The sequence below is a fragment of the Pseudovibrio axinellae genome (assembly GCF_900110875.1).
Lineage (GTDB): Bacteria > Pseudomonadota > Alphaproteobacteria > Rhizobiales > Stappiaceae > Pseudovibrio > Pseudovibrio axinellae.
This window is the reverse complement of record NZ_FOFM01000013.1, coordinates 1-57,671: the sequence shown is the minus strand read 5'-3', so window position 1 is coordinate 57,671 and position 57,671 is coordinate 1. Positions and strand designations below refer to the sequence as shown.

Annotated in this window: 46 protein-coding genes and 1 pseudogene (1 of these 47 running past the window's edge); 17 read left to right on the top strand and 30 right to left on the bottom strand. The window is 51.6% G+C overall.

All coding sequences use genetic code 11. The features are described from left to right. Both BMZ51_RS19945 and BMZ51_RS19940 read right to left on the bottom strand, forming a co-directional pair. Nucleotides 1-9,101: the 5' portion of a DUF6603 domain-containing protein gene (locus tag BMZ51_RS19945; RefSeq protein ID WP_068005318.1), read on the bottom strand. It extends 88 nt beyond the left edge of the window; only the first 9,101 of its 9,189 coding nucleotides appear in the window; its start codon is at nt 9,099-9,101; its stop codon lies beyond the left edge, outside the window. A gap of 162 nt (nt 9,102-9,263) precedes the next feature. Further along, entirely contained in the window at nt 9,264-9,596 is a 333-nt protein-coding gene (locus tag BMZ51_RS19940) for an Mpo1-like protein (protein WP_068005316.1), read from the bottom strand. Nucleotides 9,597-9,858: 262 nt separating this feature from the next. On the opposite strand from BMZ51_RS19940, the gene BMZ51_RS19935 reads away from it, so the two are divergent. Then, nucleotides 9,859-10,242: a hypothetical protein gene (locus tag BMZ51_RS19935; RefSeq protein WP_139201432.1), complete on the top strand. Its 384-nt coding sequence runs from the start codon at nt 9,859-9,861 to the stop codon at nt 10,240-10,242. Nucleotides 10,243-10,272: 30 nt separating this feature from the next. Here BMZ51_RS19935 and BMZ51_RS19930 read toward each other — a convergent pair whose 3' ends face one another. Then, nucleotides 10,273-10,974: a GntR family transcriptional regulator gene (locus tag BMZ51_RS19930; RefSeq protein WP_244271372.1), complete on the bottom strand. Its 702-nt coding sequence runs from the start codon at nt 10,972-10,974 to the stop codon at nt 10,273-10,275. A gap of 53 nt (nt 10,975-11,027) precedes the next feature. Here BMZ51_RS19930 and BMZ51_RS19925 point away from each other — a divergent pair, with 53 nt between their 5' ends. Further along, complete coding sequence (locus tag BMZ51_RS19925; protein WP_068005310.1) at nt 11,028-12,191, top strand: pyridoxal phosphate-dependent aminotransferase; 1,164 nt, start codon at nt 11,028-11,030, stop codon at nt 12,189-12,191. A 33-nt stretch (nt 12,192-12,224) separates the two neighbouring features. On the opposite strand, the gene BMZ51_RS19920 is transcribed toward BMZ51_RS19925, so the two are convergent. The 3 genes from BMZ51_RS19920 to BMZ51_RS19910 are packed head-to-tail and all read right to left on the bottom strand — an operon-like array spanning nt 12,225 to nt 15,233. After that, on the bottom strand, nt 12,225-13,301 hold the full coding sequence (locus BMZ51_RS19920; RefSeq protein WP_068005308.1) for a sugar phosphate isomerase/epimerase family protein: 1,077 nt from the start codon (nt 13,299-13,301) through the stop codon (nt 12,225-12,227). A gap of 19 nt (nt 13,302-13,320) precedes the next feature. Next, nucleotides 13,321-14,478: a Gfo/Idh/MocA family protein gene (locus tag BMZ51_RS19915; RefSeq protein ID WP_068005307.1), complete on the bottom strand. Its 1,158-nt coding sequence runs from the start codon at nt 14,476-14,478 to the stop codon at nt 13,321-13,323. Continuing rightward, complete coding sequence (locus BMZ51_RS19910) at nt 14,475-15,233, bottom strand: sugar phosphate isomerase/epimerase family protein (protein WP_068005305.1); 759 nt, start codon at nt 15,231-15,233, stop codon at nt 14,475-14,477. Before BMZ51_RS19910 ends, BMZ51_RS19915 begins: the two co-directional genes overlap by 4 nt. A gap of 237 nt (nt 15,234-15,470) precedes the next feature. On the opposite strand from BMZ51_RS19910, the gene BMZ51_RS19905 reads away from it, so the two are divergent. From BMZ51_RS19905 to BMZ51_RS19895, 3 genes are all read left to right on the top strand, one after another. Further along, nucleotides 15,471-16,493 carry a LacI family DNA-binding transcriptional regulator gene (locus tag BMZ51_RS19905; protein ID WP_074882262.1) on the top strand — a complete coding sequence of 341 codons (1,023 nt, stop codon included), beginning with the start codon at nt 15,471-15,473 and terminating at the stop codon, nt 16,491-16,493. A 431-nt stretch (nt 16,494-16,924) separates the two neighbouring features. Further along, nucleotides 16,925-17,878 carry a glycosylasparaginase gene (locus BMZ51_RS19900; RefSeq protein WP_068006908.1) on the top strand — a complete coding sequence of 318 codons (954 nt, stop codon included), beginning with the start codon at nt 16,925-16,927 and terminating at the stop codon, nt 17,876-17,878. Continuing rightward, nucleotides 17,875-18,600 (top strand): copper homeostasis protein CutC, encoded by a 726-nt coding sequence (locus BMZ51_RS19895; protein WP_068006910.1) that lies wholly within the window; start codon nt 17,875-17,877, stop codon nt 18,598-18,600. The genes BMZ51_RS19900 and BMZ51_RS19895 overlap by 4 nt, the downstream gene beginning before the upstream one ends. A gap of 147 nt (nt 18,601-18,747) precedes the next feature. On the opposite strand, the gene BMZ51_RS19890 is transcribed toward BMZ51_RS19895, so the two are convergent. From BMZ51_RS19890 to BMZ51_RS19870, 5 genes are all read right to left on the bottom strand, one after another. Then, nucleotides 18,748-19,875 (bottom strand): polysaccharide biosynthesis/export family protein, encoded by a 1,128-nt coding sequence (locus BMZ51_RS19890; RefSeq protein ID WP_208979592.1) that lies wholly within the window; start codon nt 19,873-19,875, stop codon nt 18,748-18,750. 225 nt (nt 19,876-20,100) lie between these two features. Then, nucleotides 20,101-20,481, bottom strand: coding sequence for a RidA family protein (locus BMZ51_RS19885; protein WP_068006911.1), 381 nt, complete (start codon nt 20,479-20,481; stop codon nt 20,101-20,103). Between the two features lie 13 nt (nt 20,482-20,494). Continuing rightward, nucleotides 20,495-21,349, bottom strand: coding sequence for a pyridoxal kinase PdxY (gene pdxY / locus BMZ51_RS19880; RefSeq protein ID WP_068006913.1), 855 nt, complete (start codon nt 21,347-21,349; stop codon nt 20,495-20,497). A 71-nt stretch (nt 21,350-21,420) separates the two neighbouring features. After that, nucleotides 21,421-22,698: a tryptophan permease gene (gene mtr, locus BMZ51_RS19875; RefSeq protein ID WP_068006917.1), complete on the bottom strand. Its 1,278-nt coding sequence runs from the start codon at nt 22,696-22,698 to the stop codon at nt 21,421-21,423. 79 nt (nt 22,699-22,777) lie between these two features. Further along, nucleotides 22,778-24,178 carry a tryptophanase gene (locus BMZ51_RS19870; protein ID WP_068006919.1) on the bottom strand — a complete coding sequence of 467 codons (1,401 nt, stop codon included), beginning with the start codon at nt 24,176-24,178 and terminating at the stop codon, nt 22,778-22,780. 1,570 nt (nt 24,179-25,748) lie between these two features. On the opposite strand from BMZ51_RS19870, the pseudogene BMZ51_RS24790 reads away from it, so the two are divergent. Both BMZ51_RS24790 and BMZ51_RS19865 read left to right on the top strand, forming a co-directional pair. Then, a pseudogene (locus BMZ51_RS24790) lies at nt 25,749-26,024 on the top strand (hypothetical protein); the annotation flags it as partial. Next, nucleotides 26,006-26,335, top strand: a complete 330-nt coding sequence (locus BMZ51_RS19865; RefSeq protein ID WP_068006923.1) for a hypothetical protein — start codon at nt 26,006-26,008, stop codon at nt 26,333-26,335. The pseudogene BMZ51_RS24790 and the gene BMZ51_RS19865, both read left to right, overlap by 19 nt. A gap of 294 nt (nt 26,336-26,629) precedes the next feature. Here BMZ51_RS19865 and BMZ51_RS19860 read toward each other — a convergent pair whose 3' ends face one another. Then, nucleotides 26,630-27,295 carry a class I SAM-dependent methyltransferase gene (locus BMZ51_RS19860; protein WP_068007010.1) on the bottom strand — a complete coding sequence of 222 codons (666 nt, stop codon included), beginning with the start codon at nt 27,293-27,295 and terminating at the stop codon, nt 26,630-26,632. A 275-nt stretch (nt 27,296-27,570) separates the two neighbouring features. On the opposite strand from BMZ51_RS19860, the gene BMZ51_RS19855 reads away from it, so the two are divergent. Beyond that, nucleotides 27,571-28,476, top strand: coding sequence for a LysR family transcriptional regulator (locus BMZ51_RS19855; RefSeq protein WP_068006925.1), 906 nt, complete (start codon nt 27,571-27,573; stop codon nt 28,474-28,476). A gap of 68 nt (nt 28,477-28,544) precedes the next feature. On the opposite strand, the gene BMZ51_RS19850 is transcribed toward BMZ51_RS19855, so the two are convergent. The 7 genes from BMZ51_RS19850 to BMZ51_RS19820 all read right to left on the bottom strand — a co-directional run bounded on the left by BMZ51_RS19850 (nt 28,545) and on the right by BMZ51_RS19820 (nt 34,694). Further along, nucleotides 28,545-29,936 carry an ISNCY family transposase gene (locus BMZ51_RS19850; RefSeq protein ID WP_068006928.1) on the bottom strand — a complete coding sequence of 464 codons (1,392 nt, stop codon included), beginning with the start codon at nt 29,934-29,936 and terminating at the stop codon, nt 28,545-28,547. A 107-nt stretch (nt 29,937-30,043) separates the two neighbouring features. Beyond that, a complete protein-coding gene (locus BMZ51_RS19845) occupies nt 30,044-30,370 on the bottom strand; it encodes an MFS transporter (RefSeq protein ID WP_068006932.1) in 327 nt (108 codons plus the stop codon). Next, nucleotides 30,371-30,715 (bottom strand): hypothetical protein, encoded by a 345-nt coding sequence (locus BMZ51_RS19840; protein ID WP_139201431.1) that lies wholly within the window; start codon nt 30,713-30,715, stop codon nt 30,371-30,373. It lies immediately after the preceding gene. Beyond that, nucleotides 30,712-31,491, bottom strand: coding sequence for an alpha/beta fold hydrolase (locus BMZ51_RS19835; protein WP_068006938.1), 780 nt, complete (start codon nt 31,489-31,491; stop codon nt 30,712-30,714). The genes BMZ51_RS19840 and BMZ51_RS19835 overlap by 4 nt, the downstream gene beginning before the upstream one ends. Before the next feature lie 148 nt (nt 31,492-31,639). Then, nucleotides 31,640-32,677, bottom strand: a complete 1,038-nt coding sequence (locus BMZ51_RS19830) for an ABC transporter substrate-binding protein (RefSeq protein ID WP_068006940.1) — start codon at nt 32,675-32,677, stop codon at nt 31,640-31,642. After that, the gene (locus tag BMZ51_RS19825; RefSeq protein WP_068006942.1) at nt 32,647-34,032 is read right to left on the bottom strand and encodes a sensor histidine kinase; all 1,386 of its coding nucleotides are present in this window, start codon (nt 34,030-34,032) and stop codon (nt 32,647-32,649) included. The genes BMZ51_RS19830 and BMZ51_RS19825 overlap by 31 nt, the downstream gene beginning before the upstream one ends. Then, nucleotides 34,029-34,694, bottom strand: a complete 666-nt coding sequence (locus BMZ51_RS19820) for a response regulator transcription factor (RefSeq protein ID WP_068006947.1) — start codon at nt 34,692-34,694, stop codon at nt 34,029-34,031. The genes BMZ51_RS19825 and BMZ51_RS19820 overlap by 4 nt, the downstream gene beginning before the upstream one ends. Nucleotides 34,695-34,815: 121 nt before the next feature. Here BMZ51_RS19820 and BMZ51_RS19815 point away from each other — a divergent pair, with 121 nt between their 5' ends. The 8 genes from BMZ51_RS19815 to BMZ51_RS19785 all read left to right on the top strand — a co-directional run bounded on the left by BMZ51_RS19815 (nt 34,816) and on the right by BMZ51_RS19785 (nt 43,432). Continuing rightward, a complete protein-coding gene (locus BMZ51_RS19815) occupies nt 34,816-35,799 on the top strand; it encodes a tripartite tricarboxylate transporter substrate binding protein (protein WP_068006950.1) in 984 nt (327 codons plus the stop codon). A 64-nt stretch (nt 35,800-35,863) separates the two neighbouring features. Further along, a complete protein-coding gene (locus tag BMZ51_RS19810; RefSeq protein WP_068006953.1) occupies nt 35,864-36,349 on the top strand; it encodes a tripartite tricarboxylate transporter TctB family protein in 486 nt (161 codons plus the stop codon). Nucleotides 36,350-36,358: 9 nt separating this feature from the next. Continuing rightward, the gene (locus tag BMZ51_RS19805) at nt 36,359-37,876 is read left to right on the top strand and encodes a tripartite tricarboxylate transporter permease (protein WP_068006956.1); all 1,518 of its coding nucleotides are present in this window, start codon (nt 36,359-36,361) and stop codon (nt 37,874-37,876) included. Nucleotides 37,877-37,902: 26 nt separating this feature from the next. After that, nucleotides 37,903-38,406 (top strand): AbrB family transcriptional regulator, encoded by a 504-nt coding sequence (locus BMZ51_RS24645; protein WP_208979591.1) that lies wholly within the window; start codon nt 37,903-37,905, stop codon nt 38,404-38,406. Further along, entirely contained in the window at nt 38,373-38,957 is a 585-nt protein-coding gene (locus BMZ51_RS24640) for an AbrB family transcriptional regulator (protein ID WP_208979590.1), read from the top strand. Before BMZ51_RS24645 ends, BMZ51_RS24640 begins: the two co-directional genes overlap by 34 nt. Before the next feature lie 198 nt (nt 38,958-39,155). Next, entirely contained in the window at nt 39,156-41,558 is a 2,403-nt protein-coding gene (locus BMZ51_RS19795) for a transketolase (RefSeq protein WP_068006958.1), read from the top strand. A 92-nt stretch (nt 41,559-41,650) separates the two neighbouring features. After that, nucleotides 41,651-42,802 carry a DSD1 family PLP-dependent enzyme gene (locus BMZ51_RS19790; RefSeq protein ID WP_068006961.1) on the top strand — a complete coding sequence of 384 codons (1,152 nt, stop codon included), beginning with the start codon at nt 41,651-41,653 and terminating at the stop codon, nt 42,800-42,802. 192 nt (nt 42,803-42,994) lie between these two features. Further along, on the top strand, nt 42,995-43,432 hold the full coding sequence (locus tag BMZ51_RS19785) for a glyoxalase superfamily protein (protein WP_068006964.1): 438 nt from the start codon (nt 42,995-42,997) through the stop codon (nt 43,430-43,432). A 280-nt stretch (nt 43,433-43,712) separates the two neighbouring features. Here BMZ51_RS19785 and BMZ51_RS19780 read toward each other — a convergent pair whose 3' ends face one another. After that, nucleotides 43,713-44,420 carry a TetR/AcrR family transcriptional regulator gene (locus tag BMZ51_RS19780; protein WP_068006965.1) on the bottom strand — a complete coding sequence of 236 codons (708 nt, stop codon included), beginning with the start codon at nt 44,418-44,420 and terminating at the stop codon, nt 43,713-43,715. Nucleotides 44,421-44,594: 174 nt separating this feature from the next. Here BMZ51_RS19780 and BMZ51_RS19775 point away from each other — a divergent pair, with 174 nt between their 5' ends. Continuing rightward, the gene (locus BMZ51_RS19775; protein ID WP_068006975.1) at nt 44,595-45,152 is read left to right on the top strand and encodes a pyridoxamine 5'-phosphate oxidase family protein; all 558 of its coding nucleotides are present in this window, start codon (nt 44,595-44,597) and stop codon (nt 45,150-45,152) included. 162 nt (nt 45,153-45,314) lie between these two features. On the opposite strand, the gene BMZ51_RS19770 is transcribed toward BMZ51_RS19775, so the two are convergent. The 10 genes from BMZ51_RS19770 to BMZ51_RS19725 all read right to left on the bottom strand — a co-directional run bounded on the left by BMZ51_RS19770 (nt 45,315) and on the right by BMZ51_RS19725 (nt 57,507). After that, the gene (locus BMZ51_RS19770; RefSeq protein WP_068006976.1) at nt 45,315-46,400 is read right to left on the bottom strand and encodes an ABC transporter ATP-binding protein; all 1,086 of its coding nucleotides are present in this window, start codon (nt 46,398-46,400) and stop codon (nt 45,315-45,317) included. A gap of 4 nt (nt 46,401-46,404) precedes the next feature. Further along, nucleotides 46,405-47,346, bottom strand: coding sequence for a carbohydrate ABC transporter permease (locus BMZ51_RS19765; RefSeq protein ID WP_082825652.1), 942 nt, complete (start codon nt 47,344-47,346; stop codon nt 46,405-46,407). 3 nt (nt 47,347-47,349) lie between these two features. Then, a complete protein-coding gene (locus BMZ51_RS19760; protein WP_068006979.1) occupies nt 47,350-48,243 on the bottom strand; it encodes a carbohydrate ABC transporter permease in 894 nt (297 codons plus the stop codon). Nucleotides 48,244-48,324: 81 nt separating this feature from the next. After that, on the bottom strand, nt 48,325-49,566 hold the full coding sequence (locus BMZ51_RS19755) for an ABC transporter substrate-binding protein (protein WP_068006982.1): 1,242 nt from the start codon (nt 49,564-49,566) through the stop codon (nt 48,325-48,327). Nucleotides 49,567-49,915: 349 nt separating this feature from the next. Next, nucleotides 49,916-50,440 carry a GNAT family N-acetyltransferase gene (locus tag BMZ51_RS19750; protein WP_068006984.1) on the bottom strand — a complete coding sequence of 175 codons (525 nt, stop codon included), beginning with the start codon at nt 50,438-50,440 and terminating at the stop codon, nt 49,916-49,918. Nucleotides 50,441-50,514: 74 nt separating this feature from the next. Then, complete coding sequence (locus BMZ51_RS19745; RefSeq protein WP_068006986.1) at nt 50,515-51,681, bottom strand: acetate/propionate family kinase; 1,167 nt, start codon at nt 51,679-51,681, stop codon at nt 50,515-50,517. Then, nucleotides 51,678-53,060 carry a bifunctional enoyl-CoA hydratase/phosphate acetyltransferase gene (locus BMZ51_RS19740; RefSeq protein WP_068006989.1) on the bottom strand — a complete coding sequence of 461 codons (1,383 nt, stop codon included), beginning with the start codon at nt 53,058-53,060 and terminating at the stop codon, nt 51,678-51,680. The genes BMZ51_RS19745 and BMZ51_RS19740 overlap by 4 nt, the downstream gene beginning before the upstream one ends. A 9-nt stretch (nt 53,061-53,069) precedes the next feature. Then, the gene (locus tag BMZ51_RS19735; protein ID WP_068006991.1) at nt 53,070-55,349 is read right to left on the bottom strand and encodes a DUF3141 domain-containing protein; all 2,280 of its coding nucleotides are present in this window, start codon (nt 55,347-55,349) and stop codon (nt 53,070-53,072) included. A 19-nt stretch (nt 55,350-55,368) separates the two neighbouring features. Next, nucleotides 55,369-56,133, bottom strand: coding sequence for an enoyl-ACP reductase FabI (fabI, locus tag BMZ51_RS19730; RefSeq protein WP_068006995.1), 765 nt, complete (start codon nt 56,131-56,133; stop codon nt 55,369-55,371). A 231-nt stretch (nt 56,134-56,364) separates the two neighbouring features. Further along, nucleotides 56,365-57,507, bottom strand: a complete 1,143-nt coding sequence (locus BMZ51_RS19725) for a cytochrome-c peroxidase (RefSeq protein WP_068006997.1) — start codon at nt 57,505-57,507, stop codon at nt 56,365-56,367. Between the last annotated feature and the right edge of the window lie 164 nt (nt 57,508-57,671).

Sequence of the window (57,671 nt, the reverse complement as noted above, 5' to 3'; positions counted from 1 at the left end):
CTCTTCCATGTGGCTTTGAGCTGTGAAGGGGGCAGAGCGCTTGCAAACACGCCTTGCACCTCATGTGAGGCTGACGTAAGCACGTGCACAGGTTGGCCTCTTGCTCCCTCAAAAAACAGGACTTCAGAGCCTCCGAGCTTGAGGGATTGCACAGGCTCAGCTGCATGCCACCCGCCTGCACGTTCTCCCCGTTTCAGCAGGATATCGGTGGGAGCGTCGTCAGAGTGGGTCACCACCACGGCAATCGTCCGAGCTTCGCTCTTGAAGAGCGTTTCAACCGTGCCGTTGACCCGTGTGCCATTCACATGCTCCAGCACATCTGCCGCAACTATATTTTCCATGCAGTTAGGGCCGGGCTTAAAGCGGCTCATCTGCTCAAGAGCACCGCGTGTGAAGACCGTGCAGCCTTCACCAACAAGACGGCCATCACCAACTAGCATCAGTTTTTGGTCGCTCAGCCATCCTTTGAGTTGGAAGGAACGTGTGCTGCTGACCGGCTCGCAGAAAACTGCAATGCGATGCGTGCGTGCTGGAAGGACCAGTCGTTCTTCTTGCGTCACTGTATGGCTGAGGATGCGCCCTGCGCGGTCCAGAGCAATAACGCGAAGGTCAAGGCTGCGCACATTGCTGATATCAAGGAGCAATGGCACAGAACTCCGGGCTGCCTCAAAGAGGAAGGCACGTCCTGGCTCTGCGATCACGTTTGGCTCGCCAAAGTGGTATGAAGACAAGTTATGCCAGAACCACCGTGTGCGCTGGCGGGAGGGAAGGCCATTGCGAGCCTCGGTAAACCCTCTCATTGCGCGAAGTCGTCCGTACCCGATCAGAGAGACCCTGCCGGGTTTCCTGACCGAAAAACGCTCTGCTGCAGCTGCATCCTTGTCAGTCGGCTGGCTGATTGCAGGGGGACTGCTGGACGCGGCAGGTGGTGTGTTTACATAAGTCCCGACTTGCGCAAGCTGAGGTGGGGCGATCAGGATTTGATCGGCATACTCTTTCATCACGCTCATATCAGGCGTGTCGATGGCGCTCAACATTACATCGTTAAGGGCCTCGCCCATTGCTTTGCGAATTTGCTCAACACCTTCTGAGGCAATGGTTGTCTGGATCACAGAAAACGCGTTTTCCTGCGGTTCTGGAGCATCAGCGGGAATTTGCGCGATCGTTGCAAACGGTAAGGTGGCGTGGGTGCTTTGAGCACATGTTGGGGTGTAGACCGTGCTCATAGTAATGGGACCAATCTCACCGCTAGGGCTGGTTGGAGCCGTTGAGATTTTCAGACCAACAATCGCGTCTTTGACGACAGCCGCTTCCTCAGAGGAACCAGCAACCGAACTTCCCTGCGACCACAAGGCTGCTGGCACGCCGTTATTGATGGGCTCCACAACAAAGCCTGAAATGTCGTTGGCCTCGTCAGCTGCGGTGATTGAGACTGTAAGTTCTGTGTCTAAATTGTCCTTCCATCCAACTGGCTTTACTCCGATAGCGCCGCCGCTTTCAAAATGTTCTGTCGTATTGGTAAAGGTGGCCTGTGTAGCTGGGATTGAGGAGGTAACCTTAAACTCCACCGTCTTTGCCTGAACGGTATTGGCCGCAGCACCTGTTACCTGGCCAGATTGAACAGCGGCTATAAGCGGAACAATCTCGTCATTCCTTTGTTTGTTCTTTGGCAAGAACTTCTGGGCAAATGCTGGCCAGGTCAGCCCTGAGGTACGGTTTGATCCGCCATCGCCGAATGGAATTGAGAACGAGATGATGTACCAGTCCACATAGACTGAACCACCTGTCTGAGGGCCAAACAAATGCAACCCGGCACCAAGCGAGGCTGAGAAAGTAGAGGAGCCTATCCAGTAGTCAATGGTGTAGGAAACGCCCACATCAACATGCACATCAATGTCATAGTAGAAGGGTGCCCAGCTGATCAGGAAGTCAGCGCCAGCATCAAACCAGGCGTGAAGTTTACCGGAGCGGAACTGTGCGCTCAGGTCTGCGCCTGCCATGATTGCGCTGGGTGTCAGGGCGAAGTAGGTGCCGCCGCTGATAGATGTATCGCTGTTGATACGCCAGTCAAAACCGACACGCGGGACAGCAGGGTAATAATCTGGCGCCTTGAAGGCAGGAGAGTACCCCCCAAGCGTTATCACAAAATCGCCAGCGTTCTCGTTATCGCCAAACCACGCTCTGACCGCAAAGCCACCGGTCAAATGACAATTGTGAGACAGAATGAACGAGCTTGGCGAGAGTTGTCCAGTGAGTGCAAACTCGCCTTCACTCGGCTCAAAACTCATTGTTACGCCAAGTTCGATATAAGCGAGAGCCTTATCAAGTGAAACGTCAGGCGGCATTGTGGCCTTTGCCAGACCAATTGCATCAAAGGAGAAACTTGCTCCAAAGTTGGCGATCAGCATTGCAAATGTGTTTACCAGCTCGAAGCTGGAAACATTGAGGCCGGCAGCACCCCAATAATTGCCGATTTGCGGGGGAATAACCTTATCAAACTTTGCCAGCACCTGAGAGGGAGAGCTGCCTTCAGCAATAAAGGTTGGGTCTGATACCGCCTGAATGAGCGGGAAGCTGTCCACCTGGCTCACGTCAGGCAGCGTCAGGCCGCGATTGATCGAAAACCCACCAGCAAAGCCTTGAATTGAGAATGCAGGCGGACCACCCAGCGCTCCCCCGAGACGTACATCACCAAAGATAAACATGGAGGTCGTCTGCGTTTCCCCTTCGCCTGGGTTGGCAGGCATCAAGGCATATGAGCCAACAGCTGTTAGCCCCAAAAGGCTGGTAGAGGCGTTAATCTCGCCATCATAACTGATTGCTGTGTCGCTCGTTTGCTTAAGCAGGTCACCAGACAAGGAGACAGTGCCGCCCTTAAAAGCCAGTGCCAGACCAGAAAGGTCCAGCCCGTAGCCGTCAAAGTCGGTGGGGTCGGTAATTGGCACACTTACATCAAGGCCGATGACCTCTAATGTCACTGCGGTGGTCTGGATACCTCCGTCAAACAACATCCCCAGCTGCTTCTTTGATGAATGCCAGTCTGCTCCGATGCCATTAACTTGCAGCGGGCCGAAGCTGCGCTGCACTGGCAGGTAAATTTCTGAGACCGGCTTGCCGTCTTGCTCCAATGCCGCTCCAAATGTACCGTCAGAAATCCAGCCAAGGGTCGCATCAAACGCCGGGTTCACAGCAGGTTTGGTTCCCTTCGCGTCGGAGGAAGAAGATCCCAACAGGTTTTGGGCAACCGGGTTTGCGCCAGTTCCGGTCACTGAACCGGGGCTGAGGGCAAAGGCGATGTTTGACAGATCACCACCAGCGCCGTAGCTCTTAACCGGGTCGCCATCACCAAATTCCAAGGACAACAGACCTTGAGCGGTCACACCCTCCAGCGAGAAGCGGGATAAGTCGATCAGTGGCTTGCCGTTCTTTCCTTCCAGCGAAACGCCAATATAGGCCGCCGAAAACCGGAGGTGTTCAAAGTCCGGTCCACTTTCAGGCACGCTTATGGAAACCGATAGACCCGGTACATAGTCACCTGTTCCCGATTTTCCGGCCTGCTTGATCCAGTCGCCTGACTGCGCATTTCCCAGCTGAAGCGCAAAGCCGCTATTTTTGATGGCGATACTTGGCACCACCAATGACAGCGTATAGTCCGGCGTGCTCTCAAAAGCCTTTGATGCCTCGTTCGTGCTTGAGCTGATCTGGAGTTTGCCATTGTCGGGCAACGAGACGAGCGTCAGTGGGCTGTCCGCCGTCAAATCACTCAGGATAGCGTTGATTAGAGCTGCCAAAACGTTACTGACTGTCTTTCCCGCGAGGGCTTGCGGTGAAGCAGGCATAAAGACACCGTCTTGCTCTGTAATCAGGCCAATGGACGTTAAGATGGTACCAGGTGCCGGAATTTTCCCACTCAAGAGTTTCTGGTCAAGCCACGCCTTGCTGACACTGGCATTTAAGAGTCCGAGTGCGGCATACCGGGGAAGTACATGCAAAGCCAGATCTTCTAACCATGCCTCAAGGCCCCCTCCAGCTGTTCCATCAGTTCCGGGAAACGGCACGGGCAGGAGTTGTGCATCGTATATTGCATAGGCGCCGCCTGTTCCGAGAGGATTGAAGAGCAGAGAGAAACCAGCGCTGTTAGACCAGTCCGCACTGATACGCGGTCCTGTTTCACCAAACAGGTCTGCTTCAACACTCAGACCAAGGTCAAACTGAATATTACCGCCGCTTGCAATTGGATAACCGATGCCTGTTTTTGTCAGGTCAAACCGGATCCCCGAACCTGCGTCGAACTGCATACGGGCCCACAACCCTGCGATGCTGTCTTCAATGCCAAACGAGATAACCAAAGGAATACTTGAAACGGGTTGATAGGAGACAAGCCCATCCTTTGAGGTGATGCCATCAACCTCGTCCGCGAGCAAGGCAACGACGGCCTGCGCGGTATTGGTGGCATTAGCGCTTGTGAGGCGCTGCTTGACCCAGTCAATCGCAATGTCTTCCAGTGACTGTCCGCCATCAACTTCAAGCGCAGCATTTGTAAGTTCTTCAACAAGCTCAGGAACGTCCAGATCCTGCGCTGCCGTTTGCAATTTGCCAACAAACTCGGCGGCGCCCTCCGTTTTCAGGTTATCCAGCAGTTGCGTTGCGGCCTCTGAAATCAGTTTTTGAGCAGCCTGTGCTGCCACGTCCTTTGCAAATTCCAACCAGCCGGTGAACGGAATCAGATCTAAGGTTGGGCCATCGACCTGCCCTACTGACAAGCTGAAAGTATTGTCGTAGGCAGCGCTTAGCTCAAATTTTGGCGTGTTGTCAGAAATGGAACCGCTGAACGCAATCTGAGCCGTGGGTACAGGTATAAGGTCTGGCGTTAGCGCCAGTCCGAAGTTGAGTGCTGAAATGGACAGGTTGGATGAAAGCTGAAGTGTTTCGTTCAGGCGAGGGGAGATCGTAAAGCGGTTCGCATCAACATCTGCTGTAAACACCAGCTCAAGGTTGTAAGGCAACCCGGCCACGGTGATACTGTTGTCTTGCGAGAGTAGATAGACACCGGAGCCCGCAGTGCCCTCAGACGGCAGCTGTGAGAACAGCTGGCTCAGGCCCTCAATGCTCAACGCACCATCAACACCCATTAGCGTTTTTTCAAGCAACCAGTCAGCTGGGTGGTCAATGAATTGCAGCGGCAGGTGCAAATTGGTTTGTCCATCCGAACCGGTGCTGGTAAGCCCTAATGCTGTCGCCACACCAATTGCAACGGGGTGGTCCGCAAGCGTTGCGCCCAGTGCATCGGCAACAATGCGACCCAGCAACATCGCCGGGACTGTTTGTTCCAGGTCTTGCAGGAAGTCCTGTGCGCTGAAGGGGTAAAGGCGAACCTGAGCTGGCTGAAAAGTGCCCTCAGCGGAGCCAAGGCGGATGGCCGCTGAAAATTCAGGGGTGTTAAAGTCTGCGCTGGCAAGCGATAGGCCAATTCCACTTTCGATCTGGTCTGCGTCCAGATTGAGGGATGCCGCCAATGTCTTATCAGTCAGGTTAAAGCTCAGGGCCCCGCCCAACTTCAGCGAAGACCCGAACATGATCGGGTTTGCAAGCTCAATCATAAAGTCATTGGCGTTGAGAACGCTTAGGCTCACCGGCCCGAAGCTGGCCGTTGCCTTCGACTGACCAAAAGCTGAAGCAAGCGCGGCTCGTTTTGTTTCGCTGGACATGAGAGCGGCGAGTTGGGTGGGCAAAAACTTGGCAGGGTTTGAAACCAAAGCCAGGATTGCATTGGGAACTGGCAAGTAGCCGGAGCTTTGCGAGGTCGTTAAGCCCAAAGCAGCCAGAACAGCAAGAAGTTCTTCCGGTACATCTGGCAGCTTCAAACCGGAGGCGGAAGTCAGGAGGTCGACCAGGTCTTCACGCTGCTCGCTCTGCTCAAGCAAATAAGTGCCAGCTGCGCTGAAAAACTCGGTTGGCGCTGCCGTCAGTTGCAGCCATGCCTGTGCATTAAGGGCAAACGTGCCATCGACCTGAACTGCAAGGCCAGCTGTCTCCAGCAGACCCGCAAGCTTTATCAGCATTGGGTTGTCGCCATAAGCGTCAACCAGTGCACGTACACCGGCATTGAGCAGTGTAAGAAGCGTCTCACTATTTGCAGCAGTGAGCGCTGTTGCAGGATTCTCCAGATCTATTTTGATTTGCGTGCTGCTGTTGGTGGGGGTCACCGAAAGGATCGGAGCCATAGCCGGACCATCGGATGTCAGCAGGAGTGTGAGCCCGACTTCAGCAGAACGCAAAGTGTCCTTCACCAGCTCGCCACTTTTGCCGGTCAGATCAGTCACAATCGTGACAGAGGGCGTGTGTTCTTCACTGGATGTGGCGCTGGAAAACAGTTCAGCAGAGACATTTACCGAGATGTCTACGTCGCCAGCCAAGTCAGGCGAAAACGCGCGGTTGAGCCCGATTACAACACCATCACCAGCCTGCTCCTTATCCCAGATGGCCAGCTCTATTCCAGTTGAGGTTGGCAGAGGAACAAGGTAGGGGCCTCCATTGCTAGGAGCTGAAATGACTGGTGCAATGCTGTCGCTTCCTAGTGCCCAACCAAGTAATGAAAGCGCTGCCTGCGCCTGCAAGCTGTGGGAAAAGAGACTGTTGAACTGGGTGTTGATTGCCTCCAAAGGAGTAGTCAAAACATCAGACCCAAGGCGGGGCATATCATCTGGCCATGAAATTCCCTGAGGTAAATTTTTAGAGATATCGCCGCCCAGTAAACCAAACCAGCCATCCAGCAACACGCCAGCCCTCGTGCCTGATCGCAAGAGCGCAAGACCTGTAATGCCCAGCAGCAATGGGGCAAAGGTATCGGTACCCGCACCGGAAAGCTTGTCGGCCCACGATTCGCCTTTGGCAAAGATCAGGTCGCTGCCTGTTGCAACAACCGTGTTACCGTCCTTCAGCTCCGATTTAGCAACGCTGATTTGCCATGAAAAACTGTCCTGCGATGACCAGCCGACTTGCGCAGCTGCGCTGTCAATGCTCAATGAGGTGCCCGTAGAAGTGCCGGTACTGACCCCATCAGGGAGGGCAATTTTAAGATCAAGCGCGCTGAACGTACGTGCGCCGGTAAGTTGTGCTGAGGTGCTGGATGTTTCAAGTGTGAGCAGGTCTGCACCCAGTGAGAGATCAAGTGCCGTATCCTTGGTCAACTGAAAGTCTACACCGACCTGCAACCCAAGTATCAGGTCTTCATTTTGTCTGTAGGCTTTCAGGTAAACTTTTGCCTGCGACCCCAAAAGCGGAAATAACCACGGATCGTCTGGTGTTCCAGCTGCCGAAGATGATGCAACGGTTGACGAACCGCTGACCATAAGCGTTGCAACCATTTGTGCAATCCATTGGGCGGGCAAAGCACCTGCAACAGGCTCGTCAGCGCTCAGCACAGCGTAATACCAGCTTTGCAGCGCTCCCAGAGGGTCCGTAATGTTGCTTGCAAACGCACTCGGGCTCAAAGGCGGTGTCAGAGCCTGCGTAAAGCCGCTGGTTGTCGGTGCAGCAAGGCCAAGTAAGACGGACAGCGCAAAACCAGGTGACCCAGTTTGCGTTCCAAGCAGACTTTGAAGTTTTTGACTAATAACGGAGGCCAGATCGCCCGCGACCACACTTGCAACTTTCTCTGGCTGCAACAAGTTGAGCGATGCATGAGAAGAGCCTGCGATTTCAACTGCAACAAACTCAAACTTCGGCAGTAAATTCACCGTGTCACCAGAGGGCGTGAGCTCCAGGCCAAGGTCAAGCGACCCAATCGAGAACACCTTTTCCTCGTACATGGCGCTGACAAGCGGTGAGCCTTGCACCTTATTTTCAAGTGTGAGCTGCGCAATCAGTGGCGCGGGAGCTATGGCTAAAGCGCCGTCGCTGAAACCCAGATCAACAAACGTCAATGAGGCTGAAGGGACCAACTGAGCGGAGGAGGACCCCAGTACAACTGCATCGGCTTGAAAAGAGAGGCCAGGCAGTAGATGTGTTGTCCCATCGCTGTCTGTGGCAGTTTCAAGGGTTAGATACAAAGTGCCAGCGGTGCCGATGGTTTTAAGCAGGAATTGGTACGGCGCTACTTCGGTTCCTTCGCCTTGTACGTTTGGAATCGCACCAGTGGCCAAACCAGAAAGCGCTGCGCCCCACGCTTTTAGCACAGAAGTGTCACTTGCGATTATCTGCAACCAGTCGATAAATGGCTTTGCCAGATCATCGCTATTTTCCAACAAGGATAGCCAGTCAATCGCCGGAACATCACCATTTCCTGCAACGCTGCCGCCAAAGCCAATGGCCGGAAAAAGAAGCGAAATCTCTGGAGAATCTGCGGGCACAATTTGGGCAAGGGCTGCCACAAGCAATCCTCTGACGGCCCCCATAACCTCTTCATTGGAAGCAGCTTGCAGGTCGGACAAATTGACATCACTGGCTTGCTCCTCGCCCGGCGTTTTAAGTTTTACAATTTCGAGGCTAACGTCGACGGGAGACCCGGTTGTTTGTGCGGGGGCCATTGCAACACTCATACGAACGCCATCTAGGGAAAAACCGGCGATGTTGACGAGAGGGCCTGTTGCGCTGACAAGTTCCACCCCAAGCAGCAGGCTTTCGTTCGGGTCACTCAGCGCAACTTGAGGTGTACCGTCGACCAGAAGAATCGGTAGAATTCCCCATAGGCGTGCCTGAAGGTCCTCGCTGATGTTTTGAACAATCTGGAATCCAAGGCCATAGGTTTGGCCGCCCCCCTGAGAGGCTCGTGAAATAAGATAGGGACCGGAACCTGCGGACAAAGCCTCTGCGTCATCCTCCTCCAACAAGGGGTACCATGTTCCAAGACTACCAGCTGAAGAGGAGGGGATATTGAGCGTTGAACCACTGCGCGAGCCAATAAGCTCTTTTATCAAGGCAGGAAGGTTAGTTCCTGAGCTTTTTAACCCTTGTGCCAGATGGGAAACAGGATCAGAAAACCAGTCTTCAGTGAGCGTATAGTCCTCTGAATTTGCGTTCTTTGGTATAAGTAAACCGGCCAGGACGGCCAGCTCCAGGGTGGCAGCGTCCAGATCTTGTCGATTTATTATTATGCTCACGGTCCCTGTCCTCACATCTTGAGTTTGTTTCAAGTCTGTGAGGGAAGACGGGTTGTTACAGTCTGCGTGAATTTCGCGAAAATACGTGGTTAATGAGAGCTTTACCGATGCGGTATCACGCTCTGGTAGCGCTTGAACCCATCAAAGGTGAAAGGGCTCAAGCTATTTCAGGATGGAAAGGCGGCCGCGGAGGATGTCGAAGAACATCATGAAGTCGCCGAGAAGGCTGTAGAGTGGGAATTTGAAGCTAGCGGGCTTGTTCTTTTCAAAAAAGAAATGCCCGATCCAGGCAAAACCGTAGCCAAGCACTGGCACCGCGAGTAAAGCCAGCCACGCTGCTGAAATTGCAATGTAGATGATGAGGGCAAGAACGAGTCCCGTCCCTATGAAATGCAGCCGTCGGCTGATGACGTTTTGATGTTCCGCCAGATAAAATGGATAGAACTCCCCGAAGCTGCCAAATTGTAGGTTACTGGTGTTTCTTTTATCACTCATTGCATTATCCCCCCGTCCATATGCCTAATCCTGCCCTATTTCTAACAGCAAGGATAGACTCAGGTGTATGTGACGAGGCATTTCAAAACAGCGGGCGGCGTTACAAACAAAGGTGCTGCACGCTCACACAGCACCTCAAGCCCCGCATCTTGGGGACTTCTTGTTCCGCTGGAGAGGGCATGTTAACTTCAAAAACTCAGTGTTGCGAACGCCCTAACTGCGAGTTTTGAGTAGCCATTTCCAGGTCACTAAAGGAAAGATGATGCTTTTTAAGATTGCACTTATTTCCGGAATATATCTGTCGGTTACGGGCCTTGGTTTCTTTCTGGACCCGAAATTTTACACGCGGATGATGGGGTCTCAAAAAGGCAGCGACCCGGTACTGGTCAACCTGTCTGGCGCATGCCATTTGCTGGTGGGACTGATTGTTCTCACAAATGTAGGCTCGTTTGCCAGCTTTGCTTCGGGCGCGGTCACCGTTTTGGGAGCCATGGCGACCCTTAAAGGGGTCTTTCTCATCATCGCTCCGACCCGCACGCTGGAAGGTCCTGCACCAAGCGCACGCGCGCGCCAAGTAATCGCCTTTGCATTTTGCGGTGCCGGCCTGCTGTTTTTCTGGGTAACCTCAACCCTTTATTGGCCATAGAGCGACCGCTTTGAAGCACCTGCTTGGCTTTTAGAGCTGCGCTGCCAAAGCTTTACCAGCAGTTTCTATATGTTGACGCAAACACAGTGTGGCCGCTTGGATATCGCGGTCAAAGCATAACTCAAGCAGGCGTTGGTGCTCGTGATGTGATTGCTGCTCATAATCCAGCTGAATTGCGGCCGTGTGCAAGTAGCGCTGTGAGATGGTCGCCAGTGCACCGATCTGCGCCAAGAGACGCGGGCGCTTACATGGTGCGTAAAGGGCGTTGTGAAAGGCATGGTTAAGCTCACCAAAGGCACTACGCGGTGCCTGTTGTGCTTGCTCGAGAATGGCTTTTGCAGCCTCCAGTTGGCTGTTGCTGATTTCTGGCAGGGCTTTACTTAGAGCCAGAACCTCAAGCGCTGCGCGCATTTCGTAAACCTCGGTGAGTTCTGCAATATTGAGGGCCGTGATGACCGTGCCGGCGTTGGGAACAATGTCGACCCATCCCTCTTTTTGAAGGATCTGCAAAGCCTCGCGCACGGGCATGCGGCTGACACCGTAATCGGCTGCCAGTGTTTCCTGCCGCAAGACTGCCTCTGGCAGCAACTGTGCCTGAATAATCTTTTCCCTCAGATCCTGCGCAATGAACCGGGATTGATCGCCGGTACGTTTACGCACGCCGCCCTTGTTCATGACGAACCCTTCCCGCGCCAAACGCCCCTTTGTCGTACTGGGTTGACGAGCATTCAATTTATGTATCCAATTATAGCTATTGTATCCAACTTGAGTTGGGAGGTCAAAGAATGTCGGTTTCGCGCTTAAAATACATCGAGGGAATTGGAGTAGACCGTATAAGCAATGCGGCTGATAAGTTGAAAAGCGGGGAGGTTTTACGGCTCGAAAACCTTGATACAGACATTCCCCCGCCGCACGAGGCGCGAATGGCAACACTGAGTGCTGTGACGTGTGACCAGGCCAATAGTTACCTCCCGTTTTTGGGGCATGAAGGACTTCGAGAGGCTGTGTGCCAACGCATGCAGGACACCACGGGGGTTCCCTACCGTTGGCAAGACCAGTGTGTAATCAGCGCGGGTGGTTTAAGCGGCGTGTTGAATGTTTTGCTGGCATTACTTGAACCCGGGGACGAAGTTGTCGTGACCGACCCGGTCTACATTGGTCTTGTCAATCGCATCCGTCTGGCGGGGGGCATACCGAAATTTGCGCCCCTCAAAATTGAAAATGGTCAGTGGCGTTTGGATGCCGACCAGTTCCACGCTGCTCTTTCGCCAAAGACCAAGGTGGTTTTGAGCATGAGCCCCTCCATGCCCACTGGGTTTACAATGAACGAGGATGAGTGGCAGGTGGTTTGCCAGAGTGTGCGCAAAACAAATGCCTGGCTTGTTCATGATGCAGCGATGGAGCGCATTTTGTTTGATGGCCTTGAGGTCATCCATCCGGCACGCTTTGAAGGAATGGCAGAGCGCACGATCACCATTGGCTGTGTTTCCAAAGAATACCGCATGATTGGCTGGCGGGTCGGCTGGGTTGTTGGACCTGAGGCGATCATGAAGGATGTGGCCTTGGTCAGTGTCTCCAACGTGGTTTGCCAGGTGGGTATTGCTATGCCGGGTGCAGCCGCCGCACTGACTGCCAAAGATGACGGTGTTGAGGCCGCCGTGCAGGAATGGCAGCAACGACGGGATCTCCTATGTCAGGAACTTAAGGACTTACCAGTGGTTTGTCCGCAAGGAGGGTGGTCGCTGCTTTTAGATTGTAAAACACTTGATCTGGAACCGGAGGACGCTTCACAGCTGTTGCTCACAAAGGGAGGCATAGCCGCGACTGCAACAACAGGGTGGGGCAGCAATGCAATCGCCGGGCGATATCTGCGTCTTGTTTATGCCAATGAAACAATCGCTCGTCTGCGTGATGTTCGTGAGCGCATTCGGGTCAGTTGGTCGTTATAAAGCGCCCCGCTAAGCGGGGCTTGCACCGGCTGTTTAGGTGGGGAGCTTTTCTGCTTGCAGCCCTAATGTGCGGCGCACCATGGCATCGTCGCGCTGTGTGCCTGCAAAGTCGTCAAATGCCCGGTCTGTGGGCTGTATCATATGGGTCTTGATGAAATCAGCCCCCTCGGCAGCCCCTTGTTCTGGAGATTTTAGCGCACACTCCCATTCCAGCACCGCCCAGCCCTCATAGCCGTATTGTGTCAGTTTGGAAAAGATTGCCGGAAAGTCCACCTGCCCATCGCCAAGGGAGCGGAACCTGCCAGCGCGTTCGGCCCAGCCTTGATAGCCAGAGTACACCCCTTGACGACCTGACGGGCGGAACTCTGCATCTTTGACATGAAATGCGGAAACGCGCTCATGGTAGATGTCGATGAATGCCAGATAGTCCAGTTGCTGAAGCAAAAAGTGCGAGGGGTCGTAGTTGATCATGCATCTGGCATGACCATTGAGCTTTTCCAGGAACATCTCGAAGGTTACGCCGTCAAACACATCCTCGCCGGGGTGTATTTCAAAGCCAACATCAACGCCGTTGTTCTCATACACATCCAGGATTGGTCGCCAGCGGCGGGCCAGTTCCTCAAACGCGCTGTCGATCAATCCTTCTGGGCGCTGTGGCCAGGGGTACAGGTAAGGAAACGCCAGTGACCCGGTAAACGAAACCGTGCCATCAAGCCCAAGGTTTCGCGCTGCCTTTGCAGCCAAAACCATCTGCTCGCTTGCCCAGGCCCGGCGCGCTTGTGGGTTACCCTTGACCGCATCGGGAGCAAAGGCATCAAACAACTCGTCATAGGCAGGATGAACCGCAATCAGTTGCCCCAATGTATGGGTGGACAGCTCTGTAATCTCGACCCCGTTCTGTGAGCAGATCCCGCGCACTTCATCGCAGTAATCGCGAGAGGTGGCAGCTTTGTTGAGGTCGATAAACTGAGGGTCCCCAACGGGCACTTGCACACCGCCATAACCCAGTGAGCCTGCCCACTGAGTTATATTGTCTAAAGTGTCAAAGGGGGCTGTATCTCCAGCAAACTGGGCGAGGAAAATTCCGGCACCTTTCATGCGTCGAGCCATCGTTTCTTCCTTTGCTGGGTTAAGCGTTCACCGCTTCAGGCTGGGCCATCAGCGCGGCTGCTGTTTTAGCATCTAACGCCTCAGGGCGCGTGCAGGTGGTTGCCAGGTCAATGAAACTGCCCGTCTCGCCAGAGTGCAAGATCGACACCATCACATCCACCACATGCAAAGCCAGTTCGTTAGAGCACCGTTGAGGGACCTCTGACAAAATGGCCTGCGCCATTTCGGCCAGTCCTGCTGTTCTGTAATTGGCTTGGCTTTGAGCTGACCCATCGGTTTGATTGTCTATGCCAAGGGGGTGATGCCAGATTGGAAGTGCGACCTCGTCACCGCCCGGTCCATGCATACTTACCTCACCACTGAAGAAGTTGGGATCGGGCACATACAGCGTGCCTTCAGTGCCATAAAGCTCCATGTTGCTATGCTTATGGTGCTGCACATCCCAGCTGGCACCAAGCGTGATGGTGCTGCCATTTTCAAACTGCAAGAGCGCATGAACACTCGTCGGTGTCTCCACGGTGATCTGCTCGCCAAACCGGGGCTGAGAGGTGATGGTTCTTACATCCTTTGCCATCGACGTCAGCGCCGCAACGCGTTTTACGGGGCCAAGCAGTTGCACCAGGTTGGTGATGTAATAGGGGCCAAGGTCCAGAACCGGCCCGCCGCCGGGTTTAAAGAAGAAATCCGGGTCCGGGTGCCAGCTTTCCATGCCGTTGCTCATCACATGGCATGTGCCGCTGTGCACGGTGCCAATGCGGTCGCTGTCGATGATGTGCCGCGCAAGCTGATGAGAGCCACCAAAGAACGTATCTGGAGCAGAACCAATGCGCAGGCCCTTTTCTTGTGCAATGCGTGCCAGCTCTTGCCCTTCTTGCACTGATAAAACAAAAGGCTTTTCAGAGTAGACATGTTTGCCCGCCTCCAAAATGCGTTTTGAGACCTCAAAATGCGCGGCTGGAATTGTCAGGTTTACGATAATGTCTATGTCATCAGCTGCAAGCAAGTCGTTGACGCTTTGGGCGCGCAAACCATATTCTTCGGCGCGTGTTTGCGCTGCCTTTGGGCGCATATCTGCAACGGCACGCATGGTGATGAATTTGAACAGCGGGGCAAGTTCCAGATAAGTCTGTGATATGTTCCCGCACCCGATGATACCGACACCCAGGCTCTCGCTCATCCTACACTCTCCATCTGCTCAAAGGTGGTTAACGAGCGACGGGCAAAACGCTTAAAGTCGCTTGGGTTGTCATGTTCCATCACCATTATTGTGGCGTTGGTGCTGGTGTGCACTGCATCCAGCAATGCGGCCCATGGCAATGTACCAAAGCCAAGGTCTGTCCAGCCATCCTCATCAGCACACTGGCCATCTGGTGCAATGTCTTTCAAATGCACAGCACGAATGCGGTCCCCGTATTTACCGATCCAGTCCATGGGGTTTTGCCCGCCCTTAGCGATCCAGGCGATGTCAGCTTCCCATGCGATATTGGGCGCGTGTGTCAGGATGAGATCCATTGGCAGTGTGCCATCTTCAAGCGCATGAAACTCAAAATCGTGGTTGTGCCAGCCAAAGTCAAAACCTTCAGCTTTTACAGCATCCCCCAAACGGGCGAGGCGGTGCGCAAAAGTGATCCAGTCTGCTTTGGTTTGCGGGCGGTCTTCTTCGGCCAGATAGGGGGCAATGATGAAGGTTATTTTGAGTGCTCTGGCGGTTTCAAAGCATTTGCCGGGCTCGGTTTCCAAGCTCTCGATGCCAAAGTGCGCACTTGGCATTGTCAAACCGTTGTCGCTTAAACTGACGGCAAGAGCTGGAACATCTTCAAAACATCCCTCAAAGCCCTCAACCTCTTTGTAACCAAGACCCCCGACGGTTTTCAGGACCTCTCCCCAAGGCTGAAAGTTGCGGGCACAGTAAAGCTGAATTGACGATTTCATCGTAACTCCCCCAGCTGATTTTATGAGTGCGCGAGTGAGCGCGTCGATCCTTCAAAAAACTGCCACCAAAGTCAGGTCTTGAATGCATACAACAAACAATTCATAGGTAAACCTGATGTAATTCTGATCTTGCAGAAGTGACTTGTAATCGATTACATTTTCAATTTAGGTGCTGATTTATTAACCTGTCAACCTTTTTTCAATGCTCGATTTGCGATCTCTAAAAACTGGAAGCAAATGACTAATAAGACAATAAAAATCAAAGATGTAGCAATTGTAGCAGGTGTTTCTACTGCAACGGTGAGCAGGGCGTTGAGCAAGCCGGAACAGGTGAGCGAGGCAACCCGGAGTGCCGTGTTGGATGCTGTGCGGCAAACCGGATACCGTATAAACCAGACAGCGCGAAACCTGCGCAAGCAACGTTCTGGTGTCATCGCAGCCCTGATTCCCGACCTTGGAAATCCATTTTTCTCCCAAATCCTTTCCGGCATGGCATCTGAACTTTCCAAGGAAGGGCTGAGTCTCATCGTTGTCGACAGTCAGCAAATTGGTTTTGAACCTGCGCAGATGCTTGAATTCCTTTACATGAAACAAGCCGATGGACTGATTGTGCTTGATGGGCGCATCATCGTCCCGCACGCAACGGCGGGCGGAAGCCGCTCTCCTGTGGTTTATGCATGTGAGTGGAACAGTCAAGCAGACGGTTCTGGTGTGCGGGTTGATAACGAAAGCGGTGGCAGACTTGCTGTCGAACACCTGCTGGCGCTCGGCCATACAGATATCGGCTTCGTTCTTGGACCGCAGCAAAACCCGCTTACGGGTAGCCGCAAAGATGGTGCGCTAGCAGCGCTGCATCAGGCCGGCCTAAACTTACCAGCACACTGGGCTCTGTCTGGAGACTTCACTTTGGACTCAGGAGCCAAAGCAGCGCAAGACTGGGCTGCTTTGCCCGTGCGGCCAACCGCCATGTTCTGCATGAGCGACCAAATGGCCTTTGGCTTTATCGCCGAACTCACCCGCCTTGGTTATGCCGTGCCAGATGATGTTTCCGTCGTTGGTTTTGATGATATTGAGATTGCCCATTACTTCACGCCAGGTTTGACCACCATTCGGCAACCGCGTTTTGCGGTGGGGTGCGAAGCTGCAAAACTCCTGACCTGTGCTTTGCAAAAGGAGCAGAAAGACGAACAGGCAAGCCACACGGTGTTACCGGTGGAACTGATTGTGCGTGCAACGACCGCGGCTCGGGAGGGGACATAGTGCCCCAACCAATGGCCGCCCAAGTAGACGGTGCAGGATAGAGCCGAGCGAGCTGGGATTTGATGATCGGTTATTCCTCTTGCCCATTTTAATTCATGAGCAGAACTGAAAGCGGCAGATGTCGCCAGAGCTCCTGGATTTCGGAATCAGAGGGAAAAACGTCAAATTTGCTTCATCCAATTCAACGTTGAAAAACACGAAGAAACGCAAAGCAACGCACAAAACAACGCAAACGCCCACAGCTTCTGAAAATACCAATTATTTTAGTAAATAGCAGTTTTATTTCAATCGCTTATTGATGAAGAATGTTTTGAAATGCCAGCTCCTGAGCGCCTCAGTTAAGATTGGTAGCATTGACAGGAGACATGCACGGTCAAACAGTTGCACTAATTTATTCTCTCATAAGTTTTTAGTGCGCACGGAAAGACGTGATGATTGTACTTGGTAATTCTGAAAGTTGGCCTGGCATTGGCAAAACGGCTGAGCACCTACAAACAGGGGCACATGGCCTTGATGCGCTTGTGCCCGGGCTTTCCCTTGTAGAAGCAGAAACCAAGATACGCAGTGTCGGTTATGGCGGATGGCCCAACCTGCTGGGGAATATGGAGTTTGATGCCAGTGTTATGGATGGTACCACGCGTGATTATGGCGCTGTCGCGGCTGTACCGATGACGCTGGAAGTCACGCGCTTGGCAAAAGCTGTGCTTGATAACCTGCCCCACACCATGCTCGTTGGCGAAGGTGCCCGCCGCTATGCCGATGAACTGGGTTTTGACAAGGACCCGGTGCTGCTGGAGCACAGCAAACAGGTGTGGTGGCGCAAGCTGGAAAAGGTGATGAGCGCGGAGCAAAAGGCGCAGTTTCCCAATACCGCCCTCGCGCCGCTCACAAAAGCAATCACGGACCCGGAGAAGGTTCGTGACACCACTGTATTCCTTTGTAAAGACAACCGAAATAACATTTGCACCGCGACTTCAACCTCTGGATGGGCATGGAAATACCCGGGGCGTGTTGGGGATTCTCCAATACCCGGCGCCGGTTTTTATGCTGATAGCCGCTATGGCGCCGCAGCGTGCACCCATACCGGCGAGATGACCATGCGCTGCAGCTCCGCCCGTACGATCGTGCTTGCGCTGAAACTGGGCATGGGGCTTGATGAAGCGTTGCGTCTGGCTATCACTGAACTGCAGGAACTCAAGAGCGGTTACATTGGTGGCGTGGTCATCCACGCGATCGATGCGGCGGGCAATCACCGTGTGGTGAATGTTGGTTGTGAGGAAGAAATCAACTACTGGGTTTGGACCCCTGAGCTTGAAAAAGCGGAGAAACACAAGGCTATTCTTGCCGAAGATATGCATACCGCTCGTGTGGAGGCTTTGCCATGAAGCTGGAAGTTTGCGTCGATAATATCGCTGGTCTCAATGCCGCCATTGCTGGAGGCGCGGACCGCATAGAGCTGTGCTGCTGCCTTGCCATGGGTGGTCTGACCCCGTCCATGGGCCTGATCGAACTGGCGAAAAATGCACCTGTTCCGGTCTATGTCATGATCCGCCCACGCGGGGGTAACTTCGTTTTTTCCCCGCAAGAGGTGGACCAGATGAAGCGAGAGATCGATGTGGTTCGTAATACCAATTTATCCGGCGTTGTTCTGGGCGCAAGTCAATCCGATGATACCCTCGATCATAACCTATTGGAAATGCTAATAGATCACGCTTCAGGTCTGGGAGTCACCCTGCACCGGGCGATCGATCTTGCGCCTGACCTGATCGAGGCGACACACCTTGCCGTCGACCTCGGATTTGAACGCATCCTCAGTTCTGGCGGTGCTCTAAAAGCAGTCGATGGTCTTGAAAACTTGGCTGCCATGCATCGCGCCGCAGCCGGTCGCCTTTCAGTCATGCCGGGGTCTGGTGTTAATCCACAAACACTGAGGCCAATCCTGCAAGCTGCTGACTTCACTGAAGTTCATGCCGGTTGCGGCCGTCCTTACACGCTTAACCCGAGGCTGTTGGGTTTCGGTTTTGAAGATGTTGGCATGGCACAGACCGATGAGTGTTGTGTCCGGTCATTAAAGGATATATTGGACGAAAACACAAAGGTAGACTGATCTAATTGTTTGAATTCGCAGGTGTGTTTTCGGTGTTGGTGCGCAAGTATACCGCGCGCTGAACATAATAATATGCAACGTGCTTAGCCAACTTCAATGTGCCTGAGCACCTCGTATCCCAGCTTGATTTTAAGCCGAGACTCGATCTCACGGAACACCCGCTAAGGCAACGCCCGAGCGCAATGTGCCCGTCACCGGGGAGACGAGGATACTAACGAATTTGTTGAATTCAGACACGGATGAGTTGGCGACATAGATGACGTCTTTGTCTTTTACTTCAAACGCTTGCGTTAAGAACAACCCGCTCGGTTCCTTGAGGTTGAGCCGGTAAACAACGGGGACAGTTGGGAAGTCCAGGTGCTGTTCCTCAATCGGAAGTAGCGGCATCATCTTTGGGCGGTCTTCAAACCTAAATAGAAAAACGCCAGTTGCATCTGCCGTTCCATCGTGCAAACCACCTGACATTCCAATGGCTTCTGAAAGGTTCAGGCGTGATGAGGGGAAATCGTATTTCCGCCGAGAGACAACCGCACCAAACACCGTGAAGGACCTTGGTTTGTGCGTGATAGAGACAATATCTTTTGGGAGCAGCCAAATATTGTTGGCGGGTTGTTCAGGAAGTTCGTCCAGTTCAAATCTGAATTTCTTATCCCCGCGAACAACCGTTACAAACGTTTCATAATCAGGGTTACGTGTCCCCCCTGCCTCTGAGATGACCTCTACAAGACTTAGGCCATCTTCATGCACGCGAAACTGTCCGGGGCGCGCGACATCACCGATCACAACGACCTTATGCGACCCATTTGCCAAAAGGTTTACAACCACTTGCGGGTCTACTGCCTTTCCTTGTAGACGTTCGAGGATCTTCTCGCGAACTTCAGAAATTGTGTTATTTTCAACGCTGATTTCGCCTGCATAAGGCACGTAGATCTGTCCCGTATCGTCGACAATAAGTGCCAGCTCCGTTCGTTTTTGCCCGATCGTTGAGAAAAGTCCGTCTGGGATCGACTCCCAAATACCAACTGAAAGATGGTCACCAACACCAACGCGGATCGTACCTCGTTTCCCTTTGCCCATCAGAAACTCTTTGGGCGGCAAGCTACTTGCATAGTTGGAAAGGTGTTGAACCGTGGGAACATCCACATCCAGCATGACATAGTTCAGCGCTTGCCCGCCAGATTGAGTGGTTGCCGTCTCCACCTGGTAAGCACTTGGGCCGTGGCCTGGAATTTCTGAACATCCGCCCTGCATTAACATCAAGGAGAATATAGACAATAACCCCAGCCAGCCGGATATATGTGAACATGTTCGCACACAGCGAGAGTGCAGCATTTGCAGCGCGCTGAGTAGCCGCTGTATTTGACCGTTGTCTTTTTAGCGCACTATAAATCTAGAGATTTTGGGGAGTTTGTCCAATGGCTGGTCATAAGCGCGCCATTTATGGGTATGAGGGCAATGCTCGCGTTGGACCACGAGCATTGCTGGGGAAATCCCACCCTGTTATGGGCAGGCAATCATTTCAATTTCTACAAGAGCATCCTTAGGCAGGCGCGCGACCTCCACGCAGGAGCGCGCTGGATAAGGGGCGTTGTTCTCATCAAAGAATTTTCCATAGACTTCGTTAACGCGGCCAAAGTCATTGAGATCTTTAACGAAAACGGTTGTTTTCACAATGTTCTTTGCTGCAAGGCCTGCTTCCTCAACGATCGCAAGGCCATTCTTTAAAGACTGAAGAGTTTGCTCTGCAACATCTGCTGGTATCTCACTAGTTTCAGGATTGATTGGCAGCTGGCCTGACGTGATGATCATCTGGCCAAGTTTTACGCCCTGTACGTACGGGCCGATCGCTGCAGGTGCTTTGGAGGTATCGATAGCAGTCATTGTTTTTCCTGTGTTAAAGGTGTGTTAGGTCGAACTGACCAGTTGGAGAGGTGAATTCTTGTTGAGCAGCAATGGTTTGTAGCTCCCACTCACCTTTTTCCTGCGTGACCTTCAACACGCCGTATACAGCGTTGTTGCAATGCTTAAATGCTTCTACTTCAGAAAGGCCATTCAGATAACCAGCCGCAAATACAGATGTGATCAAGTCACCAACGCCAACCGGTTGCCGTTCAAACGCAAGGTGAGGGCGCTGTGCCAGATAATTTTCATTTTCACTGCTTAGCATCATGGTGAAAGCATCCTGTGAAACGCTGTGCAGGTGTTTGGCAAGGACCAATTTCGGGCCTTTGGCCATTGCTTTCAGACAGGCTTGGCTCGCCTGTTCCAGTGTTTCAATCGGCTCTCCAATGAACTGAGAAAGCTCAAATTGATTTGGTACGATAACGTCAGCGATTGGCATAACTTTGTTCACCAACAACTCGGCAACACCTTCGCTAACAATGCATCCCTTATCTGGTGCTCCCATGACGGGATCACAGAAATAGAGACACTCAGGGTTATGACGGCGCACCTCTTGAACAATATCGACGATGACATCGCAGTGGGAGGGACCGCCCAGATAACCTGTCACAATGCCCTTGATCTGGGACAGAGCCTTTAGCTTCGCCAAACCTTCAAATATTTCAGATATTTGTCTGGCATCATGGGCCTGTCCAGTCCAACCTTGTGGGTGCTGTGTGTGGTTGGAAAACTGGACCGTATTGATCGCCCACACTTCATGCCCCATACGTTGCATTGGAAATACTGCACAACTGTTCCCGGCATGACCGTATGTGACATGTGATTGGATGGAGAGTATGCCTTGCATTTCAAATTCCTTTTTGGAAACTGAGGCTCTCCGTTGAGAGCCCCAGCAGAGCGTAAAGCGAGTTGTTGAGCTTATGGGTAGACCGGAAGTGCGTTGAACATGCCAAGAGCGTGGCTGACAGCAACCAGAACGCCGAAGCTAAAGATGACCCACACAAGTGGTTCGCCGCCCCAGACACGGAACCGAGGGTTTCCAAACTTCTTGCGGCTTATACGTACCATCAGAGCTGGTACGATGGCGGTCCAGACTGTTGCGGCAAGACCGGCATAACCAATTGCCATGATGAAACCATCAGGGAAAAAGATGCCGCCAATGAGTGGTGGTACGAAGGTCACCGCAGCGGTTTTCGCCCGCCCTGTCTGGCTGTCATCAAACTTCAGAAAATCCGCGAGAAAATCGAAGAGGCCAAGGGCCACCCCAAGGAAGGAGCTAGCAACAGCGAGGTTACCAAATGCCGATAGCATGTTTGATGCGGACGTATTTTCTACAGCTTGGCCAAGTGCTTCCACCAATACGCCAATATTGCCCCCTTGCTCGATGATCGGGCCAAAGTCAGCCCTTGAGATATTGCCCAATGTGGCAAACAGCCAGACAATGTAAAGTACCAGTGCAATCAAAGTGCCTGTACCAAGGCACATGACGATTTTCTTCGGGTCTTTGCCGTAGTACTTCATCAGGCTCGGCACGTTGTGATGATAGCCGAATGAGGCAAGGCAGAAAGGCAGGGCTGCAAACAGATAGGGGAAGTAGCTGCCCATCCCAAGAGCGCTCTCGCTATCAAAGAAAATTGCAGCTTTCATGTTGAAGGTGTAGCCAGCAACTGACATGAAAAATGTGATGATCATGCCGCCAATTAGAACGGTTGTAATACGGTCAACCGCCTTGGTAGACCACCAAACGAACAAAGCAAGGCCGATCGCGAACATGAGACCAGCGAGCATCTGTGGCGGTGCTACACCCACTGTGGCTTCTAGCGTATGCACGACGATGGACCCACCACCGGAAATGTAGGCATAACATAAGATATAACCAACAAAGGCCACTGCAATATTGTTGATGGTGTTCCACCCTGTCCCAAGGGTGTCTTTTACCATGGTGTCGAAACTGGAGCCGACCGGGTAATTTAAGTTCGTTTCTAAGATCATCATGCCAGAGTGCAGCATGCAAAACCATGTAAACGCCAGTGCGAAAATCGCCCAGATGCTCCACATACCAGCGCTAACGGTTGGTACAGAGAACATACCGGCACCAACGGCGGTGCCTGCGATAATCATCGCTCCTCCCAGGAACGAAGGGCCTGTTTTTTCAGCGGTATAGGCCAGTCCGCCTTGTTTGGTACCCTCAGACATTTACTTCTCTCCCGTGAAGTAGTTTTTGTATATCCGTGAGGAAAGGGGAGGCACCGCGCAGCGCCTCCCTTGCAATCAATTAGCTAATTGGCTTTAGTCGTGCAGTAAAGTGACGAAGCACTGGTGGCTCGTACTCAAACTCGAAGCCTTTGATATCGCCTGCGTTTTTAGAGACTTCGATCAAAGCATCGGCGATGTAGTCCATATGGTCGTTGGTGTATACACGGCGTGGAATTGCCAGACGCATCAGCTCAAGCGGAGCATCTTTCTGCCTTCCTGTTGCCGGGTCGCGGCCAAGTAAGAAAGAGCCGATTTCTACTGGTCGAACACCAGATTCCAGATAAAGTGCGTTACATAGGGCCTGCGCCGGGAATTGATCTCCTGGAATGTGCGGTAAGATCTTGCGAGCATCTACGAAGACTGCATGACCACCCGTTGGATACTGGATCGGAACACCACCCTCACGTAGGCGTTCACCCAAATACTCAACCTGAGAAATGCGGTAGTGCAAGAAGTCCTCATCCGCTCCCTCATGTAGACCACGGGCGAGGGCTTCCATGTCGCGGCCAGCTAGGCCGCCATAGGTGACGAAGCCTTCTAGTGGGACGCATAGAGTTTGAGCGGCTTGGAAGAGCTCTGATTTTTCGCGGATTGCTAGCATGCCGCCGATGTTGACGATTGCATCTTTTTTGGCGGACATGGTGAGCATGTCGCCGTAGGAGTACATTTCGCGGATGATGTCGGTGATGGACTTATCCGCATAGCCTTCTTCGCGCTGCTTGATGAAATATGCGTTTTCGCAGTAGCGAGCGGAATCAATAACAACAGGGATGTCGTGTTTCTTGGCAATTTCGTAGACTGCACGCATGTTCGCCATGGAAACTGGCTGACCGCCGGAGCTGTTGCAGGTCACAGTTGTGATAATCGCTGCAACGTTTTTGGAACCTGCTTTTTCGATTTCAGTTTCCAGCTTGACGAGATCAAAATCACCTTTCCAATCGTAATAAGTGACTGTGTCAAAAGCTTTTTCTGTGCACACGTTAACGGCCTTACCGCCATTTAACTCAACGTGTGCAGCCGTGGTGTCGAAGTGGAAGTTTGAGATGAATACTGGGTTCTCACCGCCGCGCACTTCCTTCATGCGATTGATGAGACAGGGGAACAGGATCTGTTCAGCCCCGCGGCCTTGGTGGGTGGGGATCAGGTATTCGTAATTGAAGAAATGCTGCATCGCATTCTTCAGGCTGAAGAAGTTACGCGAACCGGCGTAGGATTCATCTCCCAGCATCATGCCAGCCCACTGGTTGTCAGACATAGCGCCGGTGCCAGAGTCAGTCAGCAGATCGATGTATACATCGTCACTTTTCAGCAAAAATGGGTTGTAACCAGCTTCTGCCAGCGCAGCGGTACGCTCTGCTTTGTTGGTCATTTTGATTGGCTCAACCATTTTGATGCGGAACGGTTCTGGAATACGTTTCATGGTGTTCGTCCTTGATAACGAGACGCGCAGGGTCGGTCGCTCTCCAACCTTATCGCGCGGGAGTGATCATTAGCCTGAGATCGCAGGCATGCTGATTTCGAAATTGAATTGCTTTGTGCAACAGCTGCCAGAGTTGAATGTGGGAACGCACTTCCTCGGCTTACGACCGTGTCATGAGGTCGTATTTCTCAAGTAAAGTTACAGGATGAGATGCAACTCTCCCTTGACCCCAAGTAGAATGGGCGCGCTTCATTCAATTTTTTAGGGATTGATGGCGTGTTGACTTATACGCAGGTGCTCGGGAAGTCATAGGCAAGACGAACATCTTGCGTATACCACGCCAAGCTCTTTCTATTGCAAGACCTAAGAACCAATACCGGCCAGCTCATGACCAAATCCTCATCTTTACTTCCTATCAAACGATAGTAACGTCATATGATTACATAAAGAAGTGACTGTCAAGAAGATATTATTCGTATTTGCTACGTGATATAACCTATCGGAAGTATTGCAATAGTATTTATCGTATACATTGCTATAATGTACGTATAATTATCTGTTCAATCATGTAAGTGCTGTATATAGATAATTAAGTGTTACACCAAGGTCCATATAAATTCAATTTCAGGCGATGAATACATCTTGGATTTATGAGGGAAGTGTAGGGCAGGCCATCTATTCATTTTGTCACGGCTTAAATCTAGACGCTCCAAATGATATACTTAACGAGATTTCCGATTGGTTTTTCATGCTTGTGACGTTCAAATAGGAGCAGATTTAAGGGCATGTTTATTCTCAAATACTGATGTTTCAGAGAAATAATTGCGCTTCATGACACTTATCCCAGTACTGAATCAGCATTGCATCGTGAAGGGGGCGTTGATAACTTTTTATCAGTGATGAAGAACCGAGCACTAACAAAAACCGCAATGCACAAACCTAGCTGCACCTCCTTAACACATCACACCGAAGCTCCGTTATTGACGTCCGTTTTTCCGCGAAAGGATTTGCGTTTCTTACGTATTTTCTGCGCGGATAGGTGGTCTCGGTAGTCACAAATCTTCTGGTCAACAAGGCTGCTGAAGTACCGGCTCGCTGGGTAGACACAGTTGATCGCAGCAGCGTAGACAATTAGAAATACATATCGTTACTTCGAGATGCATCGGTCCATTCATAACCAGACATGCAGCTGTTGCTCTTAAAGGATGAAGCCAACCGTATCTAACCTTATAGTTTATGTTCTGAAAATCTGAGTGCGAAGCCTCTGCAATCAATGCGAGCATTAAATAGAATATAAACTGAGATTCATTGGAGTCCATAACAATCATTTGCAACACGGTGGATCTGCCCAAGTGTTGTAAATCTTTGTGGCTCCCAAACTTGTGTTTCTCAGAGCAGTTTGAGGGGGTTAAGCTCCAAACGCATTGAAAGCGACCTCATGATGACTGGACGTGCAACTACCCCGTTTGAAAAGGTCGAAATGATTGGTCAGATAGCTTTGGAGGTGGTTCGGCGGCTTCACGAACCTGAAAGAATTGAAGCTGTTATTTTGTTCTGATCATATGCCCGGGATCGCGCTCGTCCGGATAGCGATGTTGACCTGCTCGAAATCTTAGAAGAGGGCTTTGAACAGACTTCAGAGTACTACCAAAACACAGTATTCGAGATTACCTTTGTTACAATTGAGGATACACTGAATTGGTGGGGTAGGAACTCTGATCACTGTGTGATGTTGTGGCGTCAGGCCAAAGTACTCTGTGAGCAAAGCGGAACTGGCCGGCAACAAAGGGCGTTTTCAAGGATGTTGAAAAACTGGGTAAACCGCCCTTGCAGGCCAAGGAAGTAGAGGAACGAAAACGAGCTGCGTATTACCAATTGAACAGTTTATCGGCAATTGCAAAACTGGATGCTTTTTCCGAAAATTTCACTTTGAATGAAAAAATGCCTGGTTACGTAGCTGATTACTTTTCCGTACGGCGATTGTGGGTTCCGCCATCGAAAGAACGCTTGCCAGAAATAGGATCTCGAGATCATAAAGCAGCTCAGTTATTGGATCAGTTCGCATACCCTGAGCAATCGCTAGATAAGAAGATATTATTATTAGAAGAGATTATTAATATGATTTATGACTTTAGAACAACAGCTAGTCAGCGATAACAGTATTCTCTCGTCCAAAAGGTACCGCACGCCAGATCAATTGCTGCAACCAAGCAGAAGTTGCCGGTATGATGCAAATCGGAAGTGTCCTTCCTGAGGTAATGAAGGGCACGGTGTTGTACCTTGCATAAGCGCTCTGGTCCTAGAGGACGACGACCTCAATCTATCTAAGGACAACAGCGCCAGAAGGTGAAGGGCACTGCTGAGGGGGCTTGAGGAGGATGAACTTGCCAACCGTGCAGATCACGCTCCAGCACTTCGCCAGCGGCAGCAGTGCGGACGCAGCTGACATTATCAATTTCCAGCGGCAGCAACTGATTTGGTTGTCTTTCTTGCTACCGAAAAATAACTGGACGCTCCTTTATAAACGTTTTCAGTGTCAATAATCTGAAAATTCTCGGCCGAAACCAATTCGTCTAGATCGGAACTTATCAACCTTCTTATCGGCACTGGGATTATTCCAGTCTTTAGCAGCACCCGCATAAGCAAAATCTGAAGGCCAACCAGGAACGACATTTTCCCCGCTAAACAAGGCGTAACAGAAATAAATAATCCGCCAGGCTTCAATAACTCAAGTATTCTCTGCACAACTCTCTGGGGATCAGGAACTGTGTGCAGCATATTGAAAGCCAGAATTACGTCAAAAGACCTTTGCTGGTATCTTTCATCAAAGATGTCGCCCTGTGCGAAGTTTACATTTTCTATGTTGCTAGTGATCGCTTTACCTTCAGCGATTTCAACCATTCTCGACGAGATATCAATCGCGTGAATTTCTTTCACATGGCTGGAAAGTTCGCAGGCGGTAGTGCCTGTCCCACATCCATAGTCCAAAACAACATCGGTATCCTTGAGGTGTTTTTTTGCGTTTTCCCTGACCCTTCTATGAATGAACTCAAATCGTTCCTCAGTCTTGTCATAATTGCCGGCGGATTTGTCCCAAAATTCCTTCGATTTACTCATATTGCAATCTATCTGTTTTACAAAAACTGGGGTGGTTTTCACGATGAAACGGTTAGGCATATAACTGTGTGAGTCCGTTAGCTCTGTTAAATTTTGGCGGTGTGTTTCTCACCAGATTGGCGAGCAATCATAGGCAGGTTCTTTGTCGTGACGCTGAAGGTTTCAATTGCGTACCGTAATCGGTCAGCGACAAAACATCCCTTTCCGAGGTATAATAAGTATACACCAATATTAGGTAAATTGACTAATTTTGTTGGTTTGGTATACGGTAATATATGAACTGGCAGGCAATATCCTTCGATTGGAACCAACTGAGAGCATTTCTAGCAACCGCCAAAGAGGGCTCATTCAGCGCTGCAGCACGTGTGCTAAACACAACCCAGCCAACGATAAGTAGGCAACTGTCTGCTCTTGAGGCATCGCTAGGCGTAAGTTTGTTGGAAAGTAATGTAAGGGGGCAAACGCTGACAGCGGCCGGGCAAGAACTGCTGGACCATGCTCAAATGATGGGAGAGGCCGCGACCCTCATTTCCATGGTAGCGGATCGTCAGTCACAGGAAGTATCTGGAGAGGTTGTTTTAGCAGCAACAGATCTTATGTCTGCGGCGATACTGCCAGGCATTCTATCTTCGCTGCGGGAAAGTGCGCCGGGCATCACAATTCGCATAAAAGAGTCGAATAATATTTTGAACCTAATGCGGCGTGAGGCAGATATATCTATCCGGCACATGCAGCCGACCGAACCGGAGCACATTACGCGGCACGTCGGGGACTTACGAGCCAATTTATACGCTTCATGTGCTTATCTTGACAAAGAAGGGCGACCTCGCTCATTGCGTGAGGTGGCTGACCACACCTTTATTGGGGTTCCGGATCCGGAACACTTGATTGCTTCAATGCATAACCTTGGTATTCCACTTCGAGCCGAGAACTTTGCAATTCAACCAGATTCCAGCATGGTCACCTGGGAAATGGTAAAGGTTGGTCACGGGGTTTCAATGTTGCCCGAAGTCTTGGGCGAAGTTGAACCGATGGTCGAAAAAGTGTTCGCTGAAGCACCTTCGTTCGAATATCCAATTTGGCTTGTTACACACAAAGAACTTCAAACTAGCCCACGGATTAGAGCTGTGTTTGATTTCCTGGCGAACCAACTTGGGGAAATCGCGCGAATTCGTAGCTAGCAAACTTGGTAGATTTGGGCTTTAAGCAACCAGAACACAACTTGAAAGAGAAGGTCAGTAACTCATCCTTACGTCTTCGGTTTGGTATGCTTTGTTCTGAACTCCTCCAAGATAGTCAGAGTCTCTGCACGGCTGCGTCCAGCTCCTTGAGAGCGTCTTGGTCGCCCGGGCTTGCGCTCCCGCTTCTCATAGCAGCCTTTGTCAGATGAGCTTTTGACCTTCACGCGGGGAGGAGCTGCTTCTTGCTCCTTCTTCACAAAGGCCAACACTTCACCCAAACGTTTGTTCTCGGTTACAGCTGTGTGGGTGACACGTTGGTCTTTGTCAAACACCTTGTGCGGCAGCACCCTGCCTTGCCAGCGCAGTTGCACGCGGCCATCGGCAAACAGGTAGGTATCAACGTATTTACCCGGCAGCTTCTTGCTTAAATCATTGGGTTCCAGAATGAGCATCTTGCGATTGTAAGAAACGGTCAGCTGCTGGGTCACATAGCGCTTCTCGCGCCAGCACAGGATGTTGGCCAGCCGATCTGGCTCCACATTAAGAGCCCGGTGCAGATTGTCCGGACGAGCAGGGGCCTTGGCAAATCTGGCATTAAAACGCTTCACAAAGTCTTGTAGGAACGCATTGCCAGCTTCCCTATCACTGATCCCGGCAAGGCGCAGGTCCTTGACCAGACGATCCTGTAGCGTGCGGTTGGCGCGTTCCACGCGGCCCTTGGCCTGATAGGAATTGGCGCACAGGATCTCAATGTTAAGCTCTGACAGGGCGCGGCCAAACTGGTTCATGCCAGCACCGCCTTTGGCCTCGGTATTGGCCACCTTTAAAACGCTGTGCTTGTCAGAATAAAACGCCACCGGACGGCCATGTTTACCTAAATAGTGCTCCAGCGCGGAAAAATAGGAAAACGCACTCTCGGACGGCACAAACTGCAGGTGCATTAGGGTCGATGTGGCATCATCGACAAAGACGAGCAGGGTGCATGGATCACCGCGCTCCTCAAACCAGCGATGGTCGCTGCCGTCAATTTGGATGAGCTCGCCATAGGCTTCGCGGCGATGACGTGGCTGATGAAACCTGCGCCGCTGCGCTTTGTTCAGCCAGATTCCGGCCTCGGTCATCCATTTGCGCACCGTCTCGCGGGAGACCTTCAGGCCATGGTGCTCCTCAAGCTTTTCTGCGGCCAGCGTCGGGCCGAAGTCAGAATAGTACTCGCTGATAACAAGTTGCGCGTACTCGCGAGTGCCATCACCAATCTGGTTGTTGGGTCGTTTGCCACGCGCCCGATGGCGCAATCCGCCAGCACCTTCGTCCCGATAGCGCTTCACAAGTCGCGAAATCTGCCGCACCGATAGATCCAGCAGATTGCCAGCGCCCAGATTGGTCAGTTCGCCGCGAACGACCTGCGCAATTACTTCAACACGATTTAACTCCCGTTCACTCATAACCACCCATCCCATGCCACGCTCCCCGGCATAACCCAACGTAAGAGCACTGTGACATTTTTAGTTTGCAGAGGATAGACAGTTTAGTATTGCGCTGACATGTAACAGTCGGATAATCAGCATTATGGAATGTTGTTTTCCAAGTCCTTTTTCAGCGTTTGGGTGCGTTGGTGCCAGAGGAGGGTGATGAAAAGGGAGAATAGGAGTGTGGGGTTATCGGCTTCAAGGAGTGCGCCGCTTAGCGTCAACCCGATGGGTACCCCAGCATAGCGCAAGGAAGAGAAGCTAGAAAAGACGGTGCCGCGTTCAACTTCTGGCACCAGTCTTTGAAGAACACTTGCATCGACCATGCTGCCGACACCTAAGTTCGAGCCGTATATGAACAGACCGAATGCGATAACAACACCTGCAAGATCTGCAGGTGTTGAAATGAGGGTTCCGCCAAACATTCATAATAAAAGCGATAGCCCCAATGCCTGACCAATAGGTGTGAGCTGCAACAGCTTGAGTGATGAGATTTTCTGACCCAAAATCGTGCAGATGAATGTTGTTAATGTGGTGCCAAACGCAAAGCAAGTGAGCCAAATGCCGAGCCATATCGCTTGTTTTTCGTTGGTATTTGCCAAAACTGGAAGACTGATCGCCAACACGGAAACAGCAACCGTATTGATAATCAAATCATAGATGCCCAGCTTAACAATACTGGGGGTTGAGCGCATCCACTTCCAAGCCTCATACATGGTCTGCGCAGAGGAATGACCTATTTTGTGCCCGCGTGTCAGCACTAAACTCAACGCAAATTCGCGGTATTGAGCCAGTTTTTAAGCATGTCTGCAAAGTGTGAGGGTGCTTTTTCGGGCATCATGTGGTCGCAACCGTCCTGAAGCTGGAGGCACGCGCTTGGAATTGATGCGGCAACCCGTTTGGAGGCAACGTCAAAGTGGCCTTCACTTTTGCTCCCAAGACCCACAGTCACAGGAGTGGTGATTTTCTTCAGGTCTGAGCTTTTAATGTTTGCCGGCGGTTGCCCACCGCCCAGCAGAAGCGGCATCATTTGAGCGCTTTGCTGATAAAGTGCCTGTCGCTTTGCGCTCATCGCTTCAAAGCACCCCTCACCGCCTGAACTGTCAAACAGCGCTTTCACAGCGGCAGCGTTGCCATGTTCATGCAATGCTTCAATAATGGGCGGAAAGGCGCGGGCCGCGGAGTGTTGAAATGCGTCAAGTTCCTCAGCGCTTTCAAGATACGTGGACAGCCCAGGCTCATACAGGAACGCGGCTTTTACCAGTTCAGGGTGGTTGAGCAGGCACAGCAGCGTCGGATGCGTTGAATACGACCATGCGGCAACATAATTGTCTTTATGGGATTTTTCGTTAAGCAGTTCAGCCAGTTGCTCGCAATGTGCCTCGCTGGAAAACAACTCGCCAGGTCGTTGCCACGTCTTTGGCCCGAACCATTCCAGAGTTGGACAAACAACCTCAAGGTCAGCCGGGAGCATGTCCACGATCGGTTTCCAGATATCGCCATGTCCTGGCGCCCCGTGCAAAAGAAATACGCGTTTGTTTTTCATTTGTTTTTCCGTAAAATAATTTCGGGCCACAAAAAACAACGTGGCCCGATTGGGTCGGCTTTTTATAAAACGTCCCTTTGTCTAATTGAGAGTGCCGCGGCGAACAAGAAGCTGTGGCGCAAAATGCGTTTACAGACCCTCCTGTTTTTTACGGCTGAATGATCGCGTTTTGCCATTCCTGCAGGAATTGGGAGCGTTTCAGGTTATCCAGATAGACAAGCAGGCCGGGACCAAGACGGATTGTTCGCAAGGAGAGCCTCTGCGAGGCCCGTTCTCTGTTGAGCTTGGGGTATGGGTAGTAATCTGCCCCTTCCTCACTCCAGGACGCGGTGATGAGGTGGTCGATGAAAGCGCCCGCTATGTCAGGGTTCTCGGCAGTGGTTGGAATAATGGCGGAACGCAGCATCAAAGTCGTGAAATCTTCCAGAGCTAAGATGCCGATGTTCGGGTCTTTTGCCGCCCGCGCCTGTGCATAAGAGCCAAGCACGTTGTAGGCCACTGCAAGCTCTCCGGTGGTGATTCCCGAAATCATATCAGCAGAACAACAGTAAAGCTTGGCATTCAAACTTCCCATCACTTCATTCAGGCGCCAGAAAGTATCCGAGTTCCGGGCATCTTGCGTTGCGAATAAGAACCCCAGTCCACTTTGGCGAATGTCATAGGTCCCCACTTTGTTCTTAAACCTGCTTCCATTGTTTCGCAGTATGGAGATAAGGCTTTGCCGAGAGGTAGGTATCTCCAAACCTTCAAACGCGGATTTTGAGTAAACGACCGATGCAGGCTCTTGGGTGAACGCAAAAACGTGGTTTCTCCAACGCGCCCAATCCGGCAAAAGCTCAGAAAACTCAGAGTTGTGCGGGCGGGTGTAGCCGTCATTGGCAAGCTTGACCTGGAGGTCCATAGCTGACGATATCGCGATATCGAAAGCTGCATTTTCCTCGTAAACTGCTCTCATTAGTTCGGTACTGCTGACAACTGTATAATCAACTGAAACAGTGGGGTATTTGCGCTGGAATGCCTCAATCAAGGGCGAAAAGATGTCGCTGTCAGAATTGGAGATGATACGAAGGCCTTCCCCTCCCGCAGACGCTGGAAAAAGCTTATGCTGTTCAATTTCATAGGCAACAGCTGGCATCAGCCAGAGTGCAAATGAAATCAGGATTGTGGGAAGTAGAAGGATACGCATGCGCCTGTTACATTTTTTCTGTTGGAGAGTTTAAGGTATCCGCCGTGAGCTTGCACGACCTCTTCGGCAATCGTGAGTCCAAGACCTGAGCCAATTGTATTCTCTGCATTTCCGCCGCGCGAAAACCGTGTTGTTAAGTGCTTGATATCGGTTTCATTAAACCCCTCACCCTGATCAAAAACGGAAACGACAACCCAGTGTCCTTCTGTGCCAATCCTTATCTTGATGTCCTCACCAAAGGGGGCATATTTGATGGCGTTGTCGATGATGTTACTCAGCGCATTTTGAATCAGGATTGCATCTCCGGAAACAGGCGGCGGCGTTTCACCTTCAATGATGAGCGTTTTGTCCTGCATTTCGGCTAGGGGCTGGTGGCGTTCAAGAGTTTCTCTGCCAAGCTCCAAAAGGTCAATTTTGGTCACCTCCAGATGGTCCGTGCGGAAGGAAACCATTGCATGATCAAGCAGTTGGCCTGCTGCACGTGAGCTTTCATCAATAGCGCGGATCATCTCTTTCAAAGAGGCCCTGTTTTCAGGACGCTCCACGCGGCGCAGGGCAATTTCAGCTTGCGTTCTAAGCACGGCCAGCGGCGTCCGCACACGATGCGCAGCTTCTGCAATAAACTCTTCTGAGCGGGTCAAAGACTTCTTCAGCCGCTCCATAAACCGGTTCAGGGCAACGACAAGGGGTGCCATTTCGCCGGGGACCGGGGCTTGCACTGCACGCAGGTCTTGAGGGCCTCGCCGAGAGACGGAATCTGCTAATATTTGAATAGGCTTAACAGCAGATTGAACTGATAAAACGCCAAGAATAGCTGCTGCAATGAAAAAGCCAAAACCGAGATAAAACGCGCTGGTGGAGATGCGCTCTAGCGTCTCTGTCTGCCGTTTGAGCGTTTGTGCAACCGAAACGGTCACTTCGACGGGCCCGCTGGCGTAAGACAGTCTCCGGGTCGCGGAGACCATTCGGATACTTTCTCCCATGTAATGGGAGGTCATGAAACTGTGTCTTTCCTGCTTCCTGCCCGGTTTTGTAACGGAAAGCCCCTTATATCCGGTGAGAAATTTCCCGTTTGCAGTGACGCGGTAGAACACGCGGTCATCACTGACATTCCCCAGCATTGACAGAGCTGAGTATGGAATATCGACGGTAACCCCTCCGCCCTGAATAGCGGCGCTGTCCAGAATGGATGTTGCTGATGCGGTGAGGATGTTATCCTGTGACTCTTCCGCAACCTGCTTTGCGAAGGTCATAACCATAATGAAAAGCAGGGCAGCAAGCACCGCTGCAATGCCCAACAATTGCAACGTCAAACGCCGCCGGATCGAGCCCGATACATTCGAAATGGCAGTCATACCAAGCTCAACCGGTAGCCCAATCCGCGCACAGTGATAATCTGAACGGATGAGCTGGCAATATGGCGGCGCAACCGGCCAACATACACTTCAATTGCGTTTTCTGAGACGTCCTCATCATAGGGAAATAACCGGTCAACGAGCTTTGTTTTGGAAAAAATAACTTCTGGTGCGCCAAAGAAAATTTCCAGCAACCGGAGTTCTTTGTTGCGTAAGCTAACGGTCTGACTGCCAACATTCAGCGTGCCGGCCAGTGAGTCAAAAATCACATCGCCGAACCGCTTTGCATTGGTAACTCCGCCCGACTGTCGTCTCCATACCGCCCGACACCGTGCTTCTAACTCAGAAAAGTCGAAGGGTTTGGTGATATAGTCATCTGCTCCCAGATCAAGCACTCCTACCCTGTCAGAAACCTCAGATCGCGCTGTCAAAACAATGACAGGTGTTTCATCCTGTCTGCTGCGATGATTACTGAGAAATTCTCGCCCATCCCCATCAGGCAGCATGATGTCCAGCAGAATCATGTCGTACTCAGCGGTTGAAACAAAGTCTTCAGCAACGCCTATTTTATCAGCATGATCAACAACATGACCGTCCATCGTCAGGCGATCCATGATGGCAGCGGCCAACTTTACATTGTCTTCTACAAGAAGATACCTCATGGACGCCTCCCCCATTTTTGATGGATGTTTTTAATAAATATGACAGGTTTGTGTCAGGTTTGCGTGGTTTCACCTATTCATGGGCGACAAATGCTGCCCCTGTCAATTGGGAGGACATATAATGAGTTTTATTCGGGCTCGCCGCGCGATCGCGGCTGCGGCAGTTACTGCTATGGCTTTTTCTTTGCCAACAGCTTCAATTGCTGAACCTGTTGTTGAGAGCATTCACTTTCTCATTCCAGGTGGTGCTGGTGGCGGCTGGGACGGCACCGCACGCGGAACCGGTGAAGCCTTGACCAAATCGGGTCTGGTGGGCAAAGCTTCTTTCGAAAACCTGTCTGGCGGCGGCGGCGGTAAGGCCATCGGCTACCTGATCGAGAATGCTGAAAGCCAGAACGGAACGTTGATGGTGAACTCCACACCAATCGTTATCCGTTCTTTGACCGGCGTATTCCCGCACAACTTCCGTGACCTGACACTCGTTTCTGGCACCATCGGCGACTATGCTGCAATTGTGGTTGGTAAAGACAGCCCGATCAATTCTATGGCAGACCTACTGGAGGCTTACAAAGCTGACAAACGCGGCACTGCTATTGGCGGTGGATCTGTTCCAGGGGGTATGGATCACCTTGTTGCTGCAATGGTGATGGAAGCTGCTGGAGAAGATGCAACAGCGGTTAAATACATTCCATATGATGCCGGTGGTAAAGCAATGGCCGCTCTTCTTTCAGGCGAAATTGCTGCTCTCTCTACGGGCTTTTCTGAGGCGATTGACTTAGCAAACGCGGGCGAAGTGAAGATCATTGGTGTCACTGCTGATGAGCGTGTTGCAGCCTATAACCAGGCGCAAACCATGAAGGAACAGGGCATCGACACCACCTTCGTAAACTGGCGTGGTTTCTTTGCAGCACCTGGTCTGCCGCAAGACAAGCTGACCGCATACCAAGAAGCAATTGCAAAGATGTATGACACCCCAGAGTGGGAAACTGTGCGTGCGCGTAACGGCTGGGTCAACATCCACAATTCTGGTGATGATTTTCGTACCTTCCTTGAAGGACAGGAAAAGGTCATTGGCGACCTCATGAAGAAGCTTGGCTTCCTTTAATCCATAAAAACAGGTGGATGCGCCGCTTTGGTGCATCCATTTTTCCAACCCAATGGAGGGAAACATGGCGCTGGATCGTTGGATTGCACTCGTCATTCTGGCTGTGAGCCTGAGCTATGGATACACCGCTTTTTTTATGATGGACGCTGGTTTGCCACCGTTTATGCGGTTTAATCCAATCTGGCCGAGCACGTTTCCAAAAGTCATTTCGGTTTTGGCTGCCATCACAAGCCTTGCAATTGTTTTGGGTATTGAGAAAAAGCCGTCCGGCGATGATACCGGCGAAATCGATTACCGCAGACTCAAAGAATACAAAATCGGTCAGGCAATATTCCTGCTTGTGTTGATGGCAACCTATGCCCTCATGCTGCGCCCCGCTGGCTTCCTGTTGTCGACAGTCGTCTTTTTGGTGGCTGGAGCTGCGCTTTTGGGCGAGCGCCGGTTTGTCATTCTCATCCCCGTTGCAGCGTTGGCTGCCGGTGTGGTCTGGTATCTGGTTCAACAAACACTGGGCATCTACCTTAGCCCACTTCCAACCTTTCTCAGCTAGGGGGCCAAAATGATTGACGGCATTCTGATTGGTCTGTCTACGGCCTTCTCAATTTCCAACCTGTTGATGGTCATCGGCGGTTGTTTGATTGGCACATTCATCGGCATGTTGCCCGGTCTGGGCCCAATGTCGATCATCGCGATCATGATCCCGGTCGCCATTTCAATTGGCGACCCATCGGCAGCTCTTATCCTACTTGCTGGTGTGTATTACGGGGCGATCTTCGGTGGGTCCACGTCTTCCATCTTAATCAACGCTCCGGGCGTTGCCTCAACTGTCGCAACCAGTTTTGATGGCTATCCCATGGCACGCCAAGGCAAGGCGGGCAAAGCCCTCACCGTGGCGGCGATTTCCTCATTTGCAGGGGGCAGCATCGGCGCAATCCTACTGATGATCTTTGCACCGGCACTGGCATCTGTAGCATTGCTCTTCCACTCTGCTGAATACTTCGCGCTTATGGTCGTCGGGCTCTCTGCCATTGCAGCCTTTGCAGGCAGCGGACAAGTGGGCAAAGCGCTGTTGATGACGCTCGTTGGCCTTATGATGGCAACTGTCGGCGAAGGAGCCTTGTTCAACCAACCTCGCTTCACCATGGGTATATTGGATCTGCAATCCGGCTTTGGGTTCATTACGCTTGCAATGGCTATGTTTGCATTGCCAGAAGCCTTATTCCTTGTGCTTGACCCATCGCGCTCCAACTCTGGCGGCAGCGGCGGCGACATCAAGGATCTGAGAATTACCAAAGCTGAAGCTAAGAAAATCGCGCCCGTTATTGGTCGCCAGTCCATTCAAGGGTTCTTGATTGGTGTGTTGCCCGGCGCAGGGGCAACTATTGCCTCCTTCCTTGGCTATGCTGTGGAGCGCAACCTTGCCAGCAAAGAAGAGCAAGCTGAATTTGGCAAGGGATCAATCAAAGGTCTTGCCGCGCCAGAATCTGCCAATAATGCTGCTTGTACCGGCTCTTTTGTGCCGCTTCTGACACTCGGTATTCCAGGCTCTGGTACAACCGCAATTTTGTTGGGAGCTTTGATTGCGCTGAACGTTTCGCCCGGTCCGCGCTTGATGATTGATCAGCCTGAAATCTTCTGGTCTGTCATTATTTCCATGTATGTGGGCAATGTGATCTTGTTGTTCCTCAACCTGCCAATGATCCCGTACATCGCCAAGATTCTGGCGGTCCCGCGCAACTACCTCATCCCGTTCATTTTGTTCTTTACGCTTATGGGCGCATATATTGGACAAAATAACGCGACTGAACTGCTGATTCTTGTTGGCTTTGGCGTCTGCGCGACGCTGCTCAGGTTTGCCAATTACCCACTTGCCCCGCTGCTGATCGGCTTCATCTTGGGCAGTATGCTTGAAGACAACTTCTCCCGGTCCATGCAGCTTTATGATGGCATTAGGTTTATTGTGGAGCGTCCCATGACAATGGGTCTTCTGGCACTGGCCGTTATTTTGGTGGCGTTGCCAACCTTCCGGGCACGGTTGGTTCGCAAAAAGGAACTACAGGCAGCTGAAAGCGATTAATAAGCACGCTGCGGGGAATTCGTAAGATGATGAAAAATGGTCATGATATCGCCCTGCTTGCATTAACACTCGTTATTGCCAGTGCCGGAGCAGGCCTTTTCACTCTTGCAGGCTTCCCCGCAGCCCCCCTTACCGGCTCAGCCCTTGCCGTTTCCATTGGCGGACTAATGGGCGCACCCGTTACCATCCCGCTTTGGCTCAGAACTTCGTGCTTTGTGGTTTTGGGCGTGAGCATCGGTTCTGGTGTCACTCCTGACGTCGTAGATGCCGCCTTTGCCTGGCCTGCCAGCTTCTTTGCACTTGGCGTCAGCCTCATAGTTAGTATGCTCCTCAGCCGCGCATTACTGGTACGCTTCTTCGGGTTTGATGCCTACAACGCTTCCTTGGCGTCCTCTCCCGGTCACCTGAGCTATATCCTCAGCATGGCAGCAGACAGCAATGCTGATGTGACACGTATTGGCCTCGCCCAAAGCACCCGTGTTTTGTTCCTCACCATTTGCGTTCCGCTTTTTGTCACGCTGTTTTTGTAGATACCGGCGCGACCTTCCTGCCAGCCCACGATATCTCCGCCTTATCAGCGCTGTATCTTTTATCCGGTGCCGCCCTCATTGGCTTTGTGTTCTTAAAGGCGAAGCTGCCTGCTGCTTACTTGCTTGGCGGAATGCTCGTATCCTCCCTTGGGCACCTCTCTGAACTCACACCCGGTAAGATGCCGGAGTGGGCAACGATCAGCGCATTTTTGGTGATGGGGGCATTGATTGGAACACGTTTCAAAGGCATTAGCGCGGAGCTGTTTCTTAAATCCATTGGCGCGGGACTGCTCGTCACACTCATCACAGTGGGCATGGCAATTCTTGGCGTGGTTCTGGTCATGCCAATCGTAGGCCTGGACCCGAGTTTACTGTTTGTTGCCTTTGCGCCAGGCGGTGTTGAGGCTATGGCAGCAATCGCTGTCCAAAGCGGCCTCGATCCTACCTTCGTCGCCGCCCACCACGTGTTTCGTCTGCTGCTCTTGACTATTCTCGTGCCGATGCTGTTGCGAGGTACGAAAGCCACCAGCAATGCAAATGACGAAGCGTAACGTCAAAGCCCTATGATCGGCCAAAAACTGCGTTGCCCAAGGGGTAGCAGAAAGTATTTTTCTTCATTTCGCAAATAAGCTCAAAAAATCTCCTTATTCCTACAGATATATCAATATGCTAGGGACATTAATTCCTGAGATAACCTGTTAGCCTTCTCGAATGAGTGAGGAAAACTAACGAAATCGACGGGGAATTTTATGAGCGCAGTTTCATTGGAAGCTTTGGCTATACTGGAAAGCCGTGTGAGGTGGCTTGCTTCGTGGACCATTCACAACGCGAACCACCTGCGCAGCGCGCAAACTGGCGAAGTGAAGGTAGGTGGGCACCAGGCCTCGTGTGCCTCCATAAGCAGCATAATGACAGCGCTCTATTTTAAGTCCCTGCGGCCTCAGGACCGGGTGGCCGTTAAACCCCATGCTGCGCCAAACTTCCATGCTATTCAGTATCTTGCTGGCAATCAAACACTAGAGAAGCTGCAAAATTTTCGCGGGTTCCACGGCGCACAATCCTATCCGTCACGGACCAAGGATATTGATGACGTTGACTTCTCTACCGGCTCCGTCGGCCTCGGGGTCGCCCAAACCCTGTTCTCCTCTCTGGTGCAGGATTATGTGTCGGCCCATGGCTGGCTGAACAAAGCGCCAGAAGGCCGGATGATCTCGCTCATTGGTGATGCAGAGATGGACGAAGGCAATATCTACGAAGCATTGCTGGAAGGCTGGAAACACGGCCTTCGCAATTGCTGGTGGATCGTGGATTACAATCGCCAGTCACTGGATGCTGTGATCCGTGAAGGGCTTTGGGAAAAGTTTGAGAGCATTTTCCGCAGTTTCGGGTGGGATGTTGTTGTCCTTAAATACGGCAGCCTGCAAGAAGCTGCCTTTAAAGAAACGGGCGGCGATAAACTTCGCAGTTGGATTGATAGCTGCCCCAACCAGCTTTATTGCGCACTGGCCTATCAGGGCGGTGCAGCTTGGCGCAAACGCCTGCTGGATGAGCTGGGTGATCAGGGTGATGTAAGTGAGCTGATTAACCGCCGCAGCGATGATGAGCTTTCCGCACTCATGTGCAACTTGGGTGGGCATGACCTTCCCTCCCTCATTAACGCCTTTGATGAGGCAGGAACGCATGACCGCCCCACCTTGTTCCTATGTTACACAGTAAAGGGCTTCGGCCTTCCATTGGCTGGCCACAAAGACAACCATGCTGGCTTGATGACCACAAAGCAAATGGATGGCCTTCGCCAGGAGCTTGGTATTCGGGAAGGCCATGAATGGGACAAATGGGAGGGTGCAGGACAGGACGCGGCAAGCTTGCAGCGGCTTGTCGCTACCGCCCCTTTCTTTGCCAAAGGTGCACGGCGGTACGAGGCCGATACAGTGCCAGTGCCAGCGCGCTTACCACAACCAGCTAGCGCAGAAAAATCCCTGTCCACACAGATGGGTTTTGGGCAGATCCTTCACGAGATTTCCAAGGCTGATGGGGAGTTGGCCAAAAAAATCGTGACCACCGCACCAGATGTAACCGTCTCCACCAACTTGGGAGGCTGGGTCAATCAACGTGGTTTGTTTGCCAAGGAAGAGCTTGCCGATACTTTTAAATCAGAGCACATTCCATCGACCTACAAATGGTCGTTCTCACCCAGTGGACAGCATCTGGAGCTTGGAATTGCAGAATCCAATCTCTTCCTCATGCTCTCTGCTTTAGGGCTCTCGCACTCCATCAACGGAGAGCGCTTGCTGCCCATAGGCACGGTTTATGATCCCTTTATTTTGCGAGCTGCAGATCAGCTTAATTACGCCTGTTATCAGGATGCGCGCTTTATGTTGGTGGCAACCCCATCGGGCATTACGCTCGCGCCGGAAGGAGGCGCGCACCAATCCATCAGCACACCACTGGTGGGCATGGCGCAGGACGGACTGGCAGCCTTTGAGCCCGCCTTCGTGGATGAGTTGGCCATCATCATGCGCTTTGGGTTTGATTACATGCAGCGCGATGGTGAGGGCGATCCTGATGAACGTACATGGCTGCGAGATCAGACGGGCGGTTCCTTATATCTGCGCCTTTCAACCCGCCCGGTTGAGCAACCTTTGCGCACCTTCACAGCTGAGCAGGAGCAGGACATTGTTGATGGTGCGTACTGGCTGCGCAAACCCGGCCCCAATGCTCAAATCGTTATTGCCTACACAGGGGCTGTTGCACCAGAGGCCATTAACGCTGTTGGCTTGATGGCAGAAGACCGCCGGGACATTGGCCTGCTGGCAATTACATCAGCCGACCGCCTGAACGCGGGGTGGACGGCAGCACAACGCGCACGCGACCGTGGGGCGCACCATGCGCAAAGCCATATTGAACGTCTGTTTAATGATGTGCCAGAGAACTGCTCGCTCATCACCGTGCTCGATGGGCACCCGGCAACTCTGGCTTGGCTGGGCGCGGTCAAGGGCAACACAATCCGCACTCTTGGTGTGGAGCATTTTGGCCAAACAGGCACCATTGCAGATCTTTACCGGCACTATGGAATCGACACACAGTCAATTATGCAAGCGGCTGAGACGATATCCTCAGGCGGAAAGATCCGCTATATCAAAGCCATATAAAAAGACCTTGCCGGAACAGTGGACACCCCATTGCTCCGGCGCTCATTCTTGTTCACTGTTGCTCTGCATTTTACAGTTTCAGGAATAGTGCCGTGACAAAAGATTTTTCTAAGTACGCTCCAGGCTACGATATCCCGGCCCTGCCCGGCATGAGGCTAGAAGAGGTGCAAACACCTGCGCTGATCATAGACCTGGATGCTTTTGACCATAACCTTGTTAAGATGCGCGATGAGATCACCCATTACGGCGTGCGTCACAGAGCACACTGCAAAATGCACAAATCAGCCGATATTGCACAGCTTCAAATCAACAGTGGCGGTGCGTGCGGGGTCTGTTGCCAAAAGGTAAGCGAAGCCGAAGCGCTCGCACGTGCCGGTATTGCCGATATCCTCGTCTCTAATGAGGTGTGCGACCCAAACAAGATCGACCGCTTAGCTCAACTTCCCAAATTGGGCGCGCGCATCTTGGTTTGCACAGACGACCTAAGCAATATCGCCGAGCTTTCCAGAGCGGCTGCAAGACATAACACAGAGCTGGAAGTTTTGGTGGAGCTGGATTGCGGCGGCGGGCGGTGCGGTGTGACTGACAGCGCAGCCGCTCTTGAACTTGCACAAGCGATCCTTACCACACCTCATCTTAGGTTTGCAGGGCTTCAATCCTATCAGGGCTCAGCGCAACATGCCTATGAATATGCACAGAGAAAGGCACTGCTGGACACAGCAATCACAATCACCAAGGACGCGGTGGATTTGCTGGCAAGCCATGACATCACCTGCGAAATCGTCGGCGGCGCGGGAACGGGCAGCTACCCGTTTGAAGCAGCCTCTGGCGTCTTTAACGAGCTGCAATGCGGCTCCTATCTTTTTATGGATGCGGACTATCGCAAGGTGAAAACCAAAGAAGGCGCACACCTACCAGCGTTCAAGCATGCTCTCTTCCTGCTCACATCGATCATGTCCATTGATATTGACGGTCAGGCCGTTTGTGATGCTGGCCTGAAAGCTCATAGCATCGACTCCGGACTGCCAACGGTCTTGGATCGGCCTGACCTGCAAAGCCTTGTCTTTTCGGACGAACATGGTGTCCTGAAAGACCGGGCAAACTCCTTGAAGTTGAATGACAGGCTCTTGCTGATCCCAGGGCACTGTGACCCCACCTGCAATCTCCATGATTGGTATGTGGGCCTGCGCAACGGATTTGTTGAAACCCTCTGGCCAGTAACTGCAAGGGGCAAGTTCTACTAGGCTCTCAAGGTGTGTGTTTGACAGGCTTTGTGTTCCTGTGTATTTTGCGTGCCACGGGTTCAGGCCCCTGCCGCTCGCGGAGTTTAAGCTCTTGGTGAAGCCTGAAGACAGTGTGCACATGCAGCCCAAATAAGCGGGTTGATGGCAATGCGAGCCCCATCAAGTTCATCCCGCATAGTTTGAGGCTATGATATGAACGGATCTCTTCCTTCCCTTTCCGCATTAAAAACGCAGGCAAAGCAATTGCGCGTTGCGTTGGAAAAGCGCGGCGAACCCCTCTCTCACTCACAAACCCTGGAACTGATTGCCCAACAACAAGGGTATAAGGACTGGAATACCCTTTATGCAGCTGTCGGCAATCGCCCGCCTGTACTGTTCCTGCGCCCTGGCCAAAGGGTGACGGGTAAGTATCTTGGACAGCGCTTTGCAGCAGAGGTTCTTGGTGTTCACAGCTCAACGGCAACCTGTCGTGTGCGTTTGACGCTGCATTTTGATGAACCGGTGGATGTGGTGAGCTTTGACAGCTTCTCGGCTTATCGCCAGCGGGTAACGTGTACCATCAATGCAGATGGCACCACCAGTGAGAGAACTTCAGACGGCGAGCCGCATATGGTTCTGACACAGCTGTAAGTGTTCAAACACTTATAAAGAAAACGAGCAGGAGGCCGGACGAGGGCACTCCTGCTCTTGTTTTCAGACATCATCCCTGGGAGGTTTTCGCCTGAGCTATTCGTTGGTTCGCTTTGGTCTTTACCAGTTCGCAAAGACGGCATGAAACCGTAACCAAACTGGTAATGATCCTATCACCTTCCTTTGGCCTTGGATGTTAGGGCGAATACCCAGACGCACCATCTACCACCGATCAAAGATAGATGCGGAAGCGATTTTAGAAAGTTAAACAATCGGAGTTTCAGAGAAAACAACTCTCGGCTTCGATCTGCCCAGCAAGGGCTGCCCGCACCCTTAAAAGCTCTGCCTCGGTTTCAGCCAGTTCTTTTGCGAGGCTGCGAACTGTTTTGCTCCGTGCTGCTACCTCTGCTGGGAACCTCTCTAGGATGTTTAAGACGCGCTCGTCGGTTTCTGGGGGGATCAAGTCCTGTGCGATTGCAGTAAGGATCCTCTGCGCTCGCTCTAGTGGCTCAGTGTTTTCGTAAACCATGGGCCAAAGTGTTGCGCCCTCCAAGAGGCTTAAGGTGTGTTCTGCAAGTTCTTCAGCCACCTCTTTATCCATACCTTGCAGTATAATTTCTTCAAACCGGCTTTTCAGACCAGGGAAAAAGGCTTGGGTGTATACGGCGCCGGGCGTGTCTGCCGATCCGTAGAGTAAATGAAGCCCTATGCACCGCCTGTTTGCCTTCAAGTGATTAGCAACGAAGTCTACTGCGTTGCAGTAATCGACAAGCCAGTCTCCGGTTATAGTCAGGCCGTCCAGCAGTTTTTTGAGAGCGTGAGCTAAGGCCTCGCGCACCAAGTCCTCTTTACTGTTTACGCGACTGTATAAAGATGCTTTGCGAAGGCCCACTGCCTCGGCGACGTCACTCATCGACGTGTTGTGAATGCCCCTGTCACGCAACATGACGCTCGCCTTCTCCAATAAATCTTCGTAGCTGACTTTCATTTCGCTTTTCCTACCGACTGGTCGGGTTTAATTTGAGTGGGTATTTGTTCAATGTCAAGGGGACCATTGTTGCACCCTCAATTTAGCGAGCGTCTAAATTTTTCGACTTTACGACCGACCGGTCGGTGGTATGTTGAAGCTGTACTATTCCAATTTCAAGAGGTTTAAAAATTTATGAATGATCAGTCTTTGCGTCCTGATAATCTGATGGGACATGACGGTGAGCTCTATATGAGGGAGAAATATCCTAGCAGCTACCACTGGGATGAATTCAGCCTACCCAAGATGCTTCGGGAGGCCATTTCACCGCCTCTGGCTCACTTTATCGAAGCTCAACCTTTTTTCTTCATCGCAACGTCAAGTGCAGAAGGACATTGCGATGCGAGCTTTCGTGGGAGAGAGTATTCACCGAATGGTATCCCATTGCTCGCATGTAAGGTATTTGATGAGAAGACCTTGGTGTTTCCTGACTTTAGCGGGAATGGCCTCTATCAAACCCTGGGGAACATGCACTCGAACCCTCATATTGGGATGTTGTTTGTCGACTTCACACAGCAACGCCGTGTGCGGGTGAACGGCAAAGCGCAAGTTCGCAAGCTGAATAAAGAAGATGAGAAATTATGGCCAAATGCCCAGGCTGTTATAAGCGTGACAGTTGAACAAGCTTATGGGAATTGCCGCGCGCGCATACCCAAAATGAAACTTGTAGAAGGAAGTGATCAGGCCTTTTGAAATCGGTTTGGGACTTTTAAGGACCAAACGGTTTCGGGTGGCGCTGGCGCTTTGTTCTACCATTGGCTTCGAGCAGGCAATATTAGACGTCACAGCTCATATAAGCCGTAAACGCGGCTGAGTATTATCTATGTCGCGACATAAGAAGAGCATCTGATCATGTTAAAGGCGTTGCTCGCTGGTGGTTTCGAACAGGGAAACTTGGGCTGGATCGAAGCCGACTAGGAGGTTGTCGCCTTTGTTGACGCTTGCCAGCCCGTCCATGCGCAGGCGGAACTCCTGACCTGCCAGGTGGGTCCGAACCAAGGTGTCGGAGCCCATGGGTTCAACGACTTCTACCACAATGTTGCGTGAGATCGGCATTTCCTGTGCTGCGTTGCCTGTGCGGATGTGTTCAGGCCTTACTCCGAGGGTTGTTGCGCCGTTTTGTTGGCCCTCACCATCAAAACGGTAGCGGGACATGTCAAACCTTTCGTCCCCAAAGATAAAGCTCGGATTATCGCCTGCGCTGAGCTTGCCTTCCAGAAAATTCATGGAGGGCGAGCCAATGAAGCCGGCGATATATTTGTTAATTGGGCGATTGTATATCTGGCTCGGGACATCCAACTGGAGAATGTTTCCATCGCGCATCACTGCAATGCGATCAGCAAGTGTCATGGCCTCAATTTGATCATGGGTGACGTAGATCATCGTATTTTTAAGGCGGTGATGTAGACGATTGATCTCGACCCTTAAATCTGCCCGCAGTTTTGCATCCAGATTCGAGAGTGGTTCGTCGAACAAAAATACGTCCACATCACGCACCAGAGCACGACCAATCGCGACACGTTGACGTTGACCGCCGGAAAGTGCAGCGGGTTTACGGTGAAGCAGATCTTGGATCTGGAGGATTTCCGCCGCACGCTGAATGCGTTTCGCAATCTCTGCTTTTGGAATGCCCGCATTCTTCAAACCGAAACTCAGGTTTCCGCGTACCGACATTTGCGGGTAGAGCGCGTACGATTGAAAAACCATACCAATGCCACGGTCTTTGGGTTCTTCCCACGTGACGTTGCGCTCATCGATGAAAATTTGGCCATGTGAAAGGTCAAGCAGTCCGGCAACACAGTTTAGTAGTGTGGACTTGCCGCAGCCAGAAGAGCCGAGCAACACTAGAAACTCACCCTTATGAATACTCAGGTTCAGGTTTTTGAGAACCTCAACCTCACCAAAGCGCAAAGAAAGGTCTTTGATTTCGATGGAGTTCATGAGTTTATCCCTTCACCGCGCCGGCAGCGATACCGCGCACAAACAACTTGCCAGAAATGAAATATATCGAAAGCGGCACAAGCCCTGTCAGTAAGGCGGCAGCCATATTAACGTTGTATTCTTTCACCCCCTGCGTGGCGTTGACGATGTTGTTGAGTTGGACGGTCATGGGGAAGTTTTTGAGGCCGGCAAATACCAGTCCGAATAAGAAGTCGTTCCAGATCCCGGTGACTTGCAAAATTAAGGCAACAGCAAAAATGGGCAAAGACATGGGGACGAGGATCACAAGGAAGATCCGCCAGAACCCGGCTCCATCAACGCGTGCTGCCTTAAATAATTCTGGCGGCAACGACATGAAATAATTGCGAAATAAGAGGGTGAGTATTGGCATGCCGAAAATGGTGTGAATGAACACAATGCCGCTCAAAGAACCAAATATGCCCAGTTCGCGGGTGATGATAACGAGCGGAAATAACATGACCTGATAAGGGATAAAGGACCCAAAAATAAGAATGGCAAAAAAGACTTCCGAACCTTTGAACTTCCAGTTGGTCAGTGCATAACCGTTTACAGAGGCCACCGCGATGGAGACAATCGTGCTGGGGACTGTGATCTTTATTGAATTCCAAAACCCCACTTTCAGGCCTTCGCAATAAAGCCCGGTGCAAGCGCCGTCCCATGCCTTTACCCAAGGGGCGAATGTGAGTTTCATAGGAGGCGAGAAAATGTTGCCTAAACGGATTTCCGGTAACCCTTTCAGCGAGGTCATAACCATCACGTAAAGCGGCAACAGGTAGTATAGCGTTGCCACAAACAAGAGGCTGTAAATCATAATGCGCGCAGGGCTTAAGCGTTTGGCAGGTTTTGCTCCAGCGGGCTCATGTGGCCTTGCATCAAAGCTATAGGTCCGCGGTTTTTGCTGGTCGTGTAACAGCTCGCTCGTCATGACTTACCCCTTTTTCTTCCTGCCATATTCCAGGTAGGCCCATGGAATAATGATAATGAGCACAGTGGTGAGCATGACTGTGGAAGCTGCAAGCCCCTGTCCTAAGTTGCCTCGGGCAAACATGAAGTCGTAAACATATTTTGCCGGAACTTCCGAGGAAATCCCCGGCCCGCCCTGTGTCATAGCCACGACCAGATCATAGAGCTTAACGATGCCTGCAGCGACGATTACAAGCGTGGTCATAATCACTCCGCGCATCATCGGAATGACGATGAATAGGTAAGTCTTCCAGGTTGGAATACCGTCGATGCGAGCAGCTTTCCAGATTTCGTCGTCAGTGCTGCGAATACCAGCAAGCATGAGCACCATGACGAAGCCGGTCCCTTGCCAAAGGCCTGCAATCAACAGCGCGTATATAACGGTGTCACGACCTGCAATCAGGTCAAATGTAAAACTCTCCCAGCCCATGGAGCGGATGGACGCTTGTAGACCCATTGTGGGGTTTAAAATCCACTGCCACACCACACCAGTGACGATAAATGACAAGGCAAAGGGGTATAGAAAAATGGTTCTGAAGGTGCTTTCAAAGCGAATTTTCTGATCTATGAGCGCTGCAAGAACAAAGCCCACAACAAATGAAAAGACCAATGCAAACACACCATATATGACGATGTTTTCAAGTGAGATCAGCCATCTGGAGGTACGAAACAAACGCTCGTATTGCATTAGCCCAACAAAGTCATTGAGAGGCAGTGAGCGGGACTTTGTGAAGGAGTAGACGACGGTCCAGATTGAGCACCCAAGAAACACCACAAGCGTGGTGGCGATCATGGGTAAGGCGGCAATTTTTGCGTTGAGGTTTCTAAAAAGGGGATTTGATCGCTTTAAGGTCGACATCATCGCCTCTCCTGTAGGAGACTGGCCGCAGGTCAGTTGATGCTGACCTGCGTTTCATCCCGGTTTCAGGCATGCTGCGCGTTAATCAGCAAATTCGATGATCTGCGCGTAGCGCGCTTGTGCTTCGTCAACGGTCATCTCAGGGGCATTGAAGAACTCAACCCAAAGATCCTCCAGCTGACCTTGTGTATCAGAAGAGAAGCTTTGTTCTGTGGCCGGCAAGATGTTTTCGGGATCGCTCAGAATCGCAATACCTTTTTTCATACAGGAGTTTGCAGCGTTCAAATCCACGTCCCCGCGTACTGGAAGTGAGCCTTTTTTGAGGTTAAAGTCAACCTGAACAGCCTTGGAAACCAACAGGCTGGCCATTTCAAGCTGAGCCTTTACAACATCTGGCTGGTCGCCGACTGGTTTAGGGAAGAAGAATGAGTCGCCCCCTGTATCCAATACCGGGTTCATCCCAAGGCCCGGCAAGCAATCATAGTCCTTCCCAGCAACCTGTTCAGCCATTGAGAATTCGCCCTGCGCCCAATCTCCCATGATTTGTGCTGCGGCTTTACCAGTGATGACCATGGAGGTTGCATTGTTCCATGCCCTGCCAACATGGCCATTGTCTCCAAGGTCACGGGCATCGGCAAATGCTTGAAAGACCTTCCGCATTTCTGGCCCAGATGCCGCTTCGACGCTCTTTTGGGCTTTTATTTTACGGTAAAGGTCGACGCCGCCCACTGCCACTTGGAAGACCCCGGACATTCCGGAGAGCTGCCATGGTTCACCACCGACGGCCAGCGGCGTAATGCCTTTGTCACGTAGTGTTGGTGCGCTCTGCACAAACTCTGACCAGTTTGTTGGTACCGCGAGTCCGTTTTGCTCGTAGACTTTCCTGTTTAGCCACATCCACTGAAATGAATGGATGTTGACTGGTACGCAATAAATTCGGCCCTCATAGCGGCAGCTGTCCAACAGTTTGGCTGGTCGTATGATATCGGCCCAACCTTCTTTTTCGGCAACTTCGGTAAGGTCCGTCATGAGCCCTGCTCTGATCAGGTCTTCTGCATCACGACCGGTATTAAGCTGGGTTGCCTGCATTGGATCGCCGCCGGAAATACGACTGATGATGACTGGACGGGCATTGTCTCCGCCTGCAATCGCGCTGTCGACCCATGTGTGTCCAGAGTTGTTCACGGCATCAGCAAACACGCGCACGGCAGCAGCTTCACCGCCAGATGTCCACCAATGTGTTACCTCTAAATCCGCAGCCTGAGTAAATGTAGTTGATGCAAGTAAAGCTGCTGTAACCAGTAATGCATTAAGGCCTTTCATCCGAAATCCTCCCGTTGGATAAAACCACCAGTCACCCCTACACCTCCCAGAGTAAGAGCTTAGTGCAATCGCTTACCTAATACTTATTGGGCTTTGTAATCGATTACATCAAGACTGCTTAAACGGTGTGGTGAAGTCAAGATTTTTCTTAAAAACGCCTGTTTTGGCGAAAATAGACTAACCAATTGCGCGCAAAAATTGTTGCGCGCGCGCTGTATAATTGTTTGAGGTCGCACGCTGATTTTTGACACTGAGAGTGTGTAGTGCAACGGGGGGAGTGGCGGATCCCCCCCTGCAAATCGCCGGCTCTGGCAAGCATATTGGGAGCTGCTGATCAGCTCTTGTGCAACTAATCAAGCAGTACGGCTTGAGGGCTCGGTATCGCTTGCTCTCGCTCTTCAGGTGCTTTGTAAGGAGGGACCTGACGAAGAACCATCCCATGCTTCTGGTTTCCCGTGTAGCCGAGCCCCTCATAAAATCCTTTGGCTCCCCGATCTTGTCCGGTGAGCAACATGATCTTGTAGGCGTTCGCCTGCCATGCTGTGTCGCGAAGGGCATTCATGACCATTTTGCCAAAGCCTTTTCCGCGATAAGCTTGCAAGGTCACTACGTTTTCGACAAGGCAATAGGGGCGCCCGCTGCGTGTCATATTTGGCAGTATATGGAGGGTGGCGCAGGAGACAATGCGGTCATAGACTTCTATGCCAAATACCGTTGTGCCCTCGTGGTCAAGCAGTTCGGAAAAATGCGCAAGCCCATCCGCATCGTTTACCACCGGCTCACCCTTAGTTAGCTCGTTCATGAGAGTAACGACATCCTCATAATCTTCGCTGGTGAGAGGCCGAAGAACAACACGCGGGGATAATACGGACATATGAAACTCACTTTGAAAGCAAAGGCTGCAAGAAACTGAAGGGAGATTAGAAGCCGCCGTTTTATTGATCAAGCCTAGCTTACTTGAGATTTTGAATGAGCTTGTGCCACTGCCCGTACAATGACCTGTTCCTCATCTGTTGCAACAATGAATACACGCACTGGCCCAGTCCCGATTTCCGGCGCATTGACGGTGTTCTTTTTTTGGTCGATGGTGATACCGAGAAATGCAAGAGGCTGACAGATTTTGGAACGCACAAGCGCTGAGTTTTCACCCACGCCTGCACTGAAAATCAACGCATCAATTCCTTCCAGACTGGCAGCCATAGTCGCGACTTCGCGGCGCGCCTGATAGCAGTAATAGTCGATCGCCTCGATAGCGAACGGATCATTAGATTCTTCAAGGTCACGCATATCGGAGGATATTCCAGAGAGCCCTAACAGGCCGCTCCTGCGATAGATGATGGTCTCGATCTCTTCAGGTGAAAGTTTCTTTTCCTGCATAAGATAAAGCATGACGCCTGGGTCCAGTCGTCCGCAGCGAGTGCCCATTGGTAAGCCATCCACGGCAGAAAACCCTGTGCTTGCACTTATGCTGTGGCCATTGTTGACTGCACACATGGAGGCCCCATTACCCAAATGTGCGATGACCAGTCGTTCATTCGCCACTTGTGAATATCGGTCACGCATCTCATTGCAAATGGCGTCAAAGGAGAGTCCGTGAAAGCCGTAGCGCCGCACGCCTTCCTCATAAAAATGACGGGGTATAGCAAAGGCGTCGTTGGGAAAAGAATGCCCGGCATGGAAGGCAGTATCAAAGCAGCCAATCTGTAATGCGTCGGGAAACACCTGTTTGGCCGCTTGTATAGTGGCAAGGCTGTAGGGTTGGTGCAAAGGCGCAAGTGGAATGAGCTGCTCCAGTTCGTCCATCACCTTTGGTGTCAGCTCAGTTGGTTCAAAAAAGGACCGCCCGCCGTGTACAATGCGGTGGCCAATACCAACAACAGATGAGCCCTTTAGAAAGGGTTCTAGAGCCGAGAAAATGGCGGGAACTGCACTGGCATGATCGATGGGGCCAAGCTCTCTGCGCACCTGCTCAATGGGGGTTTGCATCTTCAGCTTGGCAGACGGGCCTAAACACTCGATGCTGCCCGAGATATAAAACTCTGGTTTGTCGTGTGCTTTGTAAAGGGAGAATTTAACTGACGATGATCCGGTATTAAGTGTAAAATAAAAACTCATGATGTTTTGCTCGCTGCGTAAAGGAGCGCAACAGCACAGGACATCACCCGGGCTTTATCGTCATCAGCGCGGCTGGTGAGGATCACCGGGCATTGTGCGCCCATAACCACACCACACACTTGGGCGTGTGCGACAAAGGCCAGCTCTTTTGCCAGCATATTGCCAGATTCCAGATTAGGGACAATCAATACATCTGCCCGTCCTGCAACCAGTGAAGTGATGCCCTTGGTTGTTGCTGCTTCAATATCAATAGCATTATCCATGGCCAATGGGCCATCTACAATACCACCTTTGATCTGCCCGCGATCCGCCATCTTGGAAAGGATAGCTGCATCCAACGTTGACGGGATTTTGGGGTTTACCGTTTCCACCGCAGACAGAATGCCAACCCTGGGCTGTGGGTGCCCAAGTGCATTTGCCAGATTGATAGCGTTTTGGACGATATCAACTTTGACCTCCAGATCCGGTGCAATGTTGATCGCCGCGTCGCTAATGAACAAGAGCTTATCCAGCCCGGGCACATCCATGACGAACACATGGCTCAGGCGCACGCCAGTTCGCAATCCCTTGTCGTGCTTTACAATTTGCCCCAGCAACACATCCGTATGAAGGTTCCCTTTCATGATGGCTTGCGCTGTGCCCTCATGCACCATCGCAACGGCTTTGGCTGCCGCTTGCCGCTCGCTTACAACGTCGATGATTTTACACTCGGACAGACTTTTGCCAAGCCGGTCGGCCGCCTCCATGATTTTGCCTTTGGGGCCAATCAGGATGGGGGTGATCAACGTGTTTTCGGCAGCAAGAAGTGCGCCTCCCAAAGACTTATGATCGTCAGGAACCACAACAGCGGTTAACAGCGGTGCCAGCGGGCGCGCCTGATCCAAAAGTCTCTCGAAGTGTTTGTAATTGCGAACAGTCAGGCCAGGCAGTTCTCCAGCCGATATGGTTTTACTGGTGTGCGGCGCAATCACCTCTGCCTCGCCTTCAACGATCAGCTTCCCGTCGGCACGCTCAACAGTGGTTTGCAGTTCGACCACATTTTCAGCAAGCTTTTTGGTCACTCGCACCCGCGCAATTAGCCTGTCGCCTTCAAACGCCCGCCCACGAAAATGCAGGCTCTGACTTTTGTAAAGTGTACCTGGTCCAGGTAGATAATTGCCCAGAGCTGCCGAGATGAGGCCAGCGACCCAAAGGGAGGGAGCGACCCCTTTCGACACTCCGTCGTCCTCCGGGTCTTCCTCTGGCAGGTGGAGAGGGTTCAGGTCGCCAGAGGCATAAGCCGAGACGTAAAAGTCATCTGCTGAGCAGACCCTTTCATAAGATGCCTCCATCCCGACTTTGATCTGGTCGTAGGGTGTATTCTGGTAGGTCGTTGTCATGCAAACTTCCTAATTCCAGTTGAGCATACTCTTCAAGGAGCCCCATAGCCCCAGTGATGTTGGCGCCATATCGTCTTCTTTGCCTATGATATAGGTCAGCGCTTTGTAGGCATAGGTTTTGTCTTTTTCGCTCCTAAGCAAAATAGGAAGGGCGTTGTACCCCGCCTCCATCTCAAAGCGGGCGATCAACGTCTGGTCGTGAATGAGGAAGTTGCGCTCTTTTGGCTCCATAGATTTGAACGGTGCCCACGTTGTCAAGACCTCGTTGAAGCGCTCCAACTTTTCTCCGCGCACTTCGGTGCGGGTGTCTGCAATCATCAAGACGATCCTCACAATTGCAGCTGCTACACCGCCTTTTTCGATCTTCTTAAGCGCATTTTGGATGCTGGTTAGGCTGTGCAGGTCTTGCATTGGCACTTTAGGACGGCGGAACGATAATGCCTTGCCATATTCCACAGCAGCAGGTGATGCCCAAAAGGTGAGGAAGCTGTTTTCGATAAAGGCTTCGCGCCAGTCCTTTAACGCATCCCATCCATATTCCACGCTGTCGGCCAACATGTCCTCCCAGTAGTGGAAGGGAGTTTTAGCCTGGTTCGGCTTGTGGTTTTGCTTGATGGAGGCTGCTGCCATGGATGGTGCAAACATGAAAGGGTTGGTTGAGGCAAATGCTCCGTTTGCGAGTCGCATCGGGTGCATTCCACGGGTTTTGTCGGCAACTTGTTTGCTGGTCATAGTTTTCAGCAGAGGGCCAACAGTACTGTCATATATGTCTTCCATGCTTTCAGAAAAGCGAGCCACGCCTGCAAATGCTTTTTCATCTGTGCGCGTATCTGTTTCCTTGAGCATTTCATCAATGGTCTTACGGGCAAAGCTCACCGTGAACTTGGCATCGCTGCCTTTGCCCTTCTTTTTGACGATTTGCATCTTATAGAGGCCGGGAGGCATAGCCTCGATGGTTTTGAGGGTTGAGGCAACTTGCGCGTGCTCGCGCCTTGCGACGCTGGAGGAAACAAATATTCCCAAATGACCAACATCTTCATGGAGCATGTACAAGATGCGCTGGCCGAGGATTTCGATTTCAGCTTCATCTGTGTAGGTATCTGCAATCCAGTTCAGCGCCTGATCGGGTGGGGTAATGTTATCGCCAAAGGAGGAAAAGACGATAATCGGTGATTTGATGGTTTTCAGGTCTATGGGGCGCCCAGGTTCCAGAAAGGCTTCGTTTTTCGCCAGTTTATTGCCGATGAACAGGTTGTCCAAAATCCAGCGGAATTCGGCCTCCGTCATGTAATAATAGCCACCCCACCACTTTTGAAAGTCCAGGTATCGCTTTTCGGCACTGTCGATATTGCTGTAAAGGTCGTAGTATTTTCGGAACCAATTCCGCCCCGGATTGAGCATTTCAAAATTCTGAACCAGATTGGCGCCATCAAAAACACCGTTACCAAGATCAGCAGACAGGAGCGCTGGCACAATCCCTCCGCTCAAACCTGCCGAATAACGCATGGGGTCCTGCCCCATCTTGCCGCTCCAATACGACATAGGCGCCCCATTAAGCACGATAGGCCCCACAAGTTCTGGGTAGACAGCTGCCAAAATAGCCGCCGCCCATCCGCCTTGACAGTTGCCGATTACAATCGGTTTAGGGCTCTCTGGGTGACGCGAGATTATCTCCCGCAGAAAGGTGGCTTCTGCATGGGTGACGTGAGCCAGTTCCTGTTCAGGCTCGGGCATCGGATGGAAGGCAACAAAATATACCGGATGCCCGCCACGCAAGGCGACACCCACCTGACTATCATCTTTGAAGCCGCCAATCCCTGCCCCGTGACCCGCGCGTGGATCGATGATGACATACGGGCGCTTCCAGTCGAACACTTCTACGCCATCTGGCGGAATAATCTTTAAAAGCATGTAGTTGCATGGGCGCGGCAGATTGCGTCCCTCAACAATCACCTCATAGTCATAGATGAGAACGGGCGGGCAGCCTTTGGCCTGATGGTCATAAAAGGTATCGCTGCTTTCACGCAGAGCATCCATTGTGAGGATCGCGCGCTCGCCAGAATCTTTGACATACTGGGTCCAAGCCTCAAAGACATCCTTGGGCGTCTCATAGTTCTTCCAGGAATCCGCCAGGACTTGAGTTTTACTCTTGGTTTTCGTCTGTTTTTGCTGGAAGTCTTGCATCAACCGCGTGTTGCGCCGTGAATTGGCGACCTGCAGAAACTTGTTTTGTTCTGCGAGCGCCTCAAAGTACTGGGCAGTGCGCTTGGAAAAGAGTTCTACTTGCATAATCTACCTCGGTGTCTGCCTATCCGATGATGCGATATCCGCCGTCAATGGGGTGAACCACGCCGGTTATATTCATGGCTTCATCGCTGGCCAGAAAGGCTGCATAAGCGCCTATGTCTTCTATGGTGGCGAGTTTTCGTGTGGGGGAACGTTCGGTTGCATCGGCCAGCATCTCGTCAAAGCTTGCAATGCCGCTGGCTGCACGTGTGGCAAGGGGGCCCGGCGAAAGCGCATTGACCGAAATGCCCTTTTGCCCCAGTTCGGAGGCTACATAGCGGGTTGTGCTTTCGAGTGCAGCTTTTACTGGGCCCATGATGTTGTAGTTGCTGATGACCTTCTCCGATCCATGAAAGGTGACTGTCATGATGCTGGAGCCGGGCGGCATCAACGGCTCTGACTTACGGATCAGGCGCAGGAATGAATGCACGGATACATCCATAGCAAGTCCGAACCCTTCTGCAGAACAATCGACGACGCGGCCATGAAGATCAGCTTGCGGGCAAAAGGCGATGGAATGGAGCAATATATCTAACCGACCCCACACCTTCTCTATCTGCCTATACAGTGCGTCAATCTGCTGTGGGCTGGTAACATCCAACGGCTCGAAAATTGCGGCGCCGGATTCTTCTGCCAGTGGGGCCACATGCTTTTTCGCTTTGTCGTTTAGATATGTAAGGGCCAACTCTGCGCCTTGCGCCTTCATGGCTTTCGCGCATCCCCAAGCAATGGACTGACTGTTTGCCACTCCAACGATAAGGGCCTTTTTGCCCTTTAATGAAAACATGCGGATATTACCCTGTCATCTGTAAGTAAAATAACAAAACCAGAAATAGCTATACAGATGAAATAAGGAAAACTAAGGCGTGATATAGAAAAAATGATAAGTTTACTTAATCGTGTTAATTTACGCAGTTTAATGCTAGAATATGAAATGTATTTTAATTAAGTTACATAGGAAATGTACTTAAAATACATGATTTGTCTGATTGATTATTGATGTGGTTACTCTAGACGGTCATGGATTGACGAGACTTAAGCTTTCCAGAAAGGCAACCAAATCAAACAGTTCGTCCTCGCTCAGATCGAATGGGCGAATAATTGCCTCTCCGTCTGCATGGAGCCGCTCAATATCGACCTGCGAATAGTGGCGGGCAACATCTGCTAGGGTTTGCTTTGAACCGTCATGCATATAGGGCGCTGTCTCGTTCAAATTTCGAAGACTGGGCACGCGAAAAATCCCGAAGTCCGAATGACGTGGGATCAGTGTGTCCACGCGCCATGCACCTGTGTGTTGCGGATCATCAGAAAAGGTGCTTGCAAGCGTGTATGGGTTGGTCTTCAGCTCTTTAAGTGCCAGTGTTCTTCCCCCATCTACACCGCCTTCCTCAAGAAAATACGGCAGGCCGATATCATGAAACTCTCCATTGGAGAAAAATGGGCCGACATGACAAAAGGTGCAGCGTCCTTTGCCGGCAAATATTTGAAAACCACGCTGTGCGCCTAGCGGATATTGCCCAGCTTTCGCAAGGTCACCACTGGCCAATGCATCGCGAAAGGCGTCAAAAGATGTTCTGCCAGTCACTAGCGTTTCTTGATAGGCGGCAAGTGCTTTTGCTAGATTGACGGCGGCGTCTTCTTCACTGTGATCATAAAAGTCAGGAAAAAGGCCCTGGTACAGCTCTGAAAATTCAGGTTCTTCAGTCAAGTCAGCAAGTTCTGCTAGGCTCATCGCCATTTCTTGAGTGCTAAGTATTGGTCGCAGAGATTGCGCCCATAAGCTGTCATTTTCCCCGGCCCAGCCAAACCAATGGTGAAAGGTGATGTTGTAAAGAGACGACGTATTGCGCTTTAACAGCTCGCGCCCGACAGACCTTTGTTTCCTTTCCGTGAAGCCAAGAGCAGGGTCGTGGCAGGAAACGCAGCTCATCTGCCCATTCTTCGATAATTTTTGCGATGAAAACAGAATTTGACCCAGCTCGATGGCCAGTTCATTGCCAGAAAGCCGGTTGCTTACGTCAAGCGGGGCGCGGTGTGGCCACGGGCCGTGCGAAAGGACCTGTGCAGTTTCATCTGCTGTTAGGATGACTTCAGCAACGCCAAGTGTTGAGAACGACAGGCATAGCAAGGCAGAGAGGATTGCTTTTAACAGTCCTGTCATTTGATCTGAACATCCCACTGGTATGTATGCTCTGTCTCACCTTGCTGCACCACAAAGGTAATTTGCCAGGGCCTTGTTGCAGAAATCGAATTCAGAATGCAGGTTGCTCTTACCCGTTCAATTCAGGTCGCGAGTACGCGCTCGAACGCCGGGCGTCCAAGTGC

Coding starts and splice junctions, on each gene's coding strand:
- BMZ51_RS19940 (WP_068005316.1), bottom strand. CDS start 9,596: ATGAGTGATAAAAGAAACACCAGTAACCTACAATTTGGCAGCTTCGGG.
- BMZ51_RS19935 (WP_139201432.1), top strand. CDS start 9,859: ATGCTTTTTAAGATTGCACTTATTTCCGGAATATATCTGTCGGTTACG.
- BMZ51_RS19925 (WP_068005310.1), top strand. CDS start 11,028: ATGTCGGTTTCGCGCTTAAAATACATCGAGGGAATTGGAGTAGACCGT.
- BMZ51_RS19920 (WP_068005308.1), bottom strand. CDS start 13,301: ATGGCTCGACGCATGAAAGGTGCCGGAATTTTCCTCGCCCAGTTTGCT.
- BMZ51_RS19915 (WP_068005307.1), bottom strand. CDS start 14,478: ATGAGCGAGAGCCTGGGTGTCGGTATCATCGGGTGCGGGAACATATCA.
- BMZ51_RS19910 (WP_068005305.1), bottom strand. CDS start 15,233: ATGAAATCGTCAATTCAGCTTTACTGTGCCCGCAACTTTCAGCCTTGG.
- BMZ51_RS19905 (WP_074882262.1), top strand. CDS start 15,471: ATGACTAATAAGACAATAAAAATCAAAGATGTAGCAATTGTAGCAGGT.
- BMZ51_RS19900 (WP_068006908.1), top strand. CDS start 16,925: ATGATTGTACTTGGTAATTCTGAAAGTTGGCCTGGCATTGGCAAAACG.
- BMZ51_RS19895 (WP_068006910.1), top strand. CDS start 17,875: ATGAAGCTGGAAGTTTGCGTCGATAATATCGCTGGTCTCAATGCCGCC.
- BMZ51_RS19885 (WP_068006911.1), bottom strand. CDS start 20,481: ATGACTGCTATCGATACCTCCAAAGCACCTGCAGCGATCGGCCCGTAC.
- pdxY (WP_068006913.1), bottom strand. CDS start 21,349: ATGCAAGGCATACTCTCCATCCAATCACATGTCACATACGGTCATGCC.
- mtr (WP_068006917.1), bottom strand. CDS start 22,698: ATGTCTGAGGGTACCAAACAAGGCGGACTGGCCTATACCGCTGAAAAA.
- BMZ51_RS19870 (WP_068006919.1), bottom strand. CDS start 24,178: ATGAAACGTATTCCAGAACCGTTCCGCATCAAAATGGTTGAGCCAATC.
- BMZ51_RS19860 (WP_068007010.1), bottom strand. CDS start 27,295: ATGAGTAAATCGAAGGAATTTTGGGACAAATCCGCCGGCAATTATGAC.
- BMZ51_RS19855 (WP_068006925.1), top strand. CDS start 27,571: ATGAACTGGCAGGCAATATCCTTCGATTGGAACCAACTGAGAGCATTT.
- BMZ51_RS19850 (WP_068006928.1), bottom strand. CDS start 29,936: ATGGGATGGGTGGTTATGAGTGAACGGGAGTTAAATCGTGTTGAAGTA.
- BMZ51_RS19845 (WP_068006932.1), bottom strand. CDS start 30,370: ATGTTTGGCGGAACCCTCATTTCAACACCTGCAGATCTTGCAGGTGTT.
- BMZ51_RS19835 (WP_068006938.1), bottom strand. CDS start 31,491: ATGAAAAACAAACGCGTATTTCTTTTGCACGGGGCGCCAGGACATGGC.
- BMZ51_RS19830 (WP_068006940.1), bottom strand. CDS start 32,677: ATGCGTATCCTTCTACTTCCCACAATCCTGATTTCATTTGCACTCTGG.
- BMZ51_RS19825 (WP_068006942.1), bottom strand. CDS start 34,032: ATGACTGCCATTTCGAATGTATCGGGCTCGATCCGGCGGCGTTTGACG.
- BMZ51_RS19820 (WP_068006947.1), bottom strand. CDS start 34,694: ATGAGGTATCTTCTTGTAGAAGACAATGTAAAGTTGGCCGCTGCCATC.
- BMZ51_RS19815 (WP_068006950.1), top strand. CDS start 34,816: ATGAGTTTTATTCGGGCTCGCCGCGCGATCGCGGCTGCGGCAGTTACT.
- BMZ51_RS19810 (WP_068006953.1), top strand. CDS start 35,864: ATGGCGCTGGATCGTTGGATTGCACTCGTCATTCTGGCTGTGAGCCTG.
- BMZ51_RS19805 (WP_068006956.1), top strand. CDS start 36,359: ATGATTGACGGCATTCTGATTGGTCTGTCTACGGCCTTCTCAATTTCC.
- BMZ51_RS24645 (WP_208979591.1), top strand. CDS start 37,903: ATGATGAAAAATGGTCATGATATCGCCCTGCTTGCATTAACACTCGTT.
- BMZ51_RS19795 (WP_068006958.1), top strand. CDS start 39,156: ATGAGCGCAGTTTCATTGGAAGCTTTGGCTATACTGGAAAGCCGTGTG.
- BMZ51_RS19785 (WP_068006964.1), top strand. CDS start 42,995: ATGAACGGATCTCTTCCTTCCCTTTCCGCATTAAAAACGCAGGCAAAG.
- BMZ51_RS19780 (WP_068006965.1), bottom strand. CDS start 44,420: ATGAAAGTCAGCTACGAAGATTTATTGGAGAAGGCGAGCGTCATGTTG.
- BMZ51_RS19775 (WP_068006975.1), top strand. CDS start 44,595: ATGAATGATCAGTCTTTGCGTCCTGATAATCTGATGGGACATGACGGT.
- BMZ51_RS19770 (WP_068006976.1), bottom strand. CDS start 46,400: ATGAACTCCATCGAAATCAAAGACCTTTCTTTGCGCTTTGGTGAGGTT.
- BMZ51_RS19765 (WP_082825652.1), bottom strand. CDS start 47,346: ATGACGAGCGAGCTGTTACACGACCAGCAAAAACCGCGGACCTATAGC.
- BMZ51_RS19760 (WP_068006979.1), bottom strand. CDS start 48,243: ATGTCGACCTTAAAGCGATCAAATCCCCTTTTTAGAAACCTCAACGCA.
- BMZ51_RS19755 (WP_068006982.1), bottom strand. CDS start 49,566: ATGAAAGGCCTTAATGCATTACTGGTTACAGCAGCTTTACTTGCATCA.
- BMZ51_RS19750 (WP_068006984.1), bottom strand. CDS start 50,440: ATGTCCGTATTATCCCCGCGTGTTGTTCTTCGGCCTCTCACCAGCGAA.
- BMZ51_RS19745 (WP_068006986.1), bottom strand. CDS start 51,681: ATGAGTTTTTATTTTACACTTAATACCGGATCATCGTCAGTTAAATTC.
- BMZ51_RS19740 (WP_068006989.1), bottom strand. CDS start 53,060: ATGACAACGACCTACCAGAATACACCCTACGACCAGATCAAAGTCGGG.
- BMZ51_RS19735 (WP_068006991.1), bottom strand. CDS start 55,349: ATGCAAGTAGAACTCTTTTCCAAGCGCACTGCCCAGTACTTTGAGGCG.
- fabI (WP_068006995.1), bottom strand. CDS start 56,133: ATGTTTTCATTAAAGGGCAAAAAGGCCCTTATCGTTGGAGTGGCAAAC.
- BMZ51_RS19725 (WP_068006997.1), bottom strand. CDS start 57,507: ATGACAGGACTGTTAAAAGCAATCCTCTCTGCCTTGCTATGCCTGTCG.